Origin of the sequence: Pseudomonas sp. GM18, from assembly GCF_000282195.1 — a bacterium.
GTDB lineage: Bacteria > Pseudomonadota > Gammaproteobacteria > Pseudomonadales > Pseudomonadaceae > Aquipseudomonas.
The window spans coordinates 1-51,138 of record NZ_AKJT01000078.1; the positions used below are offsets into that span (position 1 = coordinate 1).

General features: G+C 61.0%; 46 protein-coding genes and 2 pseudogenes. 19 read left to right on the forward strand and 29 right to left on the reverse strand.

All coding sequences use genetic code 11. The annotated features are described in order from the left end of the window. Positions 1 to 291: 291 nt before the first annotated feature. A complete protein-coding gene (locus PMI21_RS08400; RefSeq protein ID WP_007940123.1) occupies positions 292 to 2,274 on the forward strand; it encodes a pilus assembly protein TadG-related protein in 1,983 nt (660 codons plus the stop codon). Here the strand turns inward: PMI21_RS08400 and PMI21_RS08395 are convergent. Beyond that, positions 2,244 to 5,015: a PAS domain-containing sensor histidine kinase gene (locus PMI21_RS08395; RefSeq protein ID WP_007940124.1), complete on the reverse strand. Its 2,772-nt coding sequence runs from the start codon at positions 5,013 to 5,015 to the stop codon at positions 2,244 to 2,246. The genes PMI21_RS08400 and PMI21_RS08395 overlap by 31 nt on opposite strands. Next, positions 5,012 to 5,452: a TadE/TadG family type IV pilus assembly protein gene (locus PMI21_RS08390; RefSeq protein ID WP_007940125.1), complete on the reverse strand. Its 441-nt coding sequence runs from the start codon at positions 5,450 to 5,452 to the stop codon at positions 5,012 to 5,014. Before PMI21_RS08390 ends, PMI21_RS08395 begins: the two co-directional genes overlap by 4 nt. A 75-nt stretch (positions 5,453 to 5,527) precedes the next feature. Here PMI21_RS08390 and PMI21_RS08385 point away from each other — a divergent pair, with 75 nt between their 5' ends. The 4 genes and pseudogenes from PMI21_RS08385 (at position 5,528) to PMI21_RS08375 (ending at position 8,639) form a co-directional block, all read left to right on the forward strand. Then, entirely contained in the window at positions 5,528 to 5,998 is a 471-nt protein-coding gene (locus PMI21_RS08385; RefSeq protein WP_007940127.1) for a prepilin peptidase, read from the forward strand. 121 nt (positions 5,999 to 6,119) lie between these two features. Beyond that, positions 6,120 to 6,911 (forward strand): response regulator transcription factor, encoded by a 792-nt coding sequence (locus PMI21_RS08380; RefSeq protein WP_007940128.1) that lies wholly within the window; start codon positions 6,120 to 6,122, stop codon positions 6,909 to 6,911. An 800-nt stretch (positions 6,912 to 7,711) separates the two neighbouring features. Beyond that, positions 7,712 to 7,888: pseudogene (locus PMI21_RS30245) on the forward strand (DUF6124 family protein); the annotation flags it as partial. A 376-nt stretch (positions 7,889 to 8,264) separates the two neighbouring features. Then, positions 8,265 to 8,639: a DUF6124 family protein gene (locus PMI21_RS08375; protein ID WP_007940129.1), complete on the forward strand. Its 375-nt coding sequence runs from the start codon at positions 8,265 to 8,267 to the stop codon at positions 8,637 to 8,639. A gap of 158 nt (positions 8,640 to 8,797) precedes the next feature. On the opposite strand, the gene PMI21_RS08370 is transcribed toward PMI21_RS08375, so the two are convergent. From PMI21_RS08370 to cpaB, 5 genes are all read right to left on the reverse strand, one after another. Beyond that, a complete protein-coding gene (locus PMI21_RS08370; RefSeq protein ID WP_007940130.1) occupies positions 8,798 to 9,688 on the reverse strand; it encodes a type II secretion system F family protein in 891 nt (296 codons plus the stop codon). Beyond that, the gene (locus PMI21_RS08365; protein ID WP_007940131.1) at positions 9,685 to 10,569 is read right to left on the reverse strand and encodes a type II secretion system F family protein; all 885 of its coding nucleotides are present in this window, start codon (positions 10,567 to 10,569) and stop codon (positions 9,685 to 9,687) included. Before PMI21_RS08365 ends, PMI21_RS08370 begins: the two co-directional genes overlap by 4 nt. 10 nt (positions 10,570 to 10,579) lie before the next feature. Continuing rightward, positions 10,580 to 11,860 carry a CpaF family protein gene (locus tag PMI21_RS08360; protein ID WP_007940132.1) on the reverse strand — a complete coding sequence of 427 codons (1,281 nt, stop codon included), beginning with the start codon at positions 11,858 to 11,860 and terminating at the stop codon, positions 10,580 to 10,582. Then, positions 11,857 to 13,062, reverse strand: coding sequence for an AAA family ATPase (locus PMI21_RS08355; protein WP_007940133.1), 1,206 nt, complete (start codon positions 13,060 to 13,062; stop codon positions 11,857 to 11,859). The genes PMI21_RS08360 and PMI21_RS08355 overlap by 4 nt, the downstream gene beginning before the upstream one ends. Before the next feature lie 89 nt (positions 13,063 to 13,151). Next, positions 13,152 to 14,084, reverse strand: a complete 933-nt coding sequence (cpaB, locus tag PMI21_RS08350; RefSeq protein WP_007940134.1) for a Flp pilus assembly protein CpaB — start codon at positions 14,082 to 14,084, stop codon at positions 13,152 to 13,154. Between the two features lie 327 nt (positions 14,085 to 14,411). On the opposite strand from cpaB, the gene PMI21_RS08345 reads away from it, so the two are divergent. Then, positions 14,412 to 14,609 carry a Flp family type IVb pilin gene (locus PMI21_RS08345; protein ID WP_007940135.1) on the forward strand — a complete coding sequence of 66 codons (198 nt, stop codon included), beginning with the start codon at positions 14,412 to 14,414 and terminating at the stop codon, positions 14,607 to 14,609. An 86-nt stretch (positions 14,610 to 14,695) separates the two neighbouring features. Further along, positions 14,696 to 15,106, forward strand: coding sequence for a response regulator (locus PMI21_RS08340; protein WP_007940136.1), 411 nt, complete (start codon positions 14,696 to 14,698; stop codon positions 15,104 to 15,106). Between the two features lie 57 nt (positions 15,107 to 15,163). Here PMI21_RS08340 and PMI21_RS08335 read toward each other — a convergent pair whose 3' ends face one another. Beyond that, entirely contained in the window at positions 15,164 to 16,018 is an 855-nt protein-coding gene (locus PMI21_RS08335) for a MaoC family dehydratase (RefSeq protein ID WP_007940137.1), read from the reverse strand. Positions 16,019 to 16,020: 2 nt separating this feature from the next. Next, positions 16,021 to 17,373, reverse strand: a complete 1,353-nt coding sequence (locus PMI21_RS08330) for a 3-oxoacyl-ACP reductase (protein WP_007940138.1) — start codon at positions 17,371 to 17,373, stop codon at positions 16,021 to 16,023. 190 nt (positions 17,374 to 17,563) lie between these two features. On the opposite strand from PMI21_RS08330, the gene PMI21_RS08325 reads away from it, so the two are divergent. Beyond that, positions 17,564 to 18,841, forward strand: a complete 1,278-nt coding sequence (locus PMI21_RS08325) for an acetyl-CoA C-acetyltransferase (protein WP_007940139.1) — start codon at positions 17,564 to 17,566, stop codon at positions 18,839 to 18,841. Here the strand turns inward: PMI21_RS08325 and PMI21_RS08320 are convergent, their stop codons facing one another. Further along, complete coding sequence (locus PMI21_RS08320; RefSeq protein ID WP_007940140.1) at positions 18,842 to 19,870, reverse strand: bile acid:sodium symporter family protein; 1,029 nt, start codon at positions 19,868 to 19,870, stop codon at positions 18,842 to 18,844. It lies immediately after the preceding gene. Between the two features lie 84 nt (positions 19,871 to 19,954). Between PMI21_RS08320 and PMI21_RS08315 the strand changes: the two genes are divergently transcribed. Further along, complete coding sequence (locus tag PMI21_RS08315; protein ID WP_007940141.1) at positions 19,955 to 20,746, forward strand: AraC family transcriptional regulator; 792 nt, start codon at positions 19,955 to 19,957, stop codon at positions 20,744 to 20,746. A gap of 37 nt (positions 20,747 to 20,783) precedes the next feature. Here PMI21_RS08315 and PMI21_RS30250 read toward each other — a convergent pair whose 3' ends face one another. Further along, positions 20,784 to 21,551: a methyl-accepting chemotaxis protein gene (locus PMI21_RS30250; RefSeq protein ID WP_370694472.1), complete on the reverse strand. Its 768-nt coding sequence runs from the start codon at positions 21,549 to 21,551 to the stop codon at positions 20,784 to 20,786. A 90-nt stretch (positions 21,552 to 21,641) separates the two neighbouring features. Further along, positions 21,642 to 22,730, reverse strand: a pseudogene (locus PMI21_RS30255) (cache domain-containing protein); the annotation flags it as partial. A 444-nt stretch (positions 22,731 to 23,174) separates the two neighbouring features. Here PMI21_RS30255 and PMI21_RS08305 point away from each other — a divergent pair. After that, positions 23,175 to 24,068, forward strand: a complete 894-nt coding sequence (locus PMI21_RS08305; protein ID WP_007940144.1) for a PA4780 family RIO1-like protein kinase — start codon at positions 23,175 to 23,177, stop codon at positions 24,066 to 24,068. 217 nt (positions 24,069 to 24,285) lie between these two features. Next, positions 24,286 to 25,503 (forward strand): MFS transporter, encoded by a 1,218-nt coding sequence (locus tag PMI21_RS08300; RefSeq protein WP_033064137.1) that lies wholly within the window; start codon positions 24,286 to 24,288, stop codon positions 25,501 to 25,503. On the opposite strand, the gene cueR is transcribed toward PMI21_RS08300, so the two are convergent. The 3 genes from cueR to PMI21_RS08285 form a co-directional block, all read right to left on the reverse strand. Beyond that, positions 25,457 to 25,870 carry a Cu(I)-responsive transcriptional regulator gene (gene cueR / locus PMI21_RS08295; protein ID WP_007940146.1) on the reverse strand — a complete coding sequence of 138 codons (414 nt, stop codon included), beginning with the start codon at positions 25,868 to 25,870 and terminating at the stop codon, positions 25,457 to 25,459. The genes PMI21_RS08300 and cueR overlap by 47 nt on opposite strands. Next, on the reverse strand, positions 25,867 to 28,260 hold the full coding sequence (locus tag PMI21_RS08290) for a heavy metal translocating P-type ATPase (protein ID WP_007940148.1): 2,394 nt from the start codon (positions 28,258 to 28,260) through the stop codon (positions 25,867 to 25,869). Before PMI21_RS08290 ends, cueR begins: the two co-directional genes overlap by 4 nt. Before the next feature lie 91 nt (positions 28,261 to 28,351). Next, a complete protein-coding gene (locus PMI21_RS08285; protein WP_007940149.1) occupies positions 28,352 to 28,735 on the reverse strand; it encodes a hypothetical protein in 384 nt (127 codons plus the stop codon). A gap of 161 nt (positions 28,736 to 28,896) precedes the next feature. Between PMI21_RS08285 and PMI21_RS08280 the strand changes: the two genes are divergently transcribed. Both PMI21_RS08280 and PMI21_RS08275 read left to right on the forward strand, forming a co-directional pair. Next, positions 28,897 to 29,094, forward strand: coding sequence for a heavy-metal-associated domain-containing protein (locus PMI21_RS08280; protein WP_007940150.1), 198 nt, complete (start codon positions 28,897 to 28,899; stop codon positions 29,092 to 29,094). A gap of 109 nt (positions 29,095 to 29,203) precedes the next feature. Next, a complete protein-coding gene (locus PMI21_RS08275) occupies positions 29,204 to 30,400 on the forward strand; it encodes a multidrug effflux MFS transporter (protein WP_007940151.1) in 1,197 nt (398 codons plus the stop codon). Positions 30,401 to 30,408: 8 nt separating this feature from the next. Here PMI21_RS08275 and PMI21_RS29730 read toward each other — a convergent pair whose 3' ends face one another. Next, positions 30,409 to 30,579, reverse strand: a complete 171-nt coding sequence (locus PMI21_RS29730; RefSeq protein ID WP_007940152.1) for a hypothetical protein — start codon at positions 30,577 to 30,579, stop codon at positions 30,409 to 30,411. A 166-nt stretch (positions 30,580 to 30,745) separates the two neighbouring features. Further along, positions 30,746 to 31,759: a zinc-binding alcohol dehydrogenase family protein gene (locus PMI21_RS08270; protein WP_007940153.1), complete on the reverse strand. Its 1,014-nt coding sequence runs from the start codon at positions 31,757 to 31,759 to the stop codon at positions 30,746 to 30,748. Between the two features lie 119 nt (positions 31,760 to 31,878). Here PMI21_RS08270 and PMI21_RS08265 point away from each other — a divergent pair, with 119 nt between their 5' ends. From PMI21_RS08265 to PMI21_RS08255, 3 genes are all read left to right on the forward strand, one after another. After that, positions 31,879 to 32,808, forward strand: coding sequence for a LysR family transcriptional regulator (locus PMI21_RS08265; protein WP_007940154.1), 930 nt, complete (start codon positions 31,879 to 31,881; stop codon positions 32,806 to 32,808). A 316-nt stretch (positions 32,809 to 33,124) separates the two neighbouring features. Further along, positions 33,125 to 33,859, forward strand: a complete 735-nt coding sequence (locus PMI21_RS08260; protein WP_007940155.1) for an ArsR/SmtB family transcription factor — start codon at positions 33,125 to 33,127, stop codon at positions 33,857 to 33,859. A gap of 138 nt (positions 33,860 to 33,997) precedes the next feature. After that, complete coding sequence (locus PMI21_RS08255; RefSeq protein ID WP_007940156.1) at positions 33,998 to 35,380, forward strand: MFS transporter; 1,383 nt, start codon at positions 33,998 to 34,000, stop codon at positions 35,378 to 35,380. A 55-nt stretch (positions 35,381 to 35,435) separates the two neighbouring features. On the opposite strand, the gene PMI21_RS08250 is transcribed toward PMI21_RS08255, so the two are convergent. The 8 genes from PMI21_RS08250 to PMI21_RS08215 form a co-directional block, all read right to left on the reverse strand. Beyond that, on the reverse strand, positions 35,436 to 36,389 hold the full coding sequence (locus PMI21_RS08250; RefSeq protein WP_007940157.1) for an adenosine deaminase: 954 nt from the start codon (positions 36,387 to 36,389) through the stop codon (positions 35,436 to 35,438). A gap of 81 nt (positions 36,390 to 36,470) precedes the next feature. Then, complete coding sequence (locus tag PMI21_RS08245; protein WP_007940158.1) at positions 36,471 to 37,436, reverse strand: isopenicillin N synthase family dioxygenase; 966 nt, start codon at positions 37,434 to 37,436, stop codon at positions 36,471 to 36,473. Between the two features lie 136 nt (positions 37,437 to 37,572). Further along, the gene (locus PMI21_RS08240) at positions 37,573 to 38,655 is read right to left on the reverse strand and encodes a BMP family ABC transporter substrate-binding protein (protein WP_007940159.1); all 1,083 of its coding nucleotides are present in this window, start codon (positions 38,653 to 38,655) and stop codon (positions 37,573 to 37,575) included. 237 nt (positions 38,656 to 38,892) lie between these two features. Continuing rightward, the gene (locus PMI21_RS08235; protein WP_007940161.1) at positions 38,893 to 40,251 is read right to left on the reverse strand and encodes an 8-oxoguanine deaminase; all 1,359 of its coding nucleotides are present in this window, start codon (positions 40,249 to 40,251) and stop codon (positions 38,893 to 38,895) included. Positions 40,252 to 40,480: 229 nt separating this feature from the next. Next, positions 40,481 to 41,167 carry an SDR family oxidoreductase gene (locus PMI21_RS08230; RefSeq protein ID WP_007940164.1) on the reverse strand — a complete coding sequence of 229 codons (687 nt, stop codon included), beginning with the start codon at positions 41,165 to 41,167 and terminating at the stop codon, positions 40,481 to 40,483. A gap of 142 nt (positions 41,168 to 41,309) precedes the next feature. Continuing rightward, the gene (locus tag PMI21_RS08225; RefSeq protein WP_007940165.1) at positions 41,310 to 42,233 is read right to left on the reverse strand and encodes an ABC transporter permease; all 924 of its coding nucleotides are present in this window, start codon (positions 42,231 to 42,233) and stop codon (positions 41,310 to 41,312) included. Next, the gene (locus PMI21_RS08220; RefSeq protein ID WP_007940166.1) at positions 42,233 to 43,339 is read right to left on the reverse strand and encodes an ABC transporter permease; all 1,107 of its coding nucleotides are present in this window, start codon (positions 43,337 to 43,339) and stop codon (positions 42,233 to 42,235) included. The genes PMI21_RS08225 and PMI21_RS08220 overlap by 1 nt, the downstream gene beginning before the upstream one ends. Before the next feature lie 11 nt (positions 43,340 to 43,350). Then, positions 43,351 to 44,916 (reverse strand): ABC transporter ATP-binding protein, encoded by a 1,566-nt coding sequence (locus PMI21_RS08215; RefSeq protein WP_007940167.1) that lies wholly within the window; start codon positions 44,914 to 44,916, stop codon positions 43,351 to 43,353. 29 nt (positions 44,917 to 44,945) lie between these two features. Between PMI21_RS08215 and PMI21_RS29555 the strand changes: the two genes are divergently transcribed. Further along, positions 44,946 to 45,122 (forward strand): hypothetical protein, encoded by a 177-nt coding sequence (locus PMI21_RS29555; RefSeq protein ID WP_157214321.1) that lies wholly within the window; start codon positions 44,946 to 44,948, stop codon positions 45,120 to 45,122. Between the two features lie 386 nt (positions 45,123 to 45,508). Here the strand turns inward: PMI21_RS29555 and PMI21_RS08210 are convergent, their stop codons facing one another. The 3 genes from PMI21_RS08210 to PMI21_RS08200 form a co-directional block, all read right to left on the reverse strand. Then, on the reverse strand, positions 45,509 to 46,090 hold the full coding sequence (locus PMI21_RS08210; RefSeq protein WP_007940168.1) for an IMPACT family protein: 582 nt from the start codon (positions 46,088 to 46,090) through the stop codon (positions 45,509 to 45,511). A gap of 7 nt (positions 46,091 to 46,097) precedes the next feature. Next, positions 46,098 to 46,748, reverse strand: a complete 651-nt coding sequence (locus PMI21_RS08205) for a TetR/AcrR family transcriptional regulator (RefSeq protein WP_007940169.1) — start codon at positions 46,746 to 46,748, stop codon at positions 46,098 to 46,100. Positions 46,749 to 46,882: 134 nt separating this feature from the next. Next, on the reverse strand, positions 46,883 to 47,803 hold the full coding sequence (locus PMI21_RS08200) for a LysR family transcriptional regulator (protein WP_007940170.1): 921 nt from the start codon (positions 47,801 to 47,803) through the stop codon (positions 46,883 to 46,885). A 125-nt stretch (positions 47,804 to 47,928) separates the two neighbouring features. Here PMI21_RS08200 and PMI21_RS08195 point away from each other — a divergent pair, with 125 nt between their 5' ends. Both PMI21_RS08195 and PMI21_RS08190 read left to right on the forward strand, forming a co-directional pair. Further along, positions 47,929 to 49,278, forward strand: a complete 1,350-nt coding sequence (locus PMI21_RS08195) for an aspartate aminotransferase family protein (protein WP_007940171.1) — start codon at positions 47,929 to 47,931, stop codon at positions 49,276 to 49,278. Positions 49,279 to 49,341: 63 nt separating this feature from the next. Further along, on the forward strand, positions 49,342 to 50,835 hold the full coding sequence (locus PMI21_RS08190) for a CoA-acylating methylmalonate-semialdehyde dehydrogenase (protein WP_007940172.1): 1,494 nt from the start codon (positions 49,342 to 49,344) through the stop codon (positions 50,833 to 50,835). A 23-nt stretch (positions 50,836 to 50,858) separates the two neighbouring features. Here the strand turns inward: PMI21_RS08190 and PMI21_RS29920 are convergent. After that, positions 50,859 to 51,138: hypothetical protein (locus tag PMI21_RS29920; RefSeq protein WP_238541228.1), on the reverse strand; the 280-nt coding region annotated here is incomplete at its 5' end.

Consider the following 51,138-nt stretch of genomic DNA (forward strand, 5'->3'; position numbering starts at 1 on the left):
GGGGGGGGGGGGGAGCCTGTGGCGAGGGGGCTTGCCCCCGTTCGGCTGCGAAGCAGTCGTAAAACCAGTCACCACTTTCTAAGTTCAAGATTGTGGTTGCTGGTTTTAGGGGGGCTTCGCGCCCCAACGGGGGCAAGCCCCCTCGCCACACACGCCCCACAATAAGTCCGTTCCCACATGGAGTTTTTGTTGGTGGGATGGCGAGTTGCCAGCAATCCGGCAAACCCTTGTCTACACTGCTGTTCATCAATGGAGGTAGCCCTCGGCGGTGCGCCGGCAAAGGAGTGCGCCATGTCTCCCTGCTTGCAGTTTCGTAGCCCGGCCCGGCAACGGGGAGCGATTGGTTTGATGGCGGTGCTGACCCTCGGCATGGCCCTGGTGTTCCTGCTGATCATGGTCGACAGTGGCCGCTTGTACCTGGAAAAACGCAGCTTGCAGCGGATAGCGGACATGGCCGCACTGGAGGCTGCCACGCGTAACGGAGATTGCGCTGCGGGTACCACCGCGACCGTCTATGCCACTGCCAGCGTAAACCGCAACGGCTTCACCCTTCCTGACCCCACGCGCAGCCTGGCGGTAGCCTGTGGCACCTTGAGCCTGGACGCCAACAATCTGCGGGTTTTTGTGGCAAACCCAAGCAGCAGCGAAGCCATTCGGGTGATCGTCGGTCATTCGGTGCAGCAGAGTTTCGCCGGTGGCGTTGGCGCGCTGTTCGGCGGTGCGCCGGCCGGGGCGACCCTCAACCTGACTGCGACCGCCGTCGCGGCGCTACCGCCACCGCTGGCATCGCTGACCCTGCGTACCACGGCGCTGAGCATCGATAGCAGCAAGTCAGCCACCCTCAATGCGCTGTTCGGCGGTTTGCTGGGCAGCAGTCTGAACCTCTCCGTCGCAGGGTGGGATGGGTTGGTGAACACCAACATCAGCCTGCTGGGTTACCTTGATCGACTGAAGGTCGACCTCGGCCTCAACGCCGCCGGGTATGGCCAGGTATTGGGTGCTTCGGTGGCCGTCAGCCAGTTGATCCAGACCGCCGTCAATGTGCTGGACCCCGGCGGCACCCTCGGCGCGACGGCGACCATTGTCGGTCTGCAAGCGCTCAAGGTGGCCGCAGGCTCCACGACTGTGGTGTTGGGGAATCTGTTGCACGTCGAGAGCGGCAACGACATTTCAACGTTCGCGACGACTGTGAGTGTGTTCAACCTGATCGAAGGCGTCGTGCAACTGGCCAACAAGAAAAACGGTCTGGTGGCAACGGTGCCGATCAATCTGGCGGGGCTGGCGCAAATCACCGCCCGAGTGCAGGTACTGGAGCCGCCGCAACTCTCCGCGATCGGCAATCCGAAAAACGCCGCGCTGGATCCGCTGGGACCCAACCGGATCTACGTGAAAACCGCGCAGCTTCGCACGTTGTTGTCGATCGACTTGCCGGCACTCGATGCCATTACAGCTCTGGCTAATGCGGCGATTGATCTGGCAGGACCGCTGACCAACACCCTCAACGCCTTGCTCAATCTCGACCTGGTGGCGGTGCTCGATTCACTGACCTGTGCCATAGGCGTGCCCTGCCAGACGCCGGACATCATCGTGCTACCGGGGCCGATACGGCTCGACGTGGCGCTGGATGTCGCCAGTGCCAACAGTTACGTCACGGCCTACAGCTGCGTCAGCAACACCAACAAAACCCTGACCACCAGCACCAGCACATCGCTGGTGAACCTGAAAGTCGGCCGGATCGATGCAGCCAGCATGTTCGGCAGCAACACCGCACCGCCGGCGGTCACGGTGCAGCCGCTGAAGGTGATCGATATCGGCATCAAAACCTGCCGCAGATTGCTGTTCGTGCCCATCACCTGCGATCCGCGTGTGCCCGGTGTCGGTGGTGGCATCGATATCGTCGCCGACACCAGCGTAACGCCGAGCACCAACATGCCCCACGTCTACTCCGCACCCCCCGCCAGCAGCCTGCCGGACATCAACCAGCCACCGTTCTACTACTCGTTTTCCACCAGCAGTATCGTCAGCAACCTGCTCAACACCCCGGTTAACATTCACGTCGATATGTATGGCCCATCGGGCAGTCTTGTCGGCGGTCTGGGAGCGATCCTGAGCAGCGTGACCAGTTTGCTGGTCAGCGCGATCAACGGCGTGCTCAACCCGTTGCTCGACAGTTTGATCAACACCGTACTGATAAGCCTTGGGGTCGACTTGAACAAGGTCGACGTCGGCGCCAACCTCAGTTGTCACTCAGGGCGCGCGTCGCTGGTGATCTGATCGCCCGTGACAATCGGCAACTCGATACAGAATCGCGCGCCTTCGGCTGCGTTTCTTACGCTCAACCGTCCGCCCATGTTCTCGACGATGCCGTAACTCACCGACAACCCGAGCCCGGTGCCGACGCCCACCGGTTTGGTGGTGAAGAACGGTTCGAAAATCCGCTCCAGCAACCGCGGATCGATGCCGCCGCCGTTGTCCTCGACCCACAGCCGCACCGAATGCTCGTCACGTTCGGCGTACAGCGAAATCCACGGCTTGAACTCACGGTCGGACTCGCGTTTGCTCAGCAATGCATCCCGTGCATTGACCATCAGGTTGATCAGCACCTGCTCCAGCTGATCGACATAACCGCGCACTTGCACATCAAAACCGCTCTCGCTAACCCGCAGCTCGAAGCCTTTGCCGCGCAGGCCTTCAGACAGCAGCGCCAGCGTGCCGTCGATGGCTTGAACCGGATTGAACGGCTGCTGCTCGATCTCCGAACGCCGGCCGAACACCCGCATGTGATCCACCACCCGCGCGGCGCGCTGGACTTGTGCGTCGATGCGATTGAGTTTGTCTGTCAGGTAATCGATTTGTGCGTCGCCATTGCTCAGACGCTTGAGCACATTGACGATGGCCATGCGCATCACGTTCAGCGGCTGATTGATTTCATGGGCGAGCCCAGTGGCCATTTCGCCGAGGGTGGCCATTTTCGCGCTCTGGGTAAGCTGTTGTTGGGCGCGCCGGACCTCGGTGTTGTCGCGGCCCACGGCTTGAATCTCAAGCAAGCGACCCTGTTCGTCGAACACCCCGCGATCCGACCAGACCCACCAGGCGTGTTCCCGTCCCGGCAGTTGCAGGTTGATTTCCGCAGTGCTGACCGGGAACTCCGGGCTCAGTCGACTGAGGCGCTGGAGGAACGCTTCGCGCTGCTCCGGCGACATCCAGCTGCCCAGGTTTACCCCCGGCAGCTGTTCGGGTTGGCATTCCAGATAGGTCGCCAGTGGCCGGTTGCCGAAGGTCAGCGTCAGGTCGGGGCGGTAGCGGCAGATCATCGCCGGGGAATCTTCCACCAGAATCCGATAGCGCTCTTCACTCTGCTTGACCTTCTCGGCGGCCAGGGTTGCCTCGGTGACATCCAGCCACAGACCCACGGCTTCCACCGGCAGCCCGAGGTCGTCGCGCAGCAGTTTGGCCTCGTCGAGCAGCCAGTGGTAATCGCCGCGACTATCGCGCAGTCGGTAACGGGCGCGCACCGAACCTTCGCGCAGCAGTTGCCGGGTGCGCTCGAAATAGCCGTCGCGGTCCTCGGGATGGACCCGCTCCACCAGCGCACCGGCGGCGCAATCGGCGAGCGACCAGCCGAGCAATGGCAGCAGGCTGTCGCTGAAAAACGTCGGTTGCAGCGCCCCTTCGACATAGCGCTGCACGTAGATCACCGCTGGTGAACTGGCGATCAGGTTGTCCAGCCGGGCATGGGCGGCAGCGGCGTTCTGCTGCTGGTTCTTGATGTCGCTGATGTCGAGCATGAAACCCACCAGCCGGCGGCTTTTGCCGATGCCCAACGCCTGGCCTTGCAGTCGATACCAGATTGGCGTTTGCGCCGTGTCGGGGCGATGCAGACGCACGCACAACAGCAGCGGCGCGCCTTCGTCCTGCAAGGTTTGCAGGCGAATCGTCAGCTCTTCACGGTCGGCGGGGTGAATCTGTTCGAGCCAGTCGTGCAGCGGCAAACGAGCCCTCGCCAGGCTCAGCGTACTGGCGAGCGACGGCGCCAATTGCACCTCGGCATGGTCACTGAAAACCTCCCACCAACCGGTGCCGAGCAAGGCTTGCAGAGACTCCAGCCGCTCCAGTTGCAGGTGGTGCCGATGCTCGCGCAAGCGCTCCAGCAGCGGCCCGGCCAGGGCGGCGGTGAGTTGCAACCAGTCGCGCTCGCTCAAGTCGGGGGCACGCTCTTGCACCGGGTAGAAACCACAGAGCAACCAGGCGACCACGCCCTGGGCATTGCGATAGGGCACCGCAAACCCTTCGGCATTACCGAAGATGCTTTGCAGGCGTGGGTGCTCGCTGGGTGTCAGCTGTTGGGGGACGGAGCCGTTCAAACTGTCGAGGCCGGTGCCCAGGCGTTGATTGACATCCCACAACCTTGGCGCATCGAAGGCCGCGTACTGCTGGTGAATCAACCAACCCTCGGCCTGTTCATCGAGCAAGGCCATGGCCATGCACGGGATCTGAAAACGCAGGGCCAGGCCTTGCAGTTGCTCCGCCAGCACCTCGGGCAGGCGCGTCAGGCTACACAGGCGCAACTGTTCGCTGACCTGCGCCGCGAGCAACTGGCATTGTTCACGGCTGCGCGCTTGTCGACGTTCGAGCAACAGGTCGCCGATGTCGATCAACTGTAACAACCATTCTTCGCCCAGCGGCTGCACCCAGCCGCGCAGGTGCAGCGGTTGTCCGGCGAGGCTGAAAAAGTCCAGGTCCAGGCTCTGTCCCTGCCACTCGGCCGGCGTACCTTCCACCGACAGGGCGCTATGGGGCATGAGGTAATCGAGCAGGTGCGGTGGTGACTGCGCGTCGGCTATTTGTTGCGCCAGCAGATGCCGCAGTGGACCACTGAGGTGAATCACTCGACCTTCATCATCCAGATGCAGCTGCAAACCGACACGCTGCACGCTCGCAGGGTCTGGCGTGTTCGGGGTCTGTGGCGGATGGCGATTGAGCAGACGCCCGAAGAGTTTGTCCCCGGAGCTCAAAACTGCAGGCTCGATTGGGCGGTGAGGGTCGCCGGCAGATTGGGCACGGCACCGATCCCCGGCAGCACCAGGAACGGCAGCACTTGATTCAGTTTACTGGTGGGGTAGTTGATGGTGACCGTCAGCACGCCGCCGGTGTAGGTGGCGCTGGCGTCGGTGGCCACGTTGAAGTTCAGCGCGGCGGGAATCCAGGCCAACTGCCGGGTCAGTTCGGTGGTGGCAACGGTTCGCACGGCGGTGTCGTAATTGGTGGTGCCCGGGTCCAGCGCCACACTGCGGCGCACCGCTTCAGCCGTGGATTTATTGAACGATTGCATCAGTAACAGCGGCAGGCTGTAACTGACCAACCCATAAAACACGGCGAAAAAAATCACGAACACCAAGGCAAATTCAATCGCCACGGCACCTTTTTGTTTGCGGGGGAGGCCTGTACTCATGAGTGCGTCTACCCTGACAATTACTGCGTAGTGTCAGCATAGAATCATTCAGCCAAAACGGACGTTTTTTACCGGATGCAGAGCCTTGTCCTACTCATCTGGCTGACGCTTTGCGCAGCACAGGATGCCCGAGAGCGCCACATCGCCAACGGCCTGACCGTTGGCGCAGGTGTGCTGGCGCTTATCTATCTGTTGTGGACAGGGACTACTTGGCTGGGGGCCGAGGCGGTGCAGGGCGTATGGGCTTTGTTGTTGGCATTGGCCTTCACCTTGCCCGGTTATGCAGTGCGACGTATGGGGGCAGGCGATGTGAAGCTGATGGCGACGCTGGGCCTTGCGACGGACGGTACGCACCTGCTCGGCAGTTTCATCGGTGCCGGGTTGGCCAGTGCGCTCTGGCTGCTGCTGGCGCCAAGACTCTGGCTGCATATGGGTCAGAGGCTTAGGGTGCGTCTTCGTTACCTGGAGCCTGGCATGTCAAAAAAGCAGCCCTTTGCGCCGTTTGTGCTGGTGGGTGTGTTGCTCACACTGGCCTGGATGCATTAGTCGCAGGCGTCCCCTGTTCTATGTACATAGTCGGAAAGTGCGTCTACTTTCAAAACAGTTGTTGTACAGCCTGTGGTGTCGGTGCAGGAGCGGCCAAGCCAGACTTGGCATGGAGTGGCACGTGAACAAGGTTACCTCGGCAGTAAAAGTTCTTGTGGTTGATGATGAGCCGTTGATTGTCGAAGAGCTTTGCGAGTTCATCGAGCTCAATGGTTATCGCTGTGTGCCTTGTGTCTCCGGCCATCAGGCGATCGAGCGTTTCAGCGAAGACGTGAATATCGGCCTGGTGTTGTGTGATTTGCAGATGCCTGACATGGATGGCATCCAGCTTGTCCAGGCGCTGCAGCGGTTGTCGGGCAAGCACCGGGCGTTCGAGGCGATCATGCTCACCGGGCATGCGAACAAGCAGGATGTGATCAAGGCTTTGCGTATCGGGTTCGCCGATTACTATCAGAAGCCGATTGATCTGGCTGAGTTGCTCGAAGGTTTGCAGCGTCAGGAAGTGGCCTTGCAGGAGCGGCAGAAAAACCTGCAGTTGGGGCATTTGAGTCAGAAGCTGCAGTACCTTTGTGAATCGATCGATGAGCTTTATCAGGATCTGGACAAGGTTCGGCGGGGGGCGTCCCCGGAGCCTGTGTCCGGTTCGGTTGACGGTGCGCTCGGTGAACCGGAGCGGGTGGTGGGGATGCCGGCGGTGTTCAATCAGTTGTCGCCGCGTCAGTTGGAGGTGGCGCAGTTGGTGGGCAAGGGGCAGACCAATTATCAGATTGCCTGTGAGTTGGGGATTACCGAGAACACGGTGAAGCTTTATGTGTCGCAGGTGTTGCGGTTGACGCATATGCATAATCGTACGCAGGTGGCGTTGGCGTTGTCGCCCGGGAACGCTGGGGGGCGGCGGGTTTCTGCGCACTGAGTTTCTGGATCTTTTGATCTTGGCGGCCTTTGGGCCGACCATGTTCTTGTTGGTGCTGGGTACATATCCGTTGCTGCGGTAACGGCTACTTATGGTTTCGCCCTTACGGCGAGTCCCTTTTGGCAAACGCCCCAAAAGGAACCAAAAGGTCTCGCCCCAAGCGTCCGGCCCCTCGCTAAGGCTCGGCGTTCCTTCGTTCCGGTATCCATCTGGGAGCATCGCCCTACGGTTGGCTTCGCTTCAACCTACATGCGATGGGTTCGACTGCGTCGAACGGCGCTGCGCGCCAATCCCCAGATGAACACCTCCACTCAGCCTCCCGAAGGGGCGGGCAGATCAAAATCAAAAGCGGCAGGCGAGCTAACGCTCGGCCTGTAGTTTGGCGGGTGTATGCCGCTCCATTGTGGGAGCGGGCTTGCTCGCGATGGTGGCCTGACAGCCGACCCATCTCTTTCGTCTGTACCTGAATGATCGTTCCCACGCTCCCGCGTGGGAACGCCGCCGGGGACGCTCCGCGTTCCGCTTTTGAATGTTTAATTGATGTCTCAGTGCGCAGATCTTTTCCCACGCATTTTTCAGGTTGCCCGTCGGAAGCTGCGTCTCTAGCCTTTGTCTGCCGCTGACAATTCAGCGTCCGGGCGTCGCGGCTCGATTCTTGAGGCATATTCGCTCCACCTGACAACAGCACTATTGGGTGTCTGTCGTTACGTGTCATGGCGACTGTGCGCAGGATACCTTCGGGTATGCCGAGCAAGCCTCAGATCTCGGTCCGCGAACCCGCGTACAGTTGCCACCCCGCTGACCACCACCTCAAGCCACCACTCAAACAACCGAAAGCCGCAAGCCGAGCAAGGTGTTTCTGGTCGCCCCGGATATGGATAACGAAAGCCTGCTGCCCCATGTCTGCGAATCACTGGCCTCGGCTAGCGTCATGACCAGCGACCGCGTATGTCGACGCCCCTTATTGCAGACATACACCGACCCACTTGTAGGAGCGAGGCTTGCCCGCGAAGGCGACCTCACAGGCAACGATGTTTATTGGTCGGTAAAAACATCAGAACCTTCCCACATGTTTTTCAGGTTGTCCGTCGGAAGTGGAATCTCTAGCCTTTGTCCGTCGCTGACAATTCAGCGATCGGGCTTCGCGGTCCGCCGAACTGATGCATAATCGCACCACCTAACAACAGCACTTTCTGGTGTCTGTCGTTTCGTGTCATGGCGACTGTGCGCGGGATACCCTCGGGTATGCCGAGTTCTCGGTTCTCGGTCCGCGAACCCGCGTACAGCTGCCACCTCCAAATTGCGTCGCGGCAATTGGAAGTGGCTCCATTTCATAAACCGAGAGATTTCACTATGTTCAAAGCCACACCGAATCCCCCTGAAACCGACGACGTTTCCCCCTACGAATCCCCCGATTCGAAAAAACTCAACGAAGCCGCCGAACGCGCGCTCGACCATTACCTCAAGCCACCGCCCAAACAACCCGAAGGCCGCAAACCAAGCAGGATGTTTCAGGTCGCCCCGGACATGGACAACGAAAGCCTGCTGGCCCATGTCTGCGAATCACTGGCTTCAGCCAGCGTCATGACCAGCGACATCGCCGCATATGTCGACGCCCCACAGCGGCATACGCTCCTGGCGATTCAGCAGGTGATCATGCTGGCCGAGCTGGCGGTGAATCGGGTGCTGGATAACGTCGACGTACCAAAAGCCGCGCCACACAGCTGACCCCTTGTAGGAACGACCTGTGGCGAGGGGGCTTGCCCCCGTTTGAGTGCGTAGCACTCACAAGATCTTTGGACCACCAGAGGTTTTGGGGCAGCTTCGCAGCCCAACGGGGGCAAGCCCCCTCACCACAGGCTCGCTCCTGCAGGATCACCGGTCTTTCAAGAGCCAAAGGCCCGCGCCAGCGCGGTGAAGCTTGGTCCGGCCAGCACGATCAGCAGCGCCGGGAAGAGGAACAACATCATCACCACGGACATTTTGGCGGACATTTTGGAGATGTATTCCTGTAAGCGTGTCAGGCGTCGGTCATCGAGCAGCAGCTTGAGCCCCAGCAGTGATTTCATCGCGCCGCCGCCCTGATGGATCAGTTGCTGAAGGATTACGCAGGTGTCGGTGAATTCGTCCACCGCGAGTAATTGGGTGGCCTTGTTCAGTTCTTCGCCCAGTTCCAGGCCGGAATCGACCCGCGCCAGTATCAGGCGCAGTTCGTGGGTCAGGGCCGGCAATAGTTGTTTACCTTCGACGCTCAACACTCGCAGTGATTGTTCCACCGCCATGCCGGATTCGAACAGGATGCGCAGCAGTGGAATGAAGGTCGATATCTCGATCGCCAGTTGTTTTTGCCGCTGCTGCGCGGCGGCGGCCAGTAAGCGTTTGGGCAGCAGGTAGCCGAGGGCGGTGGCGAGGGTTGGGGTGATCCAGTGGTTGTTCACCTGCGGGAAGAACAGGCCCTGTATCAACAGGCACAGGGCCAACGCCAGCACCGGTGTGCCGATCTGGCAGGCTGCGAACAGCGAGCGTTGTCGGGCGCTGCGCCAGCCTAGGCGGTTGAGCAGGGTCTGGGTTTCGTTGTCCAACTGGATCGAACGCTGACCGATGCGGCTGTCGCCCAACATGTGTAGCCAGTGACTGACGCGATGGTCGCTTGGCGGTTTGCCGTCCAGTCGTTGGGTCACCTGGCGCGCACGTCGATGCTGGTCCAGCAGGCCACTGAGCAGCAACAGCGTGGCCGCCAGAAACAGCAGTGCGCTCGTCAGCAGGGCGATTTTCATACGCTACGCAACATGCGCCACAGCGCCAGGCAGCCCACGACCTGCAATCCGAACGCGGTCGCCAGCATCATTTGTCCCGAGCCGCTGTTCCACATGGCCAGCAGGTATTTCGGATTGGACACCAGGAAGTAGCCGGCAAGCCCCACTGGCATCAGCCCCAGCACCACGGCCGTGACGCGGGTTTCGCCGGTCATGGCGCGCAGTTGGCGCGCCGCCTGGTCTCGTTCGCGGATCATTTTGATCAGGTTCTCAAACAGCTCACTGGCATTGCCGCCGTAGCGGTGATTGACCTTCAGGCCCAGCGCGAACAGGCGGAACTCGTCTTTCTCGTACAGTTCGGCGAGGTCCGAGACCGCGTCCGGCAGGCTGACGCCCAAGTGCACGTTGCGCTGAACCCGACCCATGGCGTCTTTCAGTGGGGCTTCGGCGGCGTTGATGGCGCCCAGCACCGCATCGGCCAGGGTGCGTCCGGACTTCAGGCTGCGCACGGTGTGATCGAGCAGCGTCGGCAGTTGTTCGATCATGCGTTTGAGCCGGCGCTGATAGCGCCAACTGATGTACAGCCGCAGAGCGAGGGGCGGAGCCAGCAACAACATCAACAAACCGATCCAGCCCGCCAGGGCAAAGCCCAGCAAAACGCCCAAGGCCCAGAGCAGCAGCCACGACCCCAGGCGCTCCGTGGGGCGACCGAGACCGGCGCGTAGAAAGGCCCGTTCCAGGCCCGTCCAGGATGATTTTGCGACGGTCAGTTGCGGTTGCCCCTGCGTCAGGCGGCCGAGGGTTCGATCGATGCCGGTCTGGCGCAGACCGTTGTAGAACAAACGGATCGACACCCCCAGCAGCGTCAGGCAAAGCAGGATGAGCAGCGCCGGTTTGAGCATGCCGTGACCTTCAATACGTCAAGGGAGAGAGCGCCGACTCGCGACGCAGTTTGTCGCCGGCGGGGTTGGCCGCCTCGCGCAGAAAACCGCGGCCGGTACGTCGGTCGAAGCGGAACAGTGTGTTGGTCACGTAGACGTCATCACGAATGCCGACGACCTCCACCACTTCGCTGACGCAACGGCGGCCATCGGGCAGGCGCGTCAGTTGGATCACCACATCCAGCGCCGCGCAAATCATTTGCCGCAGGGTGCGTTCGGCGATGAGCCGTCCGGTCAGGCCCACCAGCGTCTCCAGGCGCAACAGCGCATCCTGGGCGTTGTTGGCGTGCACGGTGCTCATCGAACCGTCGTGCCCGGTGTTCATGGCCGTGAGTACGTCGACCACTTCGACGCCGCGAATCTCGCCGAGGATGATCCGGTCCGGGCGCATCCGCAGCGCGTTGCGAATCAGGTCGCTGGCCTTCACTTCGCCGTGTCCTTCGGCATTCGGCGGCCGGGTTTCCAGGCGCACCACGTGAGGATGGCCGAGTTGCAGTTCGGCGACGTCTTCGATGGTGACCAGTCGTTCGTGAGGGGCGATCAACTGGCTGAGTATGTTTAGCAGCGTGGTCTTGCCGGTGCCGGTACCGCCGCTGACCAGGATGTTGCAACGCTTGCCCACGGCCTCTTGAATGAACTCGAAGATCGCCTGGTCGATGGTTTGCATCGCCATCAGGTCGGAGCTTTTGAGCATGTCCTTGCGGAATTTTCGAATCGACAGGCATGGGCCATCGAGGGCAATCGGTGGAATGATCGCGTTGACCCGGCTGCCATCGGGCAGGCGTGCATCGACCATCGGCGAAGACTCGTCGAGCCGTCGGCCCAGGGGCGCGAGAATCCGTTGCATGACCCGCTCGACATGGTGGTCGTCGATAAACCGCAGGTCACTCAGATGCAACACTCCCTCGCGCTCGACGAACACACGGTGCGGGCCGTTGACCAGAATCTCGGTCACCGCCGAGTCGCGCAGCAGCACTTCCAGCGGACCGAAACCGGTGAGTTCATCGACGATTTCTTCCGCCAGCCGTTCCATTTCGTAGCGGGATATCGCCAGGTGCAGACGGGCGATGTACTCGGCGACTTTGTCGGTGACGAACTGCGACAGCATGGGCCGCGAACCTTCCAGCAGGTTTTTCCCGGACTCTTCGATGGCGTCGATGATGTAGCGGTGCAGCACCAGTTTCAGGCCTTCGTGGTCGGTATTGCCGGTCGGCCCGTGCGAGGGGGCGCCGAAGAGTTTTTCCCCGCTCACTGCACGCCCCTCAACCGGTTGAACCAGCCGGCCTTGGGCTTATCCGGGCTTTCGGAGCGTTTGGCCAACTGTTCGCCGAGGGAGCGCAGGCTTTGGGTCAGGCCCTCGCGTGGGGCCAGCTCGAACAGGCTCAGCCCTTGATTCTTGGCGTTGAGCCGCACTTCCGGGCTGTAGGCAAACACCGCGATCACCTCCATGCCGAAGATTTTGCCCAAGGTGTCGGAGTCCGGCGCGACGCTGCGCAGGTAGCGATCCACCAGCAACCTGGCGTGGTTGAGCTTCAGGCCTTTTTCGCGCCAGCGGCTGAGCACTTCAAGGTTGCGTCGGCAGTCGAGCACGTTCTGATCGGTGTACCACAGCAACTTGTCGCAATGGCTGACGAAGGTGCGCAACGCTTCACTGTCCGACTGGCCGGTGAGGTTCACCACGATGTGCTGGAAATGTTGGCGCAAGGCACTGAGCAGCATGTACAGCTCGGCGGCGCTGGTCTGTTCGAGCGGTTCATCGTTGCCGGCGTAGGCGAGGATTCGCAGCCCCGCGTCGCAGGTGGTGAAGGCGCTGTCGATCAGCGTTGCGTCCAGGCGCCGGAGGTGGCGCAACGCATCGCCGAAATGAAACGAGCTCTCCAGCCCCAGCAAGGCCAGGCTGTCGCCACGGGGCAGTCCCAGATCCAGCAACAGCGTTTGCTGGCCGCTCTTTTGCACCACGTGCGCCAGGTGGTTGGCGAGCAACGCGCCGTCGCCATTGCCCTGTGCGCCGTAAAGTACGGTCAGGCCACCTTGTGGCACCTGTTGTGTGTTCGGCGCCACGCTCGGCAGGCGTTTACTCAGGCGTCGCACCAGGCCGGCGACTTCACTGGAGCGCGAGCCGTAAGAGACAAAATCCCGAGCGCCGGCGCGCATGGCATTGAGCACCAGTTGGTTGTCCATGCCATCGCCCAGGGCCACGATCGCCAGCATCGGTTTGGCTTCCAGGGCGCCCTCGATCAACGCGCTCTGGGCTACCACATGCTCATGGTCCAGACCCACGAACACCAGGCTGGCGAAGGTCACGTCCACCAGCGTCAAGAGCTCGTCGAGGTTGCCGCCACCGGCGCTGATCACTCGGCCCAAAGGGGCGAGCGCCCCTTGCAGCCACTCGAAGTCGGTGTTGTTGCGCGTGATCGCGAGGAAGGTCTGGCTCAGGTTCTGGCTCTGGCTCATTGCGATAATCCGCCGTGTTTATCGACGTGGCCGTTTTCGAGGAAGTACGGCGTGAAACGTCTGCGCATGGAGAAGCGTCCTCGCTCGATTCAGGGCGTTTGTTGGGTGACGGCATTGCCGCGAATGACTTCCACGCTCGGCTTGCGCGGTGCTGCGCCTCTGGGGGCGGGGGATTGTGGAGTGCCGGCCAGGGCCAGTTGACTGAACTGCACCAGTTCGCGGTTGGCATTGGCCAGGCTCGCCGATGAGTCACCACGGCCGGCCCAGTATTGGCTCAGGCGTTGCTCCTCGGCGCTGCGCACGGCCAGGCGCAAAACCCCGACCTGCGCCGCGAGCATCAGGCGGCTCAAGAGGGATTCAGGGACGGCGAGCAATACGGTGCGGGCGCTGGTGCGCAGTTGTTCCTGCTTGAGTTTCTCTTCATGGTTGAGTGCCGGGTTGGCAGGCTTGCCATCATTCGTCAGTCCCAACTGCTCGCCGACCCCGAGTACGCGCAACGCCGGGACCACGACCTGGGCCGACTGCTGGAGGTTGTTGGTGTCCATGCGCAGAAACAGCAGCACGTCGACATAGTCGCCGGGGCTCAGTTGGCCGCCGACATTGATTACATCATCCGCCGCCACGGCGAGGGCGCGTTCATCGGCGCGGATCATCCGCGCCAGCGTACCGCCGGCTTCGAAACTTTGGTCATTGAGCCAGCTGCCGGCGGTGAGCGCGCGCCAGGGCGTACGGCCAATGGCTTGATCGAGACGGGTCAGGCTGCCGACCGGGGCGGTACGGAGTTTTTCCAGGGTCACGTCGGCGGCGGTGATCTGCTCGAACGGCGCGATGTCACGCAGCAGCACCACCACCGGTTGGCGGGTCGGGTCGTCCACCGAGGCCAGTATCGAGGCCGATGATGTGCCGGATTGCACGACGGGTTCGGGAGCCGGTTGACGACTCAGCGTCAGCCCCCAGTAACCGGCAATGATGGCGCCTACCAGAAACAGCCCGGCCAGGCCCAGGGTGACGCGGCTGTTCATGAAGGCTCTCCCCCTTTCCTGCTGCGTAACGCCCCCAAGAGTTCTAACGGGATGACTTCTCAATCAGGCAGTTATGAACGTGGGACTATTTCGCTATGTGACGGTAGCGCAGGTAAAGCAAAATGCCATCACGCGGCGGTAAATATCTGACAAAAGTAACGGGCTGGAGCCCAAAGTGCTGTTTTGTGGCGTTAATGAACCGGTTACTGCTTAAGTATTAATGCGTTCTTACAGTTGTTGGCCATGGGTTTGCCGACAATGCTGATGCTGGCATATGGGAATCATGTTGCGGTCGTGCAACATCCGCTGTCATTCAGGAGACATGTCATGTTCTTCACCAAAACGGTTCAGAAGATCAAATCCCACATCGCTTTTTACAAAGACCTTGCCAAAGATACCGAAGGCGCTTCGGGTATCGAGTACGCGATCATTGCAGGCATGGTGGCACTCACGCTTGCGGCGTTTGTGACACCCATCTCCACGTCGATCAACGCGATGTTCACTACGATTTCAGCTGCGCTTTGATTTGAAGGCTGGCAAGGGGCGGTCATTTGCCAATCCCGCAAAGGGCTTCTAACGTCAAGGCTTAGTCCATTGCAGGTGTTACCCCCATGAACGCTCCAGCGCTCCCTCGGCAACAGCTTCTTCTGGTCGATGACGAGGAGGATGCGTTACTGGAATTGGCCGAGTTGCTGGAGGGCGAGGGTTTTACTTGTTTTACGGCAACGTCGGTCAAGCTCGCCCTGCATCATTTGACTCGTCATCCTGATATTGCACTGGTGATTACTGATCTGCGGATGCCGGAGGAGAGTGGCATGTCGTTGATCAAGCGTCTGCGTGAGCACACGGCTCGTCAGCATTTGCCGGTGATTGTGACGTCGGGGCATGCGGATATGGAGGATGTGAGCGACATGTTGCGCTTGCAGGTGCTGGATTTGTTTCGCAAGCCGATTTATCACGTGCGGTTGTTGGAGACGTTGAATAATTTGTTTCCACAGCCTCGGGATTTGGTGAGGTCCTGAGTGTATGTACATCGCGCTGAACTGTGGCGAGGGGGCAAGCCCCCTCGCCACAATCCATCAGGCAACCGGCCGCCACTGCCCCACCATATGCTCGATCTCCCCGGCACCCATCAACTGGAAATCCCCACTGGCCCCTGCCGCGCTGGACATCAGCGTCACCTCGCTGGGCAAGCGCACCGGTTTTCTGAACTGCACCGCAATCTCGACGTTTGCCGTCGGTAAATGATCGCTCAGGGCTGCCAGGGTCCGCGCCTTGTTCCACAGGCCATGGGCGATGGCGCTGGGGAAACCGAAGAGTCTGGCGCTGATCGCGCTCAGGTGAATCGGGTTGTAGTCACCGGACACCTTGGCGTATCGGCGGCCAATGTCCGCCGGCGCTTTCCAGTGGGCCACCTCGGTCAGCGACAGTATTGGTGCAAAAACATCTTCGACAGGCTCGCCTGCCAGTTTGACCCCGCGACAGAGCATCTGGCTTTCGGCTTCCCACAGCAGCCCCAACTGGTCGTCGAGCGCCGTCACTAACTCGAACGTCGCGCCCTTGGCATGGGGTTGCAGATTCTGCACCTTCACGCTGACCCGCACGCGACTCACGCCACCCATGGGGCGCATGACTCGGATGCGATTGCTCAAGTGAATCAGCCCCAGCAGCGGGAAGGGAAACGCCTTGGCGGTGAGCAGTTGCATCTGCAAGGCAAACGCCAAAATGTGGGGATACGTCGGTGGCAGCAGGCCGTTGTCGGCGAGACCACACACTTTGCGGTAAGCCTCCAGGCGTTGCGGATCGACATTGACCCAACAGTGATAACCCAAGTCAGGCAGTGCGGTGCCGGTGATTTTGCGTCGCGTCGCCGCCTTCACATACAACGTCTGCAGGTTGGGTTCGCGAGAGAGCACGTGCCAGTCGGTGGTCATGGTCAGGCTCCCAACACGCTTTGCCCGCACACGCGCAGTGCTTGCCCGGTAAACGCACCGGTGCCCGGTTGTGCCAGCCAGGCCACGGCTTCGGCGACGTCTTGCGGCAGGCCGCCCTGACCCAACGAACTCAAGCGTCGCCCGGCTTCGCGCACGCCGAAGGGCAGGTGCGCGGTCATCTGGGTTTCGATGAATCCTGGCGCCACCGCGTTGATGCTGATGCCGCGCCCAGCCAGCAGCGGCGCCCAGGCCTGGGCCAGGCCGATCAGCCCGGCCTTGCTCGCGGCGTAATTGGTTTGCCCGCGATTGCCGGCGATGCCGCTGATGGACGCCAGCAGGATCACTCGGCCGTGGTCGCGCAAGGTGCCGCTGTCGAGCAGAGCCTTGGTCAGCACTTGCGGCGCGTTGAGGTTGACCGCCAGCACCGCGTCCCAGAATTCCGGAGTCATGTTGGCCAGGGTTTTATCCCGGGTGATGCCCGCGTTGTGGACTACGATGTCGACGCCGTCCGGCAAGTGTTCGATCAGTTGCATGGCGGCGTCTTCGGCACAGATGTCCAGGGTGATGCTGCGCCCGCCGAGGCGTGCGGCCAGGGCGTCGAGATCGGTTTTGGCCGGTGCCACGTCGAGCAGGATTACCTCGGCGCCGTCCCGGGCCAGGGTTTCGGCGATCGAGGCGCCGATGCCACGGGCCGCGCCTGTCACCAGTGCCTTGCGCCCTGACAACGGGCGGGTCCAGTCCATCACCTGCGTCGCACACGCCTTCAAACGTATGACTTGCCCGGAAATGAAGGCACTTTTGGGCGAGAGGAAAAACCGCAACGGGCCTTCCAATTGATCTTCGGCCCCTTCTCCGACATAGATCAGCTGCAAGGTGCCGCCGTTGCGCAGCTCCTTGGCCAGCGAACGGCTGAACCCTTCTAGGGCCCGCTGGGCGCTGGCGGCGAACGGGTCGCTCAGGGTTTCCGGCGCTCGACCAAGAATCACCAGGTGCGCATGGTGATCGAGGTTTTTCATCAGTGGCTGGAAGAACTCGCGTAGCTGTTTCAGCTGATCGACCTGTACCAGGTCACTGGCGTCGAACACCACGGCTTTGAGTTTCTGGCCGTGGCCGGGAATCCACGCGGTGGCCAGGGTCGGGTCGGTGCCGTAGCTGTAAATCGTGTCGGTCAGGCGGTTGGCGAGGGTGCTGACTTTTTCCGTCAACGGGCCACCGCCAATCAACAGCGCCCCCTCGACAGGCCGCAGTCGACCTGCTTGCCAGCGTTCCAGCCGTACCGGCGACGGCAGACCCAGGGCACCGACCACACGATGGCCGATGGACGAATTGGCGAAGTCGATATAGCGGTCAGACATGAATCACGCTCCAGAAGCCGGGGTTAAAAGTGTGGACCAGGAATGGCAATTAGTCGTTCGATCCACGAGATAAGGCCTACGCTTGAACATTGCAGGTTGGTTTGAGCTTGGGTTTAGCAGGTCTTTCAGGAAATGCAGCCCGCTCCCACAGGGATGTGTGTTCACAATTGAATATCAGAAGGAGTTTTTCATGACACAGCTGCGCCGCGTCGCGATTATCGGCGGTAACCGTATTCCTTTTGCCCGGTCCAACGGGCCGTACGCCACTGCCAGTAACCAGGCGATGTTCACCGCAGCGCTGGAAGGCTTGATCGAGCGCTATAACCTGCACGGTGTGCGCATGGGCGAAGTGGCGGCCGGGGCGTTGCTCAAGTATTTGCGCGACTACGGCCTGACCCGTGAATGCGTATTGGGCTCGCGGTTGTCGCCGACGACGCCGGCCTACGACATCCAGCAGGCCTGTGGTACGGGGCTGGAGGCGACGTTGTTGGTGGCGAACAAAATCGCCCTGGGTCAGATCGAGTGTGGCATTGCCGGCGGCGTCGATACGGCCTCCGACGTGCCGATCGGCGTCAACGAAAGCCTGCGCAAGATCCTCTTGCAAGCCAATCGCGCCAAAAGCATCGCCGACAAACTGAAAACCTTCCTGCAACTGCGTCCCCGACACCTGATCCCGGACTTTCCAAGCATCGGCGAGCCGCGTACCGGCCGGTCGATGGGCGAACACTGTGAATTAATGGCCCAGACCTGGGGCATCCCGCGTGACGAGCAGGACCGGCTGACCCTCGAAAGCCATCAGAAACTGGCGGCGTCCTACGCCGAAGGCTGGCACAACGATCTGATGACGCCGTTCCTCGGCCTGACCCGGGACAACAACCTGCGCCCGGAGCTGACCCTGGAAAAGCTCTCCTCACTGAAACCGGCCTTCGAGAAAAGCGCCAAGGGCACTCTGACCGCAGGCAACTCCACGCCACTCACCGATGGCGCGTCGGTGGTGCTGCTGGGCAGTGAGGAATGGGCAAAGGAGCGCGGTTTGCCGTTGCTTGCCTATTGGCGCGATGGCGAGGCGGCGGCGGTGGATTTCGTCAAGGGCGCCGAAGGGCTGCTGATGGCGCCGGTGTATGCGGTGCCGCGATTGCTGGCGCGCAACGGCCTGACCTTGCAGGACTTCGATTACTACGAAATCCACGAAGCGTTCGCCGCCCAAGTGCTGTGCACGTTGAAGGCCTGGGAAGATCCGGAGTACTGCAAAACCCGCCTCGGCCTCGATGCGCCGCTGGGTTCCATCGACCGCAGCCGCCTCAACGTCAAAGGCAGTTCACTGGCCGCCGGGCATCCGTTTGCCGCCACCGGTGCGCGGATCGTCGCCAACCTGGCGAAGCTGCTGGACGCGGCGGGCAAGGGCCGAGGGTTGATCTCGATCTGCGCCGCCGGCGGTCAGGGCGTGACGGCGATTATCGAGCGCTGATTATTGAGCGTTGAGCACTGCCGCGTTTTGCCGCGCGGCCAGTTCCCGGTTGCGGTTGGCGTAACCCTCGGCCATCACCGAGCACACGATCAACTGCAACGGGTGGTAGATCATGATCGGCAGCAGGATCAACCCAAGGCCGGGGTTGGCGCCGAAGATCAGCGCCGCCATCGGCGCCCCGGCCGCCAGGGATTTTTTGCTGGCGCAGAACACCGCGGCAATCTCATCGGCGGGGCTGAATTTCAGCGCACGGGCGGTGCGGGTGGTCATCCACAGAATGACCGCCAGCAGAATCGCGCTGCCAATCAACGCCGTGAGAATCACACTGTTGCCCTGTTGCTGCCACATCCCCGAGACCATCGAGTTGCAGAACGCCGAGTACACCAGCAGCAGGATCACCAGTTTGTCGGCGATGTTGGTGTAGCGCTTGTGCCGGGCGAAAAGCTTGCCCAGCCACGGCCGCAGCAATTGCCCGAGTACCAGCGGCAACAGCAGCATCGCGCACAGGTCGAGCAGGGTTGAACCCAAATCGATGCCGCCAGCGCCGCTGCCGACCACGAAACTCACCAGCAACGGCGTCAGGAAAATCCCCAGCACGCTGGACAGGCTCGCGTTGAGAATCGCCGCCGGTACGTTGCCGCCCGCGCTGCCGGTCAAGGCCACGGACGAGGATATGGTCGAGGGCAGGGCGCAGAGGTAAAGGAACCCGAGCATCAGCAACGATGGAATGTGTGAGCCCAGCAGTTTGTCGCTCAGCAGCCAGATCAACGGAAACACCGCAAAGGTGAAGACTTGGACCATCACGTGCAGCTTCCAGTTTTTCAGCCCGTGGCGGATCTGCTCGCTGGAGAGGTTGACCCCGTGCAGGAAGAACACCAGGAACACGCCGATGTTGATCACCCACTCGGCATGCATCCCGCCGCCGGTGGCGCCGAAGGTCGGGAAGAAATACGCCAGCAGCGTGGCGATCAGCATGCCGCACAAGAACCAGTCGGTGACCACGCGTTTGAGGTGTTTGAAGGCATGCATAACCGGCACCGAATCCATTTGTAAGAATTGATGACTTAGCCTAACGTCGGCCCCATCAGCCGTCTTGCGACATAAGGCCAATCAATGCCGACTAACGGACAACTTTCCCTCGAGCGGACCATCCCGGCGCTGACGGTGTTGCCGCGTCCGTTGTATGCGCGGGCGGAAAGCCTGAACGCCGGTTCGTGGACGCCGCCTCATCGTCATGATTGGGTGCAGTTTTCCTACGCCATCAGCGGCGTTCTCGGCGTGCACACCGCCGAAGGCAGTTTCTTTGCGCCGCCGCAGTGGGGTATCTGGATTCCGGCGGATCTCGAGCACCAGGTCGTGACCTCGATGCGTGCCGAAATGCGCAGCCTGTACGTGCGCCGCGAGGACTGCCAATGGGCGGACGGGCGTTGCCGGGTGCTGGAAGTCACGCCATTGGCCCGGGAGCTGATCAAGCGCTTTTGCCTGTTGCCGGTGGAATATCCACAGGGCGACAGCCAAGAGGCGCGATTGGTGGGCGTGCTGCTGGATCAGTTGGCGAGTCTGCCGGAGGTGGGGTTTTCCTTGCCATTACCCCGGCATGAACGTTTGCTGGGCTTGTGCAACGAGCTGATCGAAAGCCCCGAGCGCACGGTGACTTTGCAGGAATGGGCCGAGCGTTTGGGTACGTCGGAGAAAACCCTGATGCGCTTGTTTCAGCGCGAAACCGGGTTGAGCTTCCGCAGTTGGCGGCAGCGCATGCGGCTGCTGTCGTCGTTGAGTTTGCTGGAGGAGGGGGACAGCGTGACCAATGCCGCGCTGTCTTGTGGGTATGACTCGACGTCGGCGTTTATTGCGGCGTTCAAGGGGTTATTCGGGTTTACCCCTGGCGAGTTGTTCAAGCAATGATCGTTCCCACGCTCTGCGTGGGAACGATCACGCCCACTCAGGTCCTGAAGCGGCGAACCAACCCATCCAGCTCATTCGACAACCCCGCCAGGCTCTGAGAATCCAGCCGCGCCGAGTTTGCCAATTCCGCCACCAACTGCGCATCGCCATGTATCTGGCTGATATGCCGATTGATGTCCTCGGCCACCTGATGCTGTTCTTCCGCCGCCGTGGCGATTTGAGTGTTCATATCGCGAATCACATCCACCGACTCACGGATCTGCCCGAAGCTGCTGCGCGCTTCACCGATGCGGGTCACCGATTGCTGAGACACCTCCAGGCTCGCGTGCATCTGCTGCGTCACCTGGCTGGTGCGCTTGGCCAGGTTGCCCAGCAGGCCGTCGATTTCCGCCGTGGAATCGGCAGTTCGTTTGGCCAGGGCGCGAACTTCATCGGCCACCACCGCAAAGCCACGACCCTGTTCACCGGCCCGGGCCGCTTCGATGGCGGCGTTCAGGGCCAACAAGTTGGTCTGTTCGGCGATGGAACGAATGGTCCCGAGGATCGACTGAATGTCGTTGCTATCGCGCTCAAGCTGTTGCATCGATTGCGCCGACTGTTCGATTTCCTGGCTCAAGCGATCGACACTGCTCACCGCGGCATCGATCTGCTGCTGGCCTTCACGGGCCTGGCGCTGGCCGCTGTCGGCCGACTCGGCGGCCTGGCTGCAGGAGCGCGCGACTTCGTTGGCGGTGGCGACCATTTCGTGGAACGCGGTGGACACCATGTCCACCGCTTCACGCTGACGTCCGGCGGCTTCGGCCATGTCGCTGGACACCTGCGTCGAGCTCTGGGAAGTAGCGAGGATCTTGGTCGCGGCGCCGCCGATGTTTTGAATCAGGTTACGGATCGCCGCCAGAAACTGGTTGAACCAGTTGGCCAGTTGCGCGGTTTCGTCGCTGCCACGGATGTGCAGGTTCTTGGTCAGGTCGCCTTCACCCTGGGCGATGCCTTCCAGGCCGCTGGCCACGCTGCGGATCGGCCGCACGATCAGGCTGGCGAAACTGGCGCCGACGATGGCGAAGAACACCGCCAGTACTGCGGCGATAATCGCGATCAGCCAGGTCAGTTGAGTGGCCGAACCCATCACGTCGGTCTGCTTGATCAGGCCGATAAAGGTCCAGCCCAGTTGCTCCGACGGCCAGACGTTGGCCATGTAGCGCTCGCCATTGAGCTCGACCTCTACCAGCCCTTTGCCGGCCTTGCCGAGTTGCGCGTAGCCGTCGCCGAGGCTGCTCAGGGCTTTGAAATTGTGTTCCGGTTGCTTCGGATCGACCAGCACCGTGCCGGTGTTTTCCACCAGCATCAGGTAGCCGGTTTCGCCGAGTTTGATCTGTTTGACGATTTCGGTGAGCTGCTTGAGCGTCACGTCGATGCTGACCACGCCGCCATTGGTGCCCAGTTTGTTATCGATGGTGCGCACGGTACTGACGTAGGTCGCGTCATCCTGAGCCCAGTAATAGGCCTCGGTGCGAAACGGTTTGCCCGGCTTGGCCTGGGCCGCTTTGTACCACGGGCGCTGGCGCGGGTCGTAATTGCTCAGCTTCGCATCGTCCGGCCAGGACACGTAACCGCCCGCCGCAGTCCCGAGAATCGCATAGGCGTAGGCCGGGTGGCTGTTGCCCAGGTCCTGGAGCAGGGCGAAGACCTTCTTGTCCATTTCGCCTTGGGGAATGCTCTCGGCGTTGGCGCTCATGTAGGTCTTGAGGCTGTCGTCGGAGTTCTTGATCAGCGGTTGGGTGGCCAGGTAGTCAACGTTCTGGCTGATGCCGTCAAAGAACAACTGCATGGCATTGCTGACCTGACGAATCTCGCGGCCACTGCCGTCGACAAAATTGTCCTTGGCATCGCTGCGCAAGTTCAGCACAACGAGGGTGGCGACCAGCACCACGGGCAAGCAGGCGATGATTGCAAACGCCCAGGTCAGCTTCTGTTTGATGTTCATCCGCGCTCCAGTTTTTCTTGTAGGCCCACGCAGTACTGATGACTCGCGGATTATTGGCAGCCGAAAACGTTTGATATGCCCCGATCCTTGAACGCGCCTTCTTGATTGTTGTCGAGGCGTTTGTCAGACAATTCCTTTTCTCTCTAATGACTTCGGCTGAGGCGCGGGGAAATTGAGGCCCGTTGAGAAAAATCCTGCGAAGGACAGGGATCGAGGTTAGATTCTGTCGCAATTGCCCTTGCATCCCTTCGTCAACAAGTGGTGCGGGCTCAGCTATGATCCGGGGCGGTCGATGAGTATTGCCTGATTAATCCGGCACATTGTGTGCTTCTTGATGTTCATGGGAACGTTCATAGGTCGGCAACCCCTCCCCCGAATGAGAGGATTGCCGTATAACGAATGACTTTCGCGTGTTTGGTAATAAAGGACCCACAATAAAAGCTGATGAAGACTCCAAAACGCATTGAACCCCTGATCGAGGACGGTCTGGTCGACGAGGTGCTGCGCCCACTCATGAGTGGTAAAGAAGCAGCTGTTTATGTGGTGCGCTGCGGCAACGAGCTGCGTTGTGCCAAGGTCTACAAGGAGGCGAACAAACGTAGTTTTCGTCAGGCGGCCGAGTATCAGGAAGGCCGCAAGGTGCGCAACAGCCGGCAGGCTCGCGCGATGGCCAAGGGCTCCAAGTTTGGCCGCAAGGAAACCGAAGACGCCTGGCAGAACGCTGAAGTGGCGGCGCTGTTCCGTCTGGCCAGTGCCGGGGTGCGGGTGCCCAAGCCGTATGACTTCCTCGAAGGCGTGCTGCTGATGGAGCTGGTGGCCGACGAGTACGGCGATGCCGCACCACGCCTGAACGATGTGGTGCTGGAGCCGGACCAGGCACGCGAATATCACGCTTACCTGATTTCGCAAATCGTGCTGATGCTGTGTACCGGCCTGGTGCACGGTGACCTGTCCGAGTTCAACGTGCTGCTGACGCCGACCGGCCCGGTCATCATCGACCTGCCGCAAGCGGTGGATGCGGCGGGCAACAACCACGCGTTCAGCATGCTGGAGCGGGACGTGGGCAACATGGCGTCTTACTTCGGTCGCTTTGCACCGGAGTTGAAACGCACCCGGTACGCCAAGGAAATGTGGGCATTGTACGAAGCCGGCACCTTGCACCCGGCCAGTGTGTTGACCGGCGAGTTCGACGAGCCGCAAGAGCTGGCGGACGTCGGCGGGATCATGCGCGAGATCGAGGCGGCCCGTCTCGACGAAGAGCGTCGCCAAGCGGTTCGGGCGGCAGACGATGCGCCACCGAGCAAGACCGAAGAACCGCCTCCACCGTGGATGCAGTGACCGGCTAAAGAAAAACCCGGCTTCGGCCGGGTTTTTTGTCGATGCTTTTTTTGGAACCGCATCGTCCGCATCGCGGGCAAGCCGCGCTCCCACAGGTTTTGTGTCGCCCCCTGATTCCATGATCGACACCTGACCTGTGGGAGCGTGGCTTGCCCGCAATGGCGTCAGACCAGACAATCCACAACGGCCTCCCCACATTCAAGGATTGATTGTGAACATTCCATCCACCCGCAATGCCCAACTGATCATCGCCGCCCGGCTGATTTCGGACTTCGGTGCCTTCCTCAACATGGTCGCCCTGGCCACCTACGTCTACCTGCTCAGCAATAGCGCCATGAGCGTCGGTATCTTTCTCGCCAGCCGTGTCGCCGGGGGGATCCTGGCCAGCCTGATCGGCACCCGGTTCTATCGTCGCTGGGCCGGGCGCTTGCCGCTGATTGCCTTCGATCTGCTGCGCGCCGGTTTGCTGGGGCTGCTGTTGATGCTGCCAGTGGCCCAGCAAGGGTTGCTGTTACCGCTGATCGCGTTCGGCCTGGGGTTTGGTAATTCGATGTTCGCCATCGGCCTCAACAGCCAATTGCCGCACCTGATCGAAGAGGCGCAATTACTCAAGACCAATGCCTGGATAACCTCAGCGTCGTCTGCGGCGATGGTCAGCGGGAGTCTGGTGTCGGGGTTATTGGTGGCGGGTTTTGGCTTTGAAACAGTATTTGCGTTGAACATGGTCACGTATCTGCTGGCGGCGCTGCTGATTGTGCCGCTGCGGTTTTCCGGACCGGCCCCCAACTGTGACGAACCTCTTCACAAACAGGGCGAATGGCAGGCCCTGCGTCAGGGGTTGCGCACGGCACCGGTGCTGGCGGCAATGCTGGCCGTCGCCATGGCCGACACCTTGGGCAGCGCCGCGCACAACGTCGGTCTTCCGATCATTTCAAAACTGCTCACACCCGAGTCGGCCAGCACCACCCTGGGCCTGATGCTGGCGGTGTGGGCCTGCGGCAAGTTCATCGGTGCGCGGATCGCCAGTCGCCTGAAAGGCACGGACAACGCGCACCTTGAGCGGCGATTTTTCTTTGGCGTGTTGTTGATGTCCTGCGGCTTCATCCTGATGTTTCAGCAGCAGACCCTGTACGGGTTGCTGCTGTTTTCGTTACCCGCAGGCTTGGGCGACGGGTTCTCGGAAGTCGGCCTGATGTCGCGTCTGCAACGTGAACCGGACAGCCTGCGCCTGCCGATTTTCAGTTTTCTGACCCTGCTGCAAATGACCGGGTTCGGCGTCGGCATGTTGATCGCCGCGCCGTTTTATTCCTGGTGGACGCCCGGCGCGGTGGTGCTGTTGTTCCACGGCATTCCCCTCACCCTGTTGCTGGTGGTGAAGGGGCTGGCGCTCAGGAATGGGCGGGTTCGACGCAGCAGCCCGACGCCAGCTCCTTGAGAATCGGGCAGTCCGGGCGGTGGTCGCCGTGGCAGTGTTCTACAAGGTCTTGCAGGGTGTCGCGCAACTGACCAAGTTCGCGAATCTTCTGATTCAGCTCGTCGATGTGCTGACGGGCCAAGGCCTTCACATCGGCACTGGCACGCTGGCGATCCTGCCAGAGGGTCAGCAGTTTGCCGACCTCTTCCAGTGAAAAGCCCAGATCCCGAGAGCGCTTGATGAACGCCAGGGTGTGCAGATCGTCGTCGCCATAGACCCGGTAGCCACTGTCGGTGCGATGGGCCGCCTTGAGCAGGCCGATGGACTCGTAATAGCGGATCATCTTCGCGCTCAGGCCACTCTGGCGGGCCGCTTGGCCAATGTTCATCGATTGTCCTCCGGGTCTTTGGGCTTCCAGGTTTTCAACAGTAACGCATTGCTGACCACGCTGACGCTCGACAGCGCCATGGCCGCGCCGGCCAGCACCGGGTTGAGGAAGCCGAATGCCGCCAGTGGCAGGCCGATCAGGTTATAGACGAAGGCCCAGAACAGGTTCTGGCGAATCTTCGCGTAGGTCTTGCGGCTGATTTCCAGCGCCGCCGGCACCAGCCGTGGGTCACCGCGCATCAGGGTGATCCCGGCAGCGTGCATGGCAACGTCGGTGCCGCCGCCCATGGCGATGCCGATATCAGCAGCGGCCAGGGCCGGGGCGTCGTTGATGCCGTCGCCGACCATCGCCACCACGCCGGTTTTTTTCAGGGCGGCGACGGTGGCGGCTTTGTCCGCCGGCAGTACTTCGGCATGAACATCCTTGATGCCCAGCCCTTCAGCGACCACTTTGGCGCTGCCGCGGTTATCGCCGGTCAGCAAGTGGCTGCTGATGTTGCGTGCGCTCAGGCGTTGCACCGCTTGCAGGGCGCCGGGTTTGAGCGTGTCACCGAAAGCGAACAGGCCCAGCACCCGAGGTTCAGGGCTTTGCTCGATCAACCAGGACAGGGTCCGGCCTTCGGTTTCCCAGGCGGTTGCGGAGTCGGCCAATGACCCGGCATTCAAGCCACTTTCTTCCAGCAAACGCCGATTGCCCAGGGCCAATCGCCGGCCGTCGAGGCTGCCGGCAATGCCGCGCCCGGTCAGCGATTGACTGTCACTGACATCGGCAACGGTCAAGCCGCGTTCGGCACAGACATCCAGCACAGCCTTGGCCAGCGGGTGCTCACTGCCGCGTTGCAGCGCACCGGCCATTTGCAGCAAGGCCGCTTCGTCACCCTCGATGGCACTCAAATGTGCGATACGCGGGGTGCCCGAGGTCAGGGTGCCGGTTTTGTCGAACACTACCGCGCTGACTTCGTGGGCGCGCTCCAGGGCTTCGGCGTCCTTGATCAGAATTCCGTGGTGCGCCGCCACGCCGGTGCCCGCCATGATTGCTGTCGGTGTGGCCAACCCGAGCGCACAAGGACAGGCGATCACCAACACCGCGACGGCGTTGATCAATGCGGTTTCCAGCGGCGCACCGTACAGCCACCAACCGATCAGGGTCGCCAGTGCAATCAGCAGCACCACGGGCACGAACACCTGGCTGACTTTATCCACCAGTTTCTGGATCGGTGCTTTCGCTGCCTGCGCGTCTTCGACCAGGCGGATGATCCGCGCCAGCACGGTTTCTGCGCCGAGTGCCAAGGTCCGCACCAGCAGCCGGCCTTCGCCATTGATCGCACCGCCGGTGACCTTGTCGCCCGGCGCTTTGGGCACCGGCAGGCTTTCGCCGCTGATCAACGCTTCATCGGCGTGGCTCTGGCCTTCCACCACTTCGCCATCCACCGGGAAGCGCTCGCCGGGTTTGACCATGACCAGATCGTTGAGGCGCAAGGCGCTGATGGCGACGTCCTGCTCACGGCCGTCGATCACTTGAATGGCTCGCTCCGGACGCAAGGCTTCGAGGGCGCGGATGGCGCTGGCGGTCTGGCGCTTGGCGCGGCTTTCCAGGTATTTGCCCAGCAACACCAAGGCAATCACCACCGCCGAGGCTTCGAAATACAGGTGCGGCATGCGACCGGCAGCGGTGGCCCACTCGTAAACGCTCAAGCCGTAGCCGGCGCTGGTGCCCAGAGCCACCAGCAAATCCATGTTGCCGGCACCGGCGCGCACGGCTTTCCAGGCTGCGACATAGAAGCGTGCACCGAAGACGAATTGCACCGGCGTAGCCAACGCGAACTGCACCCACGCCGGGAGCATCCAGTGCACGCCGAAAGGTTGCAGCAGCATTGGCAGCACCAGCGGCAAGGCGAGGGCGATGGCCGCCAGCAAGGCCCAGCGTTCACGGTGCAGGCGTTGTTGCTGATTGTCGGTTTGCGGGTGTTCGACTTCCCAGACGCGGGCGGAATAACCGGCCTTGGTCACGGCGCCGATCAAGGTTTGCGGATCGACGTGGCCGAGCAGCTCAAGGTGCGCCCGTTCGTTGGCCAGGTTGACGCTGACACTCTTCACCCCCGGCACCTTGGCCAGCGCCCGTTCGACGCGGCCGACGCAAGACGCACAGGTCATGCCGTCGATGCTCAATTCGAGGGTCTGCTGCGGCACGCTGTAACCGGCCTGCCGCACGGCGTCCATCAAGGCGGGCAGGCTGTCACTGGGCGCTTGCACCCGGGCCTGTTCGGTGGCCAGGTTGACGCTGACGGCCGTGGCGCCGATGACTTTGCTCAAGGCACGCTCGACACGCCCGGCACAACTGGCGCAGGTCATGCCGGCAATCGGCAGATCGAAAGTGGTGGATTCGGACATCGGTCACGCTCCCTGTAGAAATTGCCTACAGGATCAACCTTGCCATGCGGGCAAGGTCAAGTGCCATGTCTCAGATCAAAAGATCGCAGACTCAGTACCCCAAAGCCGCAGGCTTGAGGTACATCCCTTCCTGCGTCATCGCAATCCGGAACTTCAACACATCCCCAGCCTTGAGTTTGATGTCCTGCGAGCCCGGCGCGAGCATGCCCGGGTTGCAGCCCGGCGCCTGGCCCGGCAGCAATTTGAGGCGCAGGGACACATTGCCCGGCGGCAGGTTGAACGAGGTGCTCTGTTCCTGGAACAGCCGCCCCGCCAACTGATCCTGGATGTACACGCCGATCTCGCAGGAAGTCGACACTTCCAGGCGCTCGCGGGAAATGATCAGCACGCCGTAGTCCTCCCCGGCGGCTTGAACCGAAGGTGTCGCGGCAAAGAGGCTGAGGAAGCCAAACAGGCTGAGAGCTGACCAGCGCATGGCTGAATCTCCTGATGTCGAGTCATTGATGGGCGCAGCTTGGCCGAGCGCGGCGCCGATTGCCAGCCCGGCAGCTTGTTTCAGAACTTGACCTTGCCATGGTGGCAAGCTCGAGACTGCGCGCAACCCTCATGTAAGGGCTTCATTAAAGGAGACGTCCCATGCAAGTGTTCAACGTTGAAGGTATGTCCTGCGGTCACTGCGTCAAGGCCATTACTGAGGCGCTGCAAGCCAAGGATCCGGCAGCCAGCGTGCGTATCGATCTGGCGGCAAAAGAAGTCGGCGTAGAAAGTGCGCTGACAGCCGATCAGGTGATCGCCACCATCACTGAAGAGGGTTACGGGGTAAAACAGGCCTGAGCTATTTTTAATAGTTAGCGACCTAACGGAATGTTCAAGGCGTCCACGCCCGGCTAGACTGTCACCCTGCTGATCCATGGCTAACCTGTCTGCCCAACCTGGACGCCTGATGAACCTGCGCACAATCCTGATTCTCGGCGCCTTGAGCGCTTTCGGTCCGCTGGCGATCGATTTCTACCTGCCGGCCTTCCCGGCGATGGCGCTCGCTTTCGGCACCGACGAAAAACACGTTCAACTGACCCTGGCGGCCTATTTTCTCGGGCTTTCCATCGGCCAACTGGCATACGGCCCGGTGGCGGATCGCTTCGGGCGACGGATTCCCTTGTTGACCGGCGTCGGCCTGTTCACCGTAGCCTCATTGGCGTGTGCTTACGCGCCGAATCTGGAGTGGCTGATCGGCGCACGCTTCGTCCAGGCGCTGGGCGGTTGCGCGGGCATGGTGATCGCCCGGGCGGTGGTCAGCGATAAATGCGATGCAGTGGGGTCGGCGAAGGTCTTTTCGCAGTTGATGCTGGTGATGGGCCTGGCGCCGATTCTTGCGCCGATGCTGGGCGGGTTGTTGGTCAACACGTCGGGTTGGCAGTCGATCTTTCTCGCGCTGACCGGTTTCAGTGCGCTGGCAGGGTTGGCCGTGGCCCTCGGGCTACCGGAAAGTCTGCCGGTCCATGTGCCGCGCCAACCGTTGTCGGGCGCGCTGCGCCAGTACGGTCGGTTGCTGGCGGACCCGATATTCCTCGGTCATGCCCTGACCGGTGGCGTTGCCATCGCCGGGATGTTTGCCTACATCGCGGGCTCGCCGTTCGTCTTCATCAAACTCTATGGCGTGCCGGCCGAGCATTTCGGCTGGCTGTTCGGGATTAACGCGGCGGGGTTCATTCTGGTGGCCCAGGTCAATGCCCGGTTGTTGGCAAAGCGCGGTCCGGCTTTCTTACTGGCGCGCACTGTCTGGCTCTACCTGGCGGGCGGTCTGGCCCTGTTGGCGGTCAGCTCGTTACACACTGCGCACTTGTGGCCGTTGCTGATTCCGCTTTTCCTCTGCATCGCCAGCCTGGGTTGTATCGTGCCCAACGCCTCGGCCTGCGCGATGAACGGGCAGGGCGCGCGGGCGGGCAGTGCCTCGGCGATGCTCGGTTGCCTGCAATTCAGCGTCGCCGCCGGGGCCGCGGCGCTGGTGGGTGTTTTGCACGATGGCAGTGCCATGCCGATGGCCATGGTCATCAGTCTGTGCGCAATTGTGGTGGTGAGCGTGGCGATGCTCACCCGGCGTTTGCAGAATGCCCGGGCGTTGGAGCAAGCCCAGGTTTGAGGACGGACTCAGCCGGCAGAGCGATGCTGACGACCGGGAATCTGATGGGGCGCGTACAAGCGCGCTTCAAGGGTTTTAGTGAAGGCCAGGGCTTCGGCTTCACTGCGGAACGTCACAGCGTGTTGATCCAGGCGGACCTGCCAGCGGGATGTTGCCAGTTCTTTTATCAGGATCTTCATTGCTGAGTTCCTCTTGTAAAAGACGTCTCGCAAAAGACATCACGTAAAAGATTATTCGCAGAGTTTTCGATTGTAGACCCGAATACGATCGCAATTGTGACAACGATCAACTCTCAGACTGACGGCAAAGATCGCAACTCCCAAAGCCACGATCTCTTGATTTTGGTCAGAACCCTTCAAGCACAATCTTGCCCTTGGACTTGCCACTCTCCAGCAGTTCATGGGCGCGGCGCAGGTTGGCTGCGTTGATGGTTCCGAAGTGCTCACCGACCGTGGTTTTCAGCGTGCCCGCATCGATCAGCCCGGCGACGCGGTTGAGCAGTTTGTGCTGCTCGATCATGTCTGCGGTCTCGAACAGCGAGCGGGTGTACATGAACTCCCAGTGCAGCGACAGGCTCTTGCGCTTGAGCTTGGTCACGTCCAGCGCCTTGGGATCATCGATCAGCGCCAGTTTGCCTTGCGGCGCCAACGCCTCCACCAATTGATCCAGGTGTTGGTCAGTCTGGGTCAGGCTGGCGACGTGGGTGACATGTTCGAACCCGGCACGTTTGAGTGCTTCACTCAGCGGCTGACTGTGATCGATCACTTGATCGGCACCCAGGTCACGCACCCAGCTCTGGGTTTGGGCACGGGACGCGGTGCCGATGACTTTCAGCCCGGTGAGCTGGCTGGCCAATTGCGTGAGGATTGAACCAACGCCCCCGGCGGCACCGACGATCAGCAGGCTCTGACCCTCATCGGTTTTGCCTTCGCGTATTTGCAGGCGTTCGAACAACAGTTCCCACGCGGTGATGGCGGTCAGCGGCAGGGCGGCGGCTTCGGCGAAACCAAGAGTTTTCGGCATATGGCCGACGATGCGCTCATCCACCACATGCAGCTCACTGTTGCCGCCGGCACGGACGATGGAGCCGGCGTAGAACACCTTGTCGCCGGCCTTGAACAAGGTCACTTCGCTGCCGACAGCCTTGACGACACCCGCCACGTCCCAACCCAGCACTTTGGCCGCGCCACCTTCAGGCTGCACGTTCTGGCGAATCTTGGTGTCCACCGGGTTGACCGAAATGGCTTTGACCTCCACCAACAGGTCGCGCGGGCCGGCGACCGGTTCTGGCAACTCGACGTCTTGCAGAGACTTTTCGTCGCTGATCGGCAGGGAGGCGTAGTAGGCAATGGCTTTCATAGTGGGGTCCCGGGAGAAGGATGATTTCGATGGCACAGATGATTGGTTATTTCTCCAAGAGATAAAACCCGCTAAAAGAGCAGTCTCTTTCAATATTTTTTTGATAATCGGGGCTGACGATGTTGCGTTTCGATGACTTGCAGTTGTTCGTTCGGGCAGCGGACCTGGGCAGTTTGTCGGCGGCGGCGCGGGTGATGGACCTGTCGGCGGCGGTGGCCAGCGCGGCGTTGAAACGCATCGAACAACAACTCGGCGCACGCTTGCTCACCCGTTCTACCCGTAGCCTGCGCCTGACGGCCGAAGGCGAGGGCTTTTTGGAATACGCCCGGGCCGCCTTGAGCAATCTCGATGAGGGCCGCCGTTTGCTGGCCAGTGGGCAGGATCAGGTCAGCGGGATTTTGCAGCTGTCGGCGCCTTCGGATTTCGGTCGCAACCTGCTGTTGCCATGGCTCGACGAGTTTCAGCGCGAGCACCCGAAACTCACCGTACGGTTGCTGCTGGGCGACCGCATCGCCGATCTGTTCCGCCAACCGGTGGACATCGCCCTGCGTTACGGCGAGCCGGAAGACTCGAGCCTGGTGGCGTTGCCCATCGCGCCGCAGAACCGCCGCGTGCTCTGTGCTGCGCCGAGTTATCTGGCCCGACATGGCGAACCACGGCATCTGGAGCAATTGGCTCAGCACAATTGCCTGCTGTTTATGCTCGGTAGCCGGGTCCACGATCACTGGAGTTTTCACGACGGCAAACGCGAGGTGAGCCTGACCGTCAGCGGCGATCGCTTCAGTGACGATGCCGATGTGGTGCGGCTGTGGGCCGTGGCGGGAGCAGGGATTGCGTACAAGTCCTGGCTCGATGTCGCCGCCGATGTGCTCGCCGGTCGGTTGAAAGTGCTGATGCCTGAACTGCTCTGTGAGCGCGCACCGCTGAATTTACTGTGCGCCCATCGCGCACAATTGAGTAAGCCGGTGAACCTTTTGCGGGAAATGCTTGCCAGCCGATGCGCTCGGATAAGCAGTCAATTTCCGACGATATCGGGTGTCGATCATTAGTCGCAGGCAAATAGCGAAATTTCTGTCAGGAACTATCACCACCAATGGATCCCCGAGGGCAGGAACCGGCGGTTAACCCGCTTATACTAGCGCCCGCCTCATGTACGCACCGTCGATCTCGCAATGGCGAGTCCACGTTCGAGTCGGTCAGACCCTACGGTCATCACCGGACCTTCGCTGCACCCGCGAAGCAATGGCTTGGGTGAGTGGGTGGCTTTGCCCGGCTTATGGCGGTTTTCGCGTCTTGGCCGAAGACACATTACTGGTCAAGATGTCTCTGAGCAGTAGACGAAACGATTCAACAGGGAGTGAATACATGGAACATGCACCTTGCATCAGCCAGATCGCCACGTTGCTGGCTGACCCAAAGCGCAGCGCAATGATGTGGGCCTTGATGGACGGCTCGGCGCGGCATACCGAGGAGCTGGCGTTGCTGGCGGGCCTGTCGCCGTCTTCGGCCAGTGCGCATTTGGGGCGCTTGTCCACCGGCGGTCTGTTGAAAGTCGAAACCCGTGGGCGCAAACGGTTTTTCCGACTTGCCGCGCCCGAAGTCGGCGCCGCAATAGAAGCCCTGGCCAGTGCTACCCTGGCCAGCGCGCCTCGGGATATTCCAGAGGTGTTCAAACGCACGAGCCCTATCGCCAAACCTCAGGCGGCGCCTTCGTCACTGCTGCGGGCCCGGCTCTGCGATGACCATCTGGGAGGCACCCTGGCCGCCGATCTTTACCGGCGTCTGCTGGATGCCGGCTGGATCGAGCAGCTCGATCAGCGGGTCATGATCACTCACAAGGGTTCCACGCAATTGGCAGCACGCGGTGTGTTCATCCAGGCACTGGCCCATCGCAACGGCAGAGTCGCCTGCGCGTGCCCGGACTGGAGCGAAAGACGCCCGCACATGGGCGGTTCCTTGGGCGCGGCCTTGTTGCAACTGTTCATGCAGTCCGGCTGGTTGAGCCTGCCCAACGATTCGCGAGCCTTGCAGATCACGGCCACGGGGCAACGTGAAATCCATCGTTTCGCCAAGGAAACCGAGCTGGACATGGCGCTTTAGAGCTATTGGTGGGGCGATGTCCGGGATTCTGGGCTTCAGGCGTCGTTCAGAGCTCTGGGCAGGTCGCATCCAGCAATAACCCCCAGCGACTATCGCGCACACTCGATCCGGGGACTTTCGGATTGGGGGGAATGTGGCATGGAAACACGAAGCTTCAGCGCGGCAGAACGACTGGAACGGCTGCCCATCAGTGGTTATCACCGCATCATTTTCATCATCATCGCCCTGGCGTTTTTCTTCGACTCCATGGACCTGGCGATGATGACCTTCCTGCTTGGCTCGATCAAAACCGAGTTCGGCCTGAGCACGGCGCAGGCCGGGTTGCTGGCCAGTTCGAGTTTCTTCGGCATGGTGGTGGGCGCCTCGCTGTCCGGCATGCTGGCCGACCGCTTCGGGCGCAAACCGGTGTTCCAGTGGAGCATTGTGTTGTGGGGCATCGCCAGCTATCTGTGCTCCACGGCGCAGAACGTCGAAACGCTGACGTTGTTCCGAATCCTCTTGGGGATCGGCATGGGCATGGAGTTTCCGATTGCGCAGTCGATGCTGTCGGAGCTGATTCCGGCCAAGCGGCGTGGGCGTTACATCGCGTTGATGGACGGTTTTTGGCCGCTCGGTTTTGTGGCCGCCGGGGTGCTGTCGTATTTCCTGTTGCCGGTGATTGGCTGGCGCGACATCTTTCTGGTGTTGGCGGTACCGGCGGTGTTCGTCCTGGCGATTCGTTTTTTCATTCCCGAGTCGCCGCGCTGGCTGGAACAGGCCGGGCATCATGATGTGGCGGACACGGTTTTGCGCCGCATCGAAGAACGGGTTCGGGCTTCATTGGGCCGTTCGGATCTGCCTGAGCCGATTCGCCTGCCCCGGGTGGCGAGTCAACCGGGCAACTTCTTCTCCGCGCTGCGGGAAATCTGGTCGGCACAGTATCGCCAGCGCACGATGATGATCTGGAGCGTGTGGTTCTTCGCCTTGCTGGGTTTTTATGGCCTGACGTCCTGGCTCAGTGCGCTGTTGCAACAGTCGGGCTTCGCCGTGACCCAGTCGGTGTATTACACGGTGCTGATTTCCCTCGGCGGGATCCCCGGTTTCCTCATGGCCGCCTGGCTGGTGGAGCGTTGGGGGCGTAAGCCAGTGTGCGTCGTGACCATGCTCGGCGGCGGGGTGATGGCGTTTCTTTATGGTCAGAGCGCGGTGTTCGGCGGCAACGTCAGCCTGTTGATCGCCTCGGGACTGCTGATGCAGTTCTTCCTGTTCGGCATGTGGGCGGTGCTCTACACCTACACCCCGGAGTTGTACCCGACGTCGGCACGGGCCACGGGCTCGGGGTTCGCTTCGGCCATCGGCCGGGTGGGTTCGCTGCTCGGGCCATTGGTGACCGGGCTGGTGTTCCCGATGACGGGGCAGGGCGGGGTGTTTGCGCTGGGGGCGATGTGCTTTGCGATTGCGGCGGGGGTGGTGTGGATCTTCGGGATGGAGACCCGGGGCAAGACCTTGGAAGAATTGAGCGAGCCGGTGACCGTCCGTTAATCACCGAACCTGTGGGAGCGAGCAGGCTCGCTCCCACAGGTTTATTGGGTGACCTTTAAGGTTTCACCAACCGTGCATCCAGGCTGTTCTGCGCCAAACGCTTGGCCTGATCCTGGGTCATGCCCAAATCGGTGTACAGCGCGTGGAAGTTCTCGGTGACATAGCCGCCAAAGTACGCCGGGTCATCGGAGTTCACCGTGACCTTCACACCGCGCTCGAGCATCTCGAGTATGTTGTGCTGGGACATGTGATCGAACACGCAGAGTTTGGTGTTCGACAACGGGCACACCGTCAGCGGGATCTGCTCGTCGATGATCCGCTGCATCAAACGCTCGTCTTCGATGGCGCGCACGCCATGGTCGATGCGCTGGATTTTCAGCAGATCGAGGGCTTCCCAGATGTACTCGGGCGGGCCTTCTTCACCGGCGTGGGCCACGGTCAGGAAGCCTTCGTGGCGAGCACGGTCAAACACGCGCTGGAACTTGCTCGGCGGGTGGCCCATCTCCGAACTGTCCAGGCCCACGGCGACAAACGCATCGCGGAACGGCAGCGCCTGGTCGAGGGTTTTCTGCGCTTCGTCTTCGCTCAAGTGGCGCAGGAAGCTGAGGATCAAACCGCTGGTGATGCCCAGTTGCTGTTCGCCATCCTTCAACGCGGCGGCGATGCCATTAAGCACCACTTCGAACGGGATGCCACGGTCGGTGTGGGTTTGCGGGTCGAAGAACGGTTCGGTGTGAATCACGTTCTGTTCCTTGCAGCGCAACAGGTAGGCCCAGGTCAGGTCGTAGAAATCCTGGGAGGTGCGCAACACATCGGCGCCCTGGTAATACAGGTCGAGAAACTCTTGCAGGTTGTTGAAGGCGTAGGCCTTGCGCAGGGTGTCGACGTCGCTCCACGGCAGGGCAATCTTGTTGCGTTCGGCCAGGGCGAACAGCAGCTCAGGCTCCAGCGAACCTTCCAGGTGCAAGTGCAATTCTGCCTTGGGCAGAGCGTTCAGCCAGTCGTACATTTTTGAAATCTCATCAGGTGCAATGAGGGCATTCTACAGATGCCCGCAGAAACAATGAGTAAAACCTGACCAGCCGGTTCATTACACGGCTTTCTGTTCCCGCCGATAGGCGTAGGTGTCGGCGAAGCGCGAGAGCAGGAATTCGGCGCAGGTGGTGGCCGGATACTTCGCCGGATGCTGTTCGTCCTGGCAACCGGGCAGGCATTCGATGGGTGTGTCGGGGTGTGGCTCGGCAAAGAACGGCATCGAGTACCGATCCACCCTCAGCGGGCTGATCACCCGATGCGGTGTCGACAGATAACGGTCGTTGCTCCAGCGCGCCATCATGTCGCCGAGGTTGACCACGAATGTGCCTTCGATCGGCGGCGCATCGATCCATTGGCCTTTTACGTTCCGCACTTGCAAGCCGCCAGCGGCATCCTGATAGAGCAGGGTGATGCAGCCGTAATCGGTATGGGCGCCGGCGCCTTGTTGATCGGAGGAGCTGGCCGTGTGGCGTGGCGGGTAATGAATCATCCGCAGCACACTGACCGGTTCTCTGAAACGGCTATCGAAGAAGTCACGCTCGATGCCCAGCGCCAGGGTCATGGCCCGCAGCAGGGTTTGCGCGAGTGCTTGCATGTCGACGTAGTGTTGCTCCATCAGCGATTCCCAACCGGGCAGCGACGGATGACGGTTGGGCCCGCGCAAGGGTTTTTCCGCCAGCACCTCGGGATGATCGGCCGGCAGGTGCAGGCCCATGTCGAAGGTTTCTTTCAGGTCGCTGGGTTTGCTCGGGTCGAGTTGTTCAGTGGCGATGGCGCCGTAGCCGCGGTGGTGGCGGGTCTGGGTGATGTCGATCTTGAGTTTTTCGGCGGTGGGCAGGGCGAAGAAGCGTTGGGCATGGTCGAGCACGGCACTGATACGCTCTGCCGAAATCGGGTGGCCTTTGATGTAGAAAAAGCCCCATTCGCGGCAGGCGTGGTCGATTTCTGTGGCGACCGATTGCCAGGCTTGAGCGTCATCGCTGTAGAGCGGGGCGATGTCGATGATCGGGAGTTGGTTCATTGACGGTTCCAGGCGAGGTTTGGTGCTGGGGCCAAAAGATCGCAGCCTCGCTTCGCTCGACAGCTCCTACAGGTGTAAGCCAATCCATGTAGGCGCTGCCGCAGGCTGCGATCTTGGCGGTGTCACGGGTAAAAAATCACTTCGGCATATCGGCCTTCATGCCTTCCACGTAGTAGTTCATCGACGCCAGTTCCGCATTGGTCGCACTCACGCCCGCCGGGATTTTCTCCACGCCGGCCTGGTCCTTGATCGGCCCGGTGAATGGATGCAGCGCACCGCTCTTGATGTCGGCAATGATCTGCTCGGCTTCGGTTTTCACCGCGGCCGGCACCAGGTCGCTGATTGGTAGCTCAACCGTGCCTTCCTGCAGACCGCCCCAGTAATCCTGGGATTTCCATGTATGGTCGAGCACGCTTTGAGTCGCCTGAATGTAGTGCGGGCCCCAGTCGTTGACGATAGACGTCAACACCGCTTTCGGCCCGAAGTGCGCCATGTCCGATGCATAGCCGACGGCATATACGCCACGCCGTTCGGCGGCCTGGATCGGTGCCGGGCTGTCGGTGTGCTGGAACACCACGTCCACGCCCTGATCGATCAGCGCATTGGCGGCGTCGGCTTCCTTGCCCGGATCGAACCAGGAATTGACCCACACCACTTTGATCTCGGTGCCCGGGTTGTACTTGTTCAGGGCCAGTTGGATGGCGTTGATGTCGCGGATCACTTCCGGGATCGGGAACGAGGCGACATAGCCGATTTTCTTGGTCTTGGTCATCTTCGCGGCGAGGAAACCACCGACGTAGCGGCCCTCGTAAGTACGTGCCAGGTAAGTGCCGAGGTTCTTGTCCTGCTTGTAGCCGGTGGCGTGTTCGAAGGTCACCTTGGGAAATTGTTTGGCGACTTTCAGGGTCGGGTTCATGTAGCCGAAAGACGTGGTGAAGATCAGGTCGTACTTGTCCTTGGCCATGTTGCGGATCACCCGCTCGGCATCGGCGCCTTCGGCGACGTTCTCTACGTAGTTGGTGGTGATCTGGTCGCCGAACTTCTCCGCCAGTGCCTTGCGTCCCTGTTCATGCTGATACGTCCAGCCGTGGTCACCGATCGGGCCGATATAGACGAAGCCGACTTTCAGCGGGTCGACGGCACTGGCGGTCAGGCTGGCGCTCAGACCGATGGCTGCGGCGACAGCGCAAAGCAGCTGCTTCAACGGACGTTTGTGCATGAACTGGAACTCCATTTTGTTGTGAGGTGTGCCAGGTCAATGCAAATTGCTGACCAACAGGACAACAAAATAAAAAGATCGCAGCCTTCGGCATGAGTCACGCTCCTGTAGGAGCTGCCGAAGGCTGCGATCTTTTGATGTTCAATTCATCGCTGGAGCCAACCCGGTGCATTGGCTCCAGCTCATGCCATCCGCTGGTGCGGGCGCCTCACACAAAACGGTGGGAGCGGGGGGGTATCAGGTGCCGGCGATCAACTGCCGGGCCGCCTGGCTGTGATCGGCGATCAACCCTTTCAGATCCAGCCCCTCAACCTGCCCATCGATCACCCGCCACTTTCCGCCGACCATCACCCGGTCCGCCCGGTCCGCGCCGCACAGCAGCAGCGCCGAAACCGGATCGTGGCTGCCGGAGAAGCGCAGCTCATCGAGTTTGAACAGCGCCAGATCGGCTTGCTTGCCCACCGCCAGTTCGCCGATATCGCTGCGCCCGAGCAACTGCGCCGAGCCCTTGGTGGCCCAGCCCAATACGCGTTCCGGGGTGATCTTCTCCGCGCCATAACGCAGGCGCTGGATGTACAGCGCCTGACGGGTTTCGAGCATCATGTTCGAGGCATCGTTGGACGCCGAACCGTCCACCCCCAAGCCCAGCAACGCGCCAGCATCGGTCAATTCGATGGTCGGGCAAATCCCTGAAGCCAGGCGCATGTTCGAACTTGGGCAATGGCAAATACCGGTGCCGGCCGCGCCGAGGCGGGCGATTTCGTCGGGGTTGAAATGAATGCCGTGGGCCAGCCAGGTGCGTGGGCCGAGCCAGCCGACGCTGTCCAGATAATCCACGGTGCGCAGGCCGAAGCGTTGCAGGCAGAAGTCTTCTTCGTCGAGGGTTTCGGCCAGGTGAGTGTGCAGGCGCACGTCGAGGGTGTTCGCCAGTTCGGCGCTGGCGGACATGATTTCCGGGGTTACCGAAAACGGCGAGCACGGCGCCAAAGCGATCTGGATTTGCGCGCCGTCACCACGTTCGTGGTACTCGGCAATCAAGCGCTGGCTGTCGGCGAGAATCACTTCGCCTTCCTGGACAGTTTGCTGCGGCGGCAGCCCCCCGTCTTTTTCACCGAGGCTCATCGAGCCGCGAGTGAGCATGGCGCGCATGCCCAGTTCGCGGACGCTCTCGACCTGCACGTCGATCGCATTTTCCAGGCCTTCGGGAAACAGGTAATGGTGATCAGCCGCAGTGGTGCAGCCGGACAGCAGCAACTCGGCCAAGGCGACTTTGGTGGCGAGGGCGAGTTTTTCCGGCGTGAGTCGCGCCCAGACCGGATAGAGGGTTTTCAGCCACGGGAACAACGGCTGATTGACCACCGGCGCCCAGGCGCGGGTCAGGGTTTGATAGAAGTGGTGATGGGTGTTGATCAGCCCCGGCAGGATTACGTGTTCGCGGGCATCGAAGACTTGTCCACAGGGGGCGGACGGTTGCTGGCCGGCGCCGAGCACTTCGACGATCAAACCGTCTTGCAGCACCAGACCGCCACGGGCATCGAGCGCGTTGGCCGTGAAAATGGCGAGGGGATTTTTTAACCAGGTACGGGTCGCAGGCATAGTGGCCGGCTCCTCTGAAAGTTGGGTTCAGGGTTGCCAGCTCAGTGTTGCCCTGTCTGCTGATCCAGGGTCGCCGCGGGGGGCGAGGTGCGGAGTTTCAATCAAAAAAGCTTCGCGGGCAAGTCGGATCGCCGCACCGCTCGCTTCTACAGGTCCGACGCATGACCTTGTAGGAGCGAGCGGTGCGGCGATCCGACTTGCCCGCGAAGGCGTCAAATCCAATACCCATTTACCAGGGAATGGTCTCGCCCCGGTAGTTCACAAAATGATGCCCGCCCTTGCCGGCATACGCATTCACCTGATCGATCAACCCGCGGGTGCTGGTTTCCACATCAATGTCGGCACCTTCGCCACCCATGTCGGTCTTCACCCAGCCCGGGTGCAGCGACAGTACGGTGAGTTTCTGCTCGCCCAGTTGCGTGACGAAGCTGTTGGTCATCGAGTTCAGCGCCGCTTTGCTGGCCTTGTACAGCGCCAGCTCCGGCGCGTCGGGCATGGTCACACTGCCCAGCACCGAACTCATGAACGCCAGCACGCCGCGGCCTTCACGAATCTGCCCGACGAAACGCTGGGCCAGGTTGATCGGCGCCACGGCGTTGGTGAAGAACAATTGACCGACCTCGGCCAGGGTCGCGCCACCCGGTGTCTGGACCTCCGGCCCCTTGACCCCGGCATTCACGAACAACAGGTCGAACACCTCGCCCTTGAGCTTTTGGCTGAGGGCGATGACCGCTTGCTGATCGTCCATGTCGAGTTTTTCGATCCGCACCTTGCCCAACGCCTGCAAGGCTTCGGCGCTCTGCGGGTTGCGCACGGTGGCGGTGACTTGCCAGCCGTCGGCCAGCAGGGTTTTCACCAGACCGAGGCCCAGGCCCCGGGAGGCGCCGATGATGAGTGCGGTTTTTGCCGTGGACATGAATGGCTTCCTTGATAAGTGAGGATCACGGATTCAAAGGACAGGCATTGGCAGGGTCGGGCGCCTGCCACAGCGCGGCGACGCTGCTGCCGATTTGACCCTGGAGCATACTCCAGGCTTTAGCCTTGTTGCTCCCTGATTTTTACCCGGCCCGCCACGGCTGCCCCAATGACACCGGCGCATACAACCGCGTGCGCACCGCATCCCGGGACAACAGCACCAACACCACAATGGTCGCGACATACGGCAGCATCGCCAGCAGACTCGACGGAATCGCCAGCCCCAACCCCTGCGCCACCAAATGCAGAATGCTGGCGAGACCGAACAGGTATGCCCCAAGCAGCAACCGCCATACCCGCCAACTGGCGAACACCACCAGCGCCAGGGCAATCCAACCGCGACCGGCGCTCATGTTTTCCGCCCACATCGGCGTGTAGGCCAGCGACAGATAAGCCCCGGCCAACCCCGCCATCGACCCGCCAAACAACACCGCCAGCGTGCGTACGCGCAACACCGGCAAGCCCATCGCACTGGCGGCGTCCGGGCTTTCGCCGACCGCCTGAATAATCAACCCGACGCGACTTTTCAGAATCACCCAGGCCACCAGCGCAAACAGGGCAAACGACAGATACACCAGCAGGTCCTGGGCAAACAGCATCCGCCCGATCAGCGGGATTTCACTCAGATAAGGAATCGCCACCGGCTCGAAACCCGTCAGCGGTTTGCCGACCCACGCAGCGCCAACGAAGGTCGACAGGCCCACGCCAAAGATCGTCAATGCCAACCCGGTCGCCACCTGATTGGCGTTGAACACCAGCGCCACCAAGGCGAACAGCGACGACAACAGCATTCCGGCGAACATTGCCAGCAACACACCAAGCCAGAGATTGCCGCTGTTCAGCGCGACGATAAAACCGATCACCGCGCCAAACAGCATCATGCCTTCCTGCCCAAGGTTCAGGACGCCGCTTTTCTCGCAAATCAGCTCGCCCAGCGCCACCAACAACAGCGGTGTGCCGCAGCGAACCATGGCATAGAAAATATTGCTCAGCAGATCGATGTCCATCACAAGGCTCCTGCTTGTACGGCGGTGGTCGAGGTGCGCCGTACCCAGCGCAGGTTCAAACGTGGTCGGTAGAGAATCAGCACGTCACTGGCCAGCAGGAAAAACAGCATCATCCCCTGGAACAATTGAGTGATGGCTTGCGGCAGGTTCATGCTCATCTGCGCGCTCTCGCCACCGATGTACAGCAGCGCCATCAACAGGCTGGAAAACAGGATGCCGACGGGATTCAGCCGCCCGAGAAACGCCACAGTGATCGCCGCATAGCCATAACCCGGCGAGACCTGCGGCACCAATTGGCCGATGGGCCCGGTGACTTCGCAAACCCCGGCCAGCCCCGCCAGGCCGCCGCTGATCAACAGCGCCAGCCAGATCAGCCGCTTCTCGCGAAAGCCGACGAAACCCGCCGCGCGCTTGTCCAGCCCGAGCACTTTGATCTGGAAACCGACAAAGCTCTTCTGCAACAACACCCACACCGCTACCAGTGCGAGCAAGGCGAAATACACGCCCGCATGAACCCGACCGTCCTCCATCAACAGCGGCAAACGACTGGCATCGCCAAACATCGCCGACTCCGGAAAGTTGAACCCGGCCGGGTCCTTCAGCGGCCCGTGGACACAGAACAGCAGCAGGTTCAAAGCGATGTAATTGAGCATGATGCTGGTCAGGATTTCATTGGCGTTGAAGCGTGTGCGTAACCACGCCGTCAACCCGGCCCACGCGGCACCGGCCAAGGTGCCGGTGAGCAGGATCAACACCAGCGCCCAACGACTTTGCAGGCCAATGATGTTTACCGCCAACGCACTGCCGGCCAAGGCACCGAGCAGCAACTGACCTTCGGCGCCGATGTTCCAGATCCGTGCCTGATACGCCACTGCCAGGCCCAATGCACAGAGCAGAATCGGCAACGCTTTAACCAACAGTTCGGAGACGCCGTACACGTCGCTGATCGGTGCAATCAACAGGGTGTGCAAGGTCAGCAATGGGTCGTGGCCCAGCGCGATAAACAACAATGAGCCGCAGCCCAGGGTCAACACAGCCGCCAGCAATGGCGAGCACCACAACATCAGGCGCGATTGCTGGCCACGGGGTTCGAGAGAAAGCAGCATGTGAAACTCCGTTAAAGCGTTACGGGTGCAGGTGATTGAGGTACGTCGAACTGGCCGGCCATCCAGCCACCGACATCGGTCAGGCGGGTGTCGACGGTGGCCTGCAGTGCCGACAGCCGACCGCCGCACAAGGCGCCGAGGCGATCGCTGATCTGGAACAGTTCGTCGAGGTCTTCGGAGATCACCAGGATTGCCGCGCCAGCGTCGCGCAAGGCAATCAGCGCTCGGTGAATGGTCGCGGCGGCGCCGACATCCACGCCCCAGGTTGGGTGCGCGGCCACCAACAATTCGGGTTGCTGAAGGATTTCCCGGCCGAGGATGAATTTCTGCAAGTTGCCACCAGACAGGCTGCGAGCCGGTGCCTGGGCATCGAGTGTCTTGACCCCGAAGCGGCGGATGATGTCTTCGGCCAGTGCCTCGACCTTGCCGCGCTGGATCAGCCCATTGCTGACCAGCCCCTGTTGAAATGCGGTGAGCAGGGCGTTATCCGCCAGGCTCAATTCCGGCACCGCGCCATGACCCAGGCGCTCGGCGGGGACGAAGGCCAGGCCGAGTTTGCGTCGTGCATCCGGCCTCAGGTGCGCTATTGGCTGCCCGCCGAAACTGATCTTCGCCCCGTCATTTCCCGGCAGTCGTTCTTCGCCACTGAGCAAGGCCAGCAACTCATCCTGGCCATTGCCGGCCACCCCGGCGACACCGACGATTTCACCGCTGCGCACCTCGAGATCAATGTCCTTGAGCGAGCAGCCGAACGGATCCGGGTTGTGCCAGGACAATCCAGTCACGTTCAGAAACGCATCAGCACCCCTGACCTTCGGATAGTCGGTAATCAGCTCGGCGGCTTCACCGACCATCAGCTGCGCCAGTTGCCGGTCCGAACACTCGGCCGGCACGCAATGCCCGGCCACTCGTCCGCCGCGCAACACCGTGGCGCTGTGGCACAACGCACGCACTTCGCCGAGCTTGTGGCTGATGAACAGAATGCTGCAGCCCTCGGCGGCGAGTCGACGCAATGTGACGAACAATTCGTCGGCCTCCTGCGGGGTCAGTACCGACGTCGGCTCATCGAGAATCAGCAGGCGGATGTCCTGCATCAGGCAGCGAATGATTTCCACCCGCTGACGCTCGCCGATGGACAGGCTGTGGACCAGTCGCTCCGGCTCCAGCGCCATGCCATAGCGTTGGGACACTTCACGAATCTTTGGCTCAAGCTGCTTTGGCGTACCGGCCGCCGCGCCCATCGCCAAGGCGATGTTCTGCGCCACGCTCAGGGTTTCGAACAGCGAGAAATGCTGGAACACCATGCCGATCCCGAGGCCGCGGGCCTGGGCCGGATTGCGCATGGTCACGCGCTGGCCCTGCCAGATCATCTCCCCTGAGTCTGCGTGTGTGACGCCGTAGATGATCTTCATCAGGGTACTTTTGCCCGCTCCGTTTTCGCCGAGCAGGGCGTGGATTTCACCGGGCGCAATGCTCAAGTCGATGGCATCGTTGGCCAGGCAACCGGGGTAACGTTTGCTGATTCTGCGCAATTGCAGGCGGGGTGTTTGATCGGGGGGAGGCGCAGGGTTGGACATGACAGGCTCGGGTCGCAAAGGTTATGCCTGTGGATAAAGCAATTTCCTGGCCATTGAGTCAGGAAATAGACAAAAGCCCGCTGGCACAGGCGTTGCGGACGCTGCCTCGACCTATTCCAATTCCTGGTGAGGCACCACTTGAGGGCAAGCCTTTTGATCAGGCTCCGGTTTTGCGCGCGATCAATTGGTTAAAAAACGAGCAATAAGCTGCAGGCATTGTCAGACATGGGGCTGCGCCAGCCATGAACGGGTTATCCACAGCTTGTTCCACAGTATCTGTGCGCAAGCCGACCGCGTAGGTATAAGCACTGAGGGGCTTTCTTCTAATGGCGATAAACCGCTCTAACTGATTGTTTTTACATGGAATAAACGTCGCGGCAGGCGAGTTGGACGAAAAATGAGCAAAGCCCGCAAAGCCGCATGACAGAAGGGTTACAGCAGAATGTGCTCAGGTTATCCACAGCCGGGTGCACAGCAGATGTGGGCAAGTGTCGAGAGCAAAGAAAATCGGGGTGCCCCAAAAGATTGCAGCGCCCTCAGGCGTGTAGCAGCTGCCGAAGGCTCGGGCCGCGTTCGGACGATCTTTTGATCTTCAACGCTGCAACAAAATACGCCCGCGACTCAAATCCGCCAGCTGCGTTTGTAGCGTACTTATCTGCCCGTCGCCAATCGCCAATTGCAGTTCCACGCCATTGGCCGTGAAGGTTTCCTCCACCACCAAACCACCCAGCTCCGCCACCCGAAGCTTCACCAGCGCCAACTCGCCAAATGCACAGGCACAACTGACCGGCACCCGACTGATCAGCTCAACCTTCGGCGCCCCTTGCAGGCACTTGTTGGCACTGCCGCCATACGCTCGGGCGAGGCCGCCGGTGCCCAGCTGAATGCCGCCATACCAGCGGATCACCACGACCGCGACCTGGTCGCAATCCTGCGCTTCAATCGCCGCAAGGATCGGCCGGCCAGCGGTGCCACCGGGTTCGCCATCGTCACTGCTGCGGTATTGATCGCCGAGCTTCCAGGCCCAGCAATTGTGCGAGGCGTTCAAATCACTGTGTTGCTCGATGAACGACTGGGCATCGGCTGCGCTGGTGATTGGCGCGGCGAGGGCGATGAAGCGGCTTTTGCGAATCTCTTCGCGGTATTCGCAAAAACCGCTGAGGGTAAAAGGCATAGGTGTCTTAAATAGCAGGCGTCAGGCCGCAGCCTTTGAGAATGATGCGAATCAGGTTGCTGCCGGCGTCTTCCATGTCTTGCTTGGTCAACTTGGTGCGCCCGGTGACACGGCAGATCTGCGTGGCAAAGTCGGCGTAATGCTGGGTGCTGCCCCACAGCAGGAAAATCAGGTGCACCGGGTCGATCGGGTCCATTTTGCCGGCGTCGATCCACGCCTGAAACACTGCGGCCCGACCCTGAAACCAGGTGCGGTAGTCCTGGTTGAAATGTTCGGTCAGGCAATCACCGCCGCTGATGACCTCCATCGCGAAGACCCGCGAAGCCTGTGGCTGGCGCCGGGAGAATTCCATTTTTGCGCGAATGTATCGGGTCAGCGCTTCAGCCGGATCGTCCTCGACGGTCAGGGTATTGAAGGTGCTGTCCCACAACTCAAGGATGTTACTCAGCACCGCCACGTACAAACCGAGTTTGTTGGTGAAGTAGTAATGCAGATTCGCTTTGGGCAACCCGGCTTTCTGCGCGATGGTGTTCATGCTGGTGCCTTTGAACCCGTGACGAGCGAACTCGTCTTCGGCGGCTTTGATGATGGTCTCTTCGTTCTTCTGACGAATGCGGCTGGCGGGTTTGCCGCCGTGGGCTGGGACTTCAAAGGTCATAGGCACTTCCGAACAGGTAGATGGGTGCAACCAGATGCGTTGATAGCGCACCCGCGGGCCTCAGACAAGTCCTGTGGCGATAAAACCCTTATGCAGGCTGGATCGGATTGCTTTCAGGCCTGCCCGTCAGCTTCCTATCGTGTCGCCGCGAGGCTTTCCAAAAAGCTCTCCAGAACCAGATGCGGGCGCCGGCCCTTGCGGGTGACCGATGCCAGGCTCAGGTCATAAAAGCGTGCCTTGGGTTTCAGTGCACGCAAACGGCCTTGCTGCACCCAGAGGCTGGCGTAGTGATCCGGCAGGTAACCAATGTAGCGCCCGGTCAGGATCAGGAAGGCCATGCCCTCGCGATCCGACGCACTGGCGGTGCAATTGAGCGCCTGGTAATGGGCCTGAATCTCGGCGGGCAAACGGAAGGTCGGGGCGATGGCGTCCTGGCTGTTGAGGCGCTCATCGTCCAGTTGTTTGTCGTCGACGTAGAACAGCGGATGGCCGACCGCGCAATACAGCAGCGAGCGTTCGCTGTAGAGCGGCTGATATTCCAGCCCCGACAACGCGCTGGCTTGCGGCACCACGCCGACATGCAAGCGACCGTCGAGCACGCCTTGTTCGACTTCATTGGGCGCGATCATGCGGATCTGGATCTGCACGTCGGGGCCGCGTTCCTTCAGTTGGGCCAGGGCGTGGGTGATGCGCATGTGGGGCAGGGTGACCAGGTTGTCGGTCAGGCCGATGGTCAACTCGCCGCGCAAGTGTTGGTGCAGACCGTTGACCTCGGTGCGGAAACTTTCCAGCGCACTTAAAAGCTGCAACGCAGATTGGTAGACCTCGCGGCCTTCTTCAGTCAGGGAAAACCCCGCGCGACCTCGCTGGCACAGGCGCAGGCCGAGGCGTTGCTCCAGATCGCTCATTTGCTGGCTGATGGCCGAGCGACCGATACCCAGCACCGATTCCGCCGCGGAAAAGCCGCCGCACTCCACCACGCTACGAAAAATCCGCAGCAGGCGGATATCAAAGTCACTGACTTGCGCCAACGGATCGGGGCGACGGGTGCTCATAGTTTAGTCTGGGTCTGACTGAAGGTTAGAAAAGTTGGATTTCACCGACTTTATCCCCGTGGCAATTTAGCTGCAAGAACGCTTTTGATCTCCACGCCGCTTATTTGCTCTGCGAGGTTTTGCCCATGAACGTGCCTGAAAACGCCCCGACTTCCCTGGCCAGCCAGCTCAAGCTCGATGCCCACTGGATGCCCTACACCGCGAACCGCAATTTCCAGCGTGACCCGCGCCTGATCGTGGCGGCCGAGGGCAGTTGGCTGACAGACGACAAGGGCCGCAAGGTCTACGATTCGCTCTCGGGTCTGTGGACCTGCGGCGCCGGGCACACCCGCAAGGAAATCCAGGAGGCGGTGACCAAGCAATTGGGCACCCTCGATTACTCGCCGGGCTTCCAGTACGGTCACCCGCTGTCGTTCCAGCTGGCCGAGAAAATCACCGACCTGACCCCGGGCAATCTGAATCACGTGTTCTTCACCGATTCGGGTTCTGAGTGTGCAGATACAGCGGTGAAGATGGTGCGTGCCTACTGGCGCCTGAAAGGCCAGGCCACCAAGACCAAAATGATTGGTCGTGCCCGTGGTTATCACGGCGTGAACATTGCCGGCACCAGCCTTGGCGGTGTGAACGGCAACCGCAAACTGTTCGGTCAGGCGATGATGGATGTCGATCATCTGCCGCACACCTTGTTGGCGAGCAATGCTTTCACTCGTGGCATGCCGGAGCAGGGTGGTATCGCACTGGCGGATGAATTGCTCAAGCTGATCGAGCTGCACGATGCCTCGAACATCGCCGCGGTATTCGTCGAGCCATTGGCCGGTTCCGCTGGCGTGCTGGTTCCGCCGCAGGGTTACCTCAAGCGTCTGCGCGAGATCTGCGATCAGCACAACATCCTGCTGGTGTTCGACGAAGTTATCACCGGTTTCGGCCGTACCGGTTCGATGTTCGGCGCCGACAGCTTTGGCGTCACACCGGACCTGATGTGCATTGCCAAGCAAGTCACCAACGGCGCGATCCCGATGGGCGCGGTGATTGCCAGCTCCGAGATCTACCAGACCTTCATGAACCAGGCGACGCCTGAGTACGCGGTGGAATTCCCGCACGGCTACACCTATTCCGCGCACCCGGTGGCTTGCGCCGCAGGCCTGGCGGCACTCGACCTGCTGCAAAAGGAAAATCTGGTGCAGAGCGTGGCTGAAGTCGCGCCGCATTTCGAAAGCGCGCTGCACGGTGTGAAGGGCAGCAAGAACGTCATCGACATTCGCAACTACGGCTTGGCCGGCGCGATCCAGATCGCGCCTCGTGACGGAGATGCCATCGTGCGTCCGTTTGAAGCCGGCATGGCCCTGTGGAAAGCCGGGTTCTATGTGCGCTTCGGCGGCGACACCCTGCAGTTCGGCCCAACCTTCAACAGCAAGCCGCAAGACCTTGATCGTCTGTTCGACGCGGTCGGCGAAGTGCTGAACAAGATCGACTGATTCCCTCTTCTATATAAAGGCGTCCTTTCAAAGGACGCCTGTGGACAATTTCAGGAGCCCCGCATGAGCCTCATCCCGCATTTGATCAATGGCGAACTGGTGACCGAAGACGGTCGCACGGCCGACGTGTTCAATCCGTCTACCGGTCAGGTTATCCACAAGCTGCCGTTGGCCAGCCGCGAAACCATTCAGAAAGCCATCGACTCGGCCAAGGCTGCGTTCCCGGCCTGGCGTAATACGCCAGCGGCCAAGCGCGCTCAGGTGATGTTCCGCTTCAAGCAACTGCTGGAGCAGAACGAAGCCCGCATCGCACAACTGATCAGCGAAGAACACGGCAAGACCCTGGAAGATGCCGCCGGTGAATTGAAGCGCGGGATTGAAAACGTCGAGTTCGCGTGCGCGGCACCGGAAATCCTCAAGGGTGAGTACAGCCGTAATGTCGGGCCGAACATCGATGCCTGGTCGGACTTCCAGCCATTGGGCGTGGTGGCCGGCATTACCCCATTCAACTTCCCGGCCATGGTGCCTCTGTGGATGTATCCATTGGCGATCGTCTGCGGCAACTGCTTTATCCTCAAACCGTCCGAGCGTGATCCAAGCTCGACGCTGTTGATCGCACAATTGTTACTGGAAGCCGGCCTGCCGAAAGGCGTGCTGAGTGTGGTGCATGGCGATAAGGCCGCAGTGGACGCGCTGATTGAAGCGCCGGAAGTCAAAGCGCTGAGCTTCGTCGGTTCGACGCCGATTGCCGAGTACATCTACGCCGAAGGCACCAAGCGCGGCAAACGTGTCCAGGCGCTGGGCGGGGCGAAGAACCATGCGGTATTGATGCCGGATGCGGATCTGGATAACGCGGTCAGCGCTTTGATGGGCGCGGCTTACGGTTCGTGCGGTGAGCGCTGCATGGCGATTTCGGTGGCCGTGTGCGTCGGTGACCAAGTGGCGGATGCGTTGGTGGCCAAACTGACGCCGCAGATCAAGGCACTGAAAATCGGCGCCGGTACGACTTGTGGCCTGGACATGGGGCCTCTGGTCACCGGTCAGGCGCGGGACAAGGTGAGCGGTTATGTTGAAGACGGCGTAGCCTCCGGTGCGACGCTGGTGGTGGACGGTCGTGGTCTGAGCGTGGCCGGTCATGAGGACGGCTTCTTCCTGGGTGGCTGCCTGTTCGATAACGTCACGCCGCAGATGCGCATCTATAAAGAAGAGATCTTCGGGCCGGTGCTGTGCGTCGTCCGGGTCAACAGCCTGGAAGAGGCGATGCAACTGATCAATGATCACGAGTATGGCAACGGCACCTGCATCTTTACCCGTGATGGGGAAGCGGCGCGGTTGTTCTGCGATGAGATTGAAGTGGGTATGGTCGGCGTCAACGTACCGTTGCCGGTGCCAGTGGCGTATCACAGCTTTGGTGGCTGGAAGCGTTCGCTGTTCGGCGATCTGCATGCTTATGGTCCGGATGGCGTGCGGTTCTATACCCGTCGCAAGGCTATTACCCAGCGCTGGCCGCAACGGGCAAGCCATGAAGCTTCGCAATTCGCATTCCCTAGCTTGTAAGTAGAAGGGCAGAAGGCCGACCTCTAGAGGTCGGCCTTTGTGTTTTCGGGCTGTTTTGACCGATATGACAGAAATGTGAAATTAGAGGTTGACGGCAGATTCTGGACGTCTATAATTCGCCCCACTTCCGGCGCAGTCGAAACGGAAAACTCCTTGGTAAACAACGAGTTACGTAGTTTTCGACCGCGGTTACGCTTCAGTTCATCGAGGCCAGAAGGAGTTGGTAGGGCAGGGTGTTGTCGCCTTATTGACGGTTCGATCTTCTCGGTCGAAAGCGGAGAAAAAGAGGTGTTGACAGCAGCG

Excerpts from the sequence above, each read along its gene's own strand:
- PMI21_RS08390 (WP_007940125.1), bottom strand. The coding sequence starts at position 5,452 with ATGAGTACAGGCCTCCCCCGCAAACAAAAAGGTGCCGTGGCGATTGAA.
- PMI21_RS08320 (WP_007940140.1), bottom strand. The coding sequence starts at position 19,870 with ATGCATGCCTTCAAACACCTCAAACGCGTGGTCACCGACTGGTTCTTG.
- PMI21_RS08250 (WP_007940157.1), bottom strand. The coding sequence starts at position 36,389 with ATGTACGACTGGCTGAACGCTCTGCCCAAGGCAGAATTGCACTTGCAC.
- PMI21_RS08240 (WP_007940159.1), bottom strand. The coding sequence starts at position 38,655 with ATGCACAAACGTCCGTTGAAGCAGCTGCTTTGCGCTGTCGCCGCAGCC.
- cueR (WP_007940146.1), bottom strand. The coding sequence starts at position 25,870 with ATGAACATTGGCCAAGCGGCCCGCCAGAGTGGCCTGAGCGCGAAGATG.
- PMI21_RS08230 (WP_007940164.1), bottom strand. The coding sequence starts at position 41,167 with ATGTCCACGGCAAAAACCGCACTCATCATCGGCGCCTCCCGGGGCCTG.
- PMI21_RS08215 (WP_007940167.1), bottom strand. The coding sequence starts at position 44,916 with ATGTCCAACCCTGCGCCTCCCCCCGATCAAACACCCCGCCTGCAATTG.
- PMI21_RS08340 (WP_007940136.1), top strand. The coding sequence starts at position 14,696 with ATGAACGCTCCAGCGCTCCCTCGGCAACAGCTTCTTCTGGTCGATGAC.
- PMI21_RS08255 (WP_007940156.1), top strand. The coding sequence starts at position 33,998 with ATGGAAACACGAAGCTTCAGCGCGGCAGAACGACTGGAACGGCTGCCC.
- PMI21_RS08200 (WP_007940170.1), bottom strand. The coding sequence starts at position 47,803 with ATGAGCACCCGTCGCCCCGATCCGTTGGCGCAAGTCAGTGACTTTGAT.
- PMI21_RS08400 (WP_007940123.1), top strand. The coding sequence starts at position 292 with ATGTCTCCCTGCTTGCAGTTTCGTAGCCCGGCCCGGCAACGGGGAGCG.
- PMI21_RS08365 (WP_007940131.1), bottom strand. The coding sequence starts at position 10,569 with ATGCTCAAACCGGCGCTGCTCATCCTGCTTTGCCTGACGCTGCTGGGG.
- PMI21_RS08335 (WP_007940137.1), bottom strand. The coding sequence starts at position 16,018 with ATGACCACCGACTGGCACGTGCTCTCTCGCGAACCCAACCTGCAGACG.
- PMI21_RS08280 (WP_007940150.1), top strand. The coding sequence starts at position 28,897 with ATGCAAGTGTTCAACGTTGAAGGTATGTCCTGCGGTCACTGCGTCAAG.
- PMI21_RS08325 (WP_007940139.1), top strand. The coding sequence starts at position 17,564 with ATGACACAGCTGCGCCGCGTCGCGATTATCGGCGGTAACCGTATTCCT.
- PMI21_RS08345 (WP_007940135.1), top strand. The coding sequence starts at position 14,412 with ATGTTCTTCACCAAAACGGTTCAGAAGATCAAATCCCACATCGCTTTT.
- PMI21_RS08235 (WP_007940161.1), bottom strand. The coding sequence starts at position 40,251 with ATGCCTGCGACCCGTACCTGGTTAAAAAATCCCCTCGCCATTTTCACG.
- PMI21_RS08225 (WP_007940165.1), bottom strand. The coding sequence starts at position 42,233 with ATGGACATCGATCTGCTGAGCAATATTTTCTATGCCATGGTTCGCTGC.
- PMI21_RS08210 (WP_007940168.1), bottom strand. The coding sequence starts at position 46,090 with ATGCCTTTTACCCTCAGCGGTTTTTGCGAATACCGCGAAGAGATTCGC.
- PMI21_RS08330 (WP_007940138.1), bottom strand. The coding sequence starts at position 17,373 with ATGTCTGACCGCTATATCGACTTCGCCAATTCGTCCATCGGCCATCGT.
- PMI21_RS08265 (WP_007940154.1), top strand. The coding sequence starts at position 31,879 with ATGTTGCGTTTCGATGACTTGCAGTTGTTCGTTCGGGCAGCGGACCTG.
- PMI21_RS08285 (WP_007940149.1), bottom strand. The coding sequence starts at position 28,735 with ATGCGCTGGTCAGCTCTCAGCCTGTTTGGCTTCCTCAGCCTCTTTGCC.
- PMI21_RS08315 (WP_007940141.1), top strand. The coding sequence starts at position 19,955 with ATGCCGACTAACGGACAACTTTCCCTCGAGCGGACCATCCCGGCGCTG.
- PMI21_RS08370 (WP_007940130.1), bottom strand. The coding sequence starts at position 9,688 with ATGAAAATCGCCCTGCTGACGAGCGCACTGCTGTTTCTGGCGGCCACG.
- PMI21_RS08275 (WP_007940151.1), top strand. The coding sequence starts at position 29,204 with ATGAACCTGCGCACAATCCTGATTCTCGGCGCCTTGAGCGCTTTCGGT.
- PMI21_RS08245 (WP_007940158.1), bottom strand. The coding sequence starts at position 37,436 with ATGAACCAACTCCCGATCATCGACATCGCCCCGCTCTACAGCGATGAC.
- PMI21_RS08290 (WP_007940148.1), bottom strand. The coding sequence starts at position 28,260 with ATGTCCGAATCCACCACTTTCGATCTGCCGATTGCCGGCATGACCTGC.
- cpaB (WP_007940134.1), bottom strand. The coding sequence starts at position 14,084 with ATGAACAGCCGCGTCACCCTGGGCCTGGCCGGGCTGTTTCTGGTAGGC.
- PMI21_RS08270 (WP_007940153.1), bottom strand. The coding sequence starts at position 31,759 with ATGAAAGCCATTGCCTACTACGCCTCCCTGCCGATCAGCGACGAAAAG.
- PMI21_RS08220 (WP_007940166.1), bottom strand. The coding sequence starts at position 43,339 with ATGCTGCTTTCTCTCGAACCCCGTGGCCAGCAATCGCGCCTGATGTTG.
- PMI21_RS08205 (WP_007940169.1), bottom strand. The coding sequence starts at position 46,748 with ATGACCTTTGAAGTCCCAGCCCACGGCGGCAAACCCGCCAGCCGCATT.
- PMI21_RS08355 (WP_007940133.1), bottom strand. The coding sequence starts at position 13,062 with ATGAGCCAGAGCCAGAACCTGAGCCAGACCTTCCTCGCGATCACGCGC.
- PMI21_RS08260 (WP_007940155.1), top strand. The coding sequence starts at position 33,125 with ATGGAACATGCACCTTGCATCAGCCAGATCGCCACGTTGCTGGCTGAC.
- PMI21_RS08305 (WP_007940144.1), top strand. The coding sequence starts at position 23,175 with ATGAAGACTCCAAAACGCATTGAACCCCTGATCGAGGACGGTCTGGTC.
- PMI21_RS30250 (WP_370694472.1), bottom strand. The coding sequence starts at position 21,551 with ATGGCCGAAGCCGCCGGACGTCAGCGTGAAGCGGTGGACATGGTGTCC.
- PMI21_RS08195 (WP_007940171.1), top strand. The coding sequence starts at position 47,929 with ATGAACGTGCCTGAAAACGCCCCGACTTCCCTGGCCAGCCAGCTCAAG.
- PMI21_RS08190 (WP_007940172.1), top strand. The coding sequence starts at position 49,342 with ATGAGCCTCATCCCGCATTTGATCAATGGCGAACTGGTGACCGAAGAC.
- PMI21_RS08375 (WP_007940129.1), top strand. The coding sequence starts at position 8,265 with ATGTTCAAAGCCACACCGAATCCCCCTGAAACCGACGACGTTTCCCCC.
- PMI21_RS29730 (WP_007940152.1), bottom strand. The coding sequence starts at position 30,579 with ATGAAGATCCTGATAAAAGAACTGGCAACATCCCGCTGGCAGGTCCGC.
- PMI21_RS08385 (WP_007940127.1), top strand. The coding sequence starts at position 5,528 with ATGCAGAGCCTTGTCCTACTCATCTGGCTGACGCTTTGCGCAGCACAG.